Genomic DNA, 56,244 nt, shown 5'->3' with positions numbered 1-56,244 from the left:
ATCTGAAACGATTTGCCTTCTCTGATAAAAAGGAATTCAAATACGGAGCGACAAGTATCAAGGGCGCTAATGCCTGAACCATGTAATATGAACTTTTCCATACCCTGTAAATATTGCCGAAATATTTTTTATAATAGATAGCGTCCTCAGCATTCAAAATGTCCTGAGCAGATTCCGCTGTCAGAGCAGTTTTCCAGCCATCAAAGTAAGCATTTATAAACATCAGGCTAAAAACAACAAGAATAAGAATGATATTTGTTTTTTTCAGCAAAGCTCTTTTTAACTCATTTTTCATAAACTTCGATTCCTTTCCAATTTGAGATTCTTGCGCATTTTTTAAAAGTCGCTTTCATTACAATAGCACGGCTTGCAGTTAATTCACAAGGGACAGAGTTGTTAAAAAATCCCGGACTTTTTTTAACAACTCTGTCCCTTGCTGGCGATTGCTGACATTGGTATAATTGTAGTCAAGTCTCGCTTCTGACGAAGACAACTGAAAGGGGGATGACCAATATGAAAAACAGGTCTAAAAAAGCTATTGCTGCTGCTTTCGCTATCCGGGCCGACGATACCGAATCCGTACCCGCTGGAACCTCCTGAAGTGAAAAATAAGGAGGAGCCTGGGGGCGGGCATGGATGTGAGCCGCTGAGCAATAAACCGGAAGGAGAAAATAAAGAAGATAATTATGGATGAATCAATTCTGTAGCTTGTTGAATATAGAAGGCTTCATAAAATGTTTCTTTACAAAATCTTGCGAGATGGATGCACTTCTGTAGTTCCCGATCAATTAGAGTAATCGGGATTGCAGAAGTCACTTTTTTTGCAGCCTCTATTTGATTCCAAAGCCTGTTATACAGGCAGCCATCAAGCGTGCCCAGCCTTCGTGCCAAGAGGCATTCTTTCATTACCTTTTCGCTGATTTCCGTAGATTTTTCGTATTCGCCAGCATCTCCCAGGCGGCTTGCCACGCCGGTCATAATCAGTTCGTACATGTTGATAAACGTATGGATGCTGTCCTCGGGGATGCACTGTCTGGTGACGCTCTGGAGCAGGTCTAAATTGAACTCTTCTGCTTCATCCCTGGATTTCATTGCGATATTGTATACACATCCCAACTCTGCGCAGGTCAGATAGATGTCAGGGCCGTCCTTCGCCATCTTGATGCTTTCCAGTGGAATAGTGTACTGCAACGCCTTTTTGAGCCTGATGACGCATTCTTCGGCAGTAATCTCTTTCTTCTGTAGCTTGTTCAGACAGTCCTTGCGCTCCAGTTCCTGCCTGTTGATTAGGACGTCCATGGGGAGCAGGTCTTTCAGTTGCTCCAACAGCCTCTGGGTCTCCTCGGTGTCGTGATTGTTCAATGCGTCTCCCGATGCGCGATACAGGAGAAGCACATCTCGCTGCCCTGTGACGACGCTTTCCCGCTGGTACTCCGGCGACAGCCCCAGTCGGCAGAACAATTCGCTCCAGACGGCCCGCTGGCTCCTCGTTTTATTGTTTTCCAGCCTTCTCAGGGTCTTCTCGCTGCAGATGCCCTCGCACAGCTCCCGCACCGACAGGCCCAGCATCTTTCGCCGCTTCCTGATTACATCGCCGATGCGGTAGTTCTGGGTCTGGCTGTACAGGTAGCAGCAGTTCTCCGTGTTCATCGGTATGCCGTACGCCTGATATAGCTCTGCCAGGAGCATGCGCCATTCCCTGATCTGGGCGGTCAGCAGCGCCAGGCTCTCAGGATCCTCCGGCAGCGTCCAGGCTTCGGGACGTTCCGGGCCGCCCGCCGCAGCGCCCGCCGGAGACTGGGGCTTTGCCGCGGTTCCCCCGAGCTGATTCCAGACCTGTTCGAAGGAGACCGGGGCGGGTTCCTTTGGCCCGGGCTGAGTGAAGCCTGCGAAGATGCCCAGGACGCGCTCCATGAGCTCCAGCAGCTCGTAGAGCCAATACATCCGGTGGCAGGAGCGCAGGGTCTCCAGGGCTTGCGCGGATATCCGCAGTATCCTGCGGCAGAGGGCGATGTCCAGGGGAGCCTTCATGAGCTCCAGGCACAGGAAATACGCCGCCTTGGGGTACACCTTGGCATAGCTGTAGCTGTCCATGGAGGAGCCGCGCAGTGCGTCCAGCAGCTTTTCCAGTGCCCGGGCCGTATAAGCGGCGGAAGGATCCGTGCCCGTGACAGGCCCTGCGTCCCCACCCAGGCGGATGTATTCCAGCAGCAGGTTCCACTCCTGGGCGGCCAGGAGGCGCCCGGCCCATGTCCCTGACGCGACGTCCGGCACGGTGAGGGACATGGCCCTCCCGAAGGTTTCCCGCAGCTCTTCCCGGGAGGCTTCTTTGTACTGCATCAGCTGTGCCCGCATGGTCAGGACAAACTGGAGAAAGACAATGCTGTCTTCACTCGTTTCCTGTTCCAGCAGCTCCAACAGCCGCTCCGCCTCCGGTATGTCCCCTGCGTCCACGGCCCGCAGCAGCCTGTCCTGATTCTGCCACTGTTCATATTCGTCCGGCTGCAGGAAGTCCTCGAAGCCGTCGTTCTCGAAGCCCAGCCGCTCTGTCAGGCGGTCGCGGGTCAGCTTGTCCGGCTGCCGCTTGTCCGCCTCTATGAGGCTGAGCATGGCCGGGGTGCACAGGCCCAGGCTTAGCTGTTCCAGGGTGATGTCTTTGCCTGTGCGCATCCCTGTGAGGAAATTGTGGAAGTATATTTTATCCCTGTCGTGCATTTGGTTCCTTTCCGGTGTTCTCTCATTGGCCTGAAGATGCTGGCGGAAGGGCTGCAGTCCGTTTGGAGCTTATTATAACAAATTCCAGTACAGAAATCAACGATAGAGGCGGTATGGCTTTGAACATCATGAAGGGAATGTTATGATCAGAAGTACCAGATACTTGCAGACAGCGCTTAAGAAAGAGGTGAGGATATGGGCAATCCGGAGCTATGTATTTTGCTGGATTCCATTCTGCCCCTGCTGGAGACGGACAACACGGAAAAGGCAAAAGAGGTCATCAAGAACGGTATAAAACGGATTGACAGAGGGATGGCATCCGGCAGCACGGACACAGACCAAAAGCAGACCGGGAGCTGGATAAACAGGAGACATAGAGCAAGGTGTAAAGCCCTGATGGATTGAGGAGGGGCGTTACACCTTGCCTAAAATCCCGGTAAAATTATAACAACAGCCTTACTCGGTTAGCAGTTCAACATCAAATGCCTCATAAGTCATTATGGGCGGCATGCCAGCTGCCGTAGAATTCCTCTCTTCCCTGTGCCGGCAGGGAAAGCAGCAGTTCGCTGATACGCTGGGATGACAGGGAGCCAACCGGATAGGATTCCGTGTCCTTCAGCCAGTCCTCGCAGTACATCAGCGGATCTCCTGCATAGACCATGTAACAGGCCAGGGTAAAATACTCCGTCCAGCAGGCGGGAAGGGCTTCCCTCAGGGCGCGGATCATGCCGTTGCGTTCTGCTATCTTCCTATATAGATAGAAAGAGCCATAAGAACGCACGGAAGACTTACGGATGCTCCAGCATATTCTCAATAAAGATTCCATACCCTTTCCTGGAATCCTGCACCAGCACATGGGTCACGGCCCCGATGAACTTCCCATTCTGTATAATCGGGCTCCCGCTCATCCCCTGCACAATCCCTCCGGTAACTGCCAGCAAATCCGGATCCGTCACTGTAAGCTCTATCCCCCTGTTCACATTGTCATGGTCCAGGCGGAGTGCCGTAATCTCTATATCATAATACCTGGTCACTCCATCCACAGTGCACAGAATCTGGGCCGTCCCGGTCTCAATCTCCTGCTTCAGGCCGATGGGGAGAGGCTCCCTGACCCCCATTTCCAGCGCTTTCTGGTTGCAGATGCCGAAAATCCCCCGGTTGCTGTTGTTCGTGATTTCGCCCAGGATGCGGTCGTCGGAGTAGATGATCATGCCTGTCATCTCGCCGGGATTTCCCGAAGAGCCCTTGTGGATGTCCACGATATCCGTCTGGTAGAGGGTGCCTCCCTCCATGTGCATGAGGGTACTGGTGTCCACGTCCGTGATGCCATGGCCCAAAGCGCCGAAATTGCCCTTGTTGTCGATGTAAGTCATGGTGCCCACGCCCTGGGCGTTGTCCCGCACCCAGACACCGATTTTGTACTCACCGTTTATGTCCCGGGCAGGCGTAATCTCCACGTCCATGAGCTCGCCGTCCCGCTCGATGGTCAGAATCACAGGTTTTCCGCCGCTGTCTTTCATGCGCTGTATGAAATCGTCTTTCTCCGTCACCGTTTCGCCGTTTACCCTGCGCACATAGTCGCCTGATTTTAGGATGTATTTCCCGGGGGAGCAGCTGACGCCGTCCGGCCCCTGGAATTCCCCGGTCCCTACTACAAGCACGCCGTCAGTCTTCACATAGATGCCGATAGGCGCGCCTACGGGGATCAGTTCCTGGTCCTCAATGACCTGGATTTCCACATTTTTTAAGGTGATGAAGCCAAAGAGCTTCACCTGCATCTGGTAATCGGATTCCAGCGCGGTCTTTAAGGTAAAAGTCTTGCTTAAATCTATGTCCACTGCTCCCTGGGGGATATTGCTGGTCCCCTGGTCGCTGACGCTGATAATCTCCCCTCTGGCCGGCACACCCAGATGCAGCGATTCCTCTTCCCCGGCCCGCACATTGATGACGGAGGGGATGCTGCTGTCAATCTGATAGTAAAGCATGGCCACCAGCGCCGTGCAGCTTGCTGCCAATGACAGGCTTAAGATAAAACGGTAGATTCTGTAACGTCTGAGCCTCTCTTTCCAGTTCTGGAGCAGGACTACCATGTCCTGGCCCGCTTTCCTTTTGATGCTCTCCTCCTGCTCTGCTCCTGACTTTCTATGCTGCGCCGCTCTTTTTCTGATATCCTCTATATTCTGTATGTTCCCCATATCCTGCTGCCGTCCCATATCCGCTTGCTCCCATCTTATACTGCATAACGCTGAATACTGCCTCATGTAATCATGCGATTGAACCAGTCAGCATTATGCAGTCTGGTTTCACGGCAAGTGAAATCGTTAAGCAGTATAAATCGCCGTTTCCGCCCACAAAAAAAGACCCTCCAGGAGTCCTTTTTCGTGTATAGTATGTGAGATTTTTATGCTTTTCATTCCGACAGCTTTTGGAATTTTTAATGGGATTCTGTCTTGTGGGCGGCAGCCTGAAGACGCATCTCCTTCGCGTTGGACAGGGCGGCCGGAGTCAGGGTGTCGCTGCCCAGAAGCCTTGCCAGCTCTCCCAGGCTCTCCTCCTCTTTCAGCATCCGGATATCCGTGATGGTATTGTCCTCGGTGCTGCTTTTTTCAATGACGAAATGCCTGTCGGCCATGGCCGCTATCTGGGGCAGATGGGTGATGCAGAGCACCTGATGGGCACGGGCCACTGTGTCCAGCTGTTCGGAGACCCGCCAGGCCGTCCGGCCGCTGATGCCTGTGTCGATTTCGTCGAAAATCAGCGTATCGATATCGTCCCTGCCGGCCAGAACGGTCTTGATTGCCAGCATGATGCGGGACAGTTCGCCGCCGCTGGCTACCTGGCTCAAGGCTTTCAGCCCCTCGCCGGGATTGGTGGAAATCAGGAATTCCACATCGTCCCAGCCCTTTGCAGTAATCGTCCTGGCCCGCTCTACGGCGATTTCAAATTCTACCGCGGCGAAATTCAGATGCACCAGCGCCTCTTTCAGCTGCCTGGTCAGTACGGCGGCATTTTTCCCGCGGATAGAGGAAAGCCTGCCGCAGGCTTCCTCAAGCCGCGCCCTGGCCGCTGCCAGCTGGTCACCCAGCTGCTGCATATATGCGTCATAATCCCCAAGCTTGTCCAGAAGCTTCTGTCTTTCTTCCCCATAGGCAATCACCGCCTCTATGGTGCCTCCGTATTTTTCCTTTAGGTGGTTGAGCTGGTTCAGGCGCTCCTCCACTGCGGCGTAATCCTCATCGTCGAATTCGCAGTCGTCCATATATTCCGCCAGATCCCTGTTATAGTCGGCCAGCAGGTTGTCGATTTCCGACAGCTGTCCCTCCAGCTCCTCCAGGCGGCTGTCCAGACCCGACACATTGCGCAGCGACCGCAGGGCCCGGCTCAGCGCTCCTCCGGCTCCGTTCTCGGAGTCATTACCGGTGTATCGATAGCTTTCAGACAGATTTTCGACTATCTTTTTACTGTTCACCATGAGGCGGTAGCGCTGCTCCAGTTCCTCGTCCTCGCCAGGTATCAGACGGGCCTGCTCGATTTCCTGCAGCTCGAATTCCGCCAGAGCCTGTTCCCTCTCTTTGGCATCCTCGTCCATGGCTTCTTCCTCCAGGGCCCTCTCAAGGTCACGGCACTCCCTGTAAGCGCTTTCCACGGCCTCCGCCTCTTTCTTAAACTTCGCGCCGCAGTAGGCGTCCAGAATCTCCATGTGCTTTTTCCTGTGCAGCAGGGACTGATGCTCGTGCTGGCCGTGGATATCAATCAGAAGTTCCGCCAGTTCCTTTACCTGCTTTGCGGTAACGGTCTCGCCGTTTATCCGATAGACATTTTTTCCGATGCTCATTTTCCTGCTGATGATTACGCTTCCGTCTTCGGATTGCTCCAGTTCCAGCTCGGTAAGCTTTTCTTTCACCCGCTCGTCTCCCGTGAAGACCAGTTCCACCAGAGCGCTCTCCGCCCCTTTCCTGAGCATATCCCTCTCGAATTTCCCTCCAAGAGCCAGGTTCACGCTCCCAATCAGCAGGGACTTGCCCGCGCCGGTCTCTCCGGTCAGGATATTCAGGCCCCGTCCGAACTCTACCTCTGTCTCTTCCATCAGCGCCAGATTCTTCACATGTAAACTTGTCAGCATTTTCTTTCTCCTCTCAGGCATTCGGCGCCTGCTCCGCCCCCGGCCTTCCCAAACCGTAAGCTTCGCCCCGCCGGATTTGCCCTCTCCGACACATCTGCCTGTCAAGTAATTTCAAAACCAAATGCCTTATGCCGTGACGGATTCTATTTTATCCATCAGCGCCCTGGCCTCCTCCAATGTGTGTGTCGCCACGAATATGGTGTCATCCCCGGCGATGCAGCCCACCACCTCCGGGAATTTCAGGGCATCCAATGCTGCCGCCGCCGCCATGGCCATGCCGGACACGGTCCTGACCACCAGAAGATTCTGCGCCGCCTCCATGGAGGAAAAGGCGTCCCGCAGGACTCGGATGAAGCGGTCTCCCTGCTGTCCCTCCTCCTGCTCCAGCACCACATATTTCTGTCCCCCCTCCGCCGTAGGCACCTTGGACAGTTTCAGCTCCCGGATATCCCTGGATACCGTGGCCTGGGTCACGGAAAAGCCCGCTTCCCGCAGCCTCTCCGCCAGCTCCTCCTGGGTCCCAACCTCATATTTCCGAATGATCTCAATCATTCTCTCCTGCCTGCTTACTTTCATTTCCTGTCCCTTCTTACTCTTTGTCTTTCAAATCTCCTGCTCTCCACGGAATCTTTTCACATCACTATTCTTTCATTTTCCTGTGAAGCACATCCAGAAAGCTGACCTGATTCAGCTTCAGGAACTCCGTGGTCTCCTCAGACCTGACAATCCGCAGCTTGTCCCCTGTACGCAGGGGTATCACATGGCTGCCGTCAAAATTGGCCTCCACAGTCTGAATCCCGCCTTCCCTGCGCTTCGGTATCTCAATCTCGATGACATCCTCCGGGGAAAGGATGATGCTCCTCTGATTCAGGGAATGAGGGCAGATAGGGGTCAGCATAATCAGTCTGGCCCTGGGCTCCACCAGGGGCCCGCCCGCGGAAAGATTATATCCCGTAGAGCCGGTGGGCGTGGTCACGATCATACCGTCCGCGCTGTAATCGTTCAGGAACTGTCCGTTCACGAAGATATTGAATTTGATAATCTGCAGGGGGCCGCTGCGGGATATGACGATATCGTTCAGGGCCCAGCTCTCCGTCTGACCTCCGTCCGCGAATATCACCCTGCCGCCCAGCATCATGCGGCTCTCCTGCACGTAGTCCCCCGCTGTCAGCCGCTCCAGCGACTCCTCCAGATTCATGACCTCCACCTCGGTCATGTACCCCAACGTACCCAGATTCACGCCGATGATGGGGATTCGCAGCCTCTTGGTCAGCCTGGCGGCCTGCAGCACCGTACCGTCCCCGCCCAGCACAATCATGCAGTCCGCGTCTGTGGGAACATCCTGAGCGGTCTCCGGCAGGCTCCTGGTATCTTTTGAGGACATCTGTGTTCCCTCCGTCCCCCGCGGCTCTTCGTCCTGTCCGTCCGCCATGATGGTGGTGCGCTTTCCCTTTAACTTCAGGAAATCACAGATACGCTTCGTAGTGACCAAATCTCTGTCTTTATGTCGGTTCGTATAAATCAGAAAATGCTTCATGCGCGCAACCCTTTCATTCGCCGGCCCTCCCGGGGCATACGACGACATACAAGTCCGTAACTTTTACAGGCGCGCATGGGACGCGGCCACCGTCTCCCCTATCAGGCTCTCCCACTGCGGCAGGCGCGATAACCCCACGCCGCTTTCAAGCACCGCTTTCAGCTGTTCCTCCGCCTCGTGCTCGGACAGTTCCCGCACGGCTTCAGAGGGCTCCTCCTTTTTTCTAAGGTGCAGAAGATATTCGATATTCCCCTCCGGCCCTCTGACCGGAGAATAATCCAGATGCAGCACGCAAAATCCAATCAGCCCCGCAAAATCCACGATTTTCCGGATAACCTCCTTATGGACGGACGGCTCCCTGACCACGCCTTTCTTGCCCACCTTTTCCCTGCCGGCCTCAAACTGAGGCTTGACCAGGCAGACCATCTCCCCGCCGGCCATCAGCAGATTTCTGGCGGGAATCAGTATCTTTGTCAGAGAGATAAAGGAGACATCCGCGCTGGCAAAATCCAGCGGCTCTCCGATATCCTCCGGCAACATATATCGGAAATTCGTCTGCTCCATGCAGACAACCCTCTCGTCATTTCGCAGTTTCCAGGCCAGCTGCCCATGCCCTACGTCCACGGCGTATACTTTGGCAGCCCCTTTCTGCAGCATGCAGTCCGTAAATCCGCCGGTGGAGGCTCCGATGTCCATACACACCTTTTCCTCCAGGGAAAAGTCCCATGTGTCCATGGCCTTTTCCAGCTTCAGCCCGCCCCGGCTCACATACCGCAGAGCGCTCTCCCGCACCTCCAGGGAAATGCGCGCCTCATCAAAAAAAGTCCCCGCCTTGTCCTCTTTCTGCCCGTTCACATAGACATTGCCGGACATGATAACGGCTCTGGCTTTCTCTCTGGACGCTGCATATCCCCGCTTTACCAGTATGACATCCAATCGTTCTTTCATCTGTCTTTCAACGCCTCGCCGATTTCCCGGGAAATTTTCGCCACAATGCTCTCCGCGTCTATGCCAATCTGCCGCTTCAGCAGCTCCACATTGCCATGCTCCACGAATTCATCGGGAATCGCAATCCGAAGGAACCGATTCTCCAGACCGTTTTCATTCATGTACGCCAGCACTTTCTCCCCGAAGCCTCCGCAGGCCATGTTCTCCTCCATGGTGACAATCAGGTCATGATTCTTACAGGCTTCACGCACTGCCTCCTCATCAATGGGCTTCACGAATCTGGCATTGATCAGGCTTACCTGATGCCCCTTTTCTTTCAACATGTCCCGCACGGTCTCGGCGGTCTTCACCATGCTGCCCACCGCTAACAGCGCAATCTCCCGCTCTTTATAAATCCACTCTGCCTTTCCTAATCTTACAGGCTCCCTGTATTCTTTCAGTCCCGCGTAAGCCGTCCCTCTGGGGTAGCGGACTGCCACCGGCGCGCCCAGAGCCACCGCGAATTTCAGCATATCGGACAGCTCCCATTTGTTCTTCGGGGCACAGATATGCATATTCGGAATACCGGAAAGATATGTGAAATCGAAGACACCCTGATGGGTCTCCCCATCGCTGCCCACAAGCCCGGCCCTGTCTATGGCAAATACCACCGGCAGATTCTGCAGGCAGACATCATGTAAAATCTGGTCGTAGGCCCTCTGCAGGAAAGAGGAGTACACTGCCACGATGGGCTTCATGCCTCCCGCCGCCAGCCCCGCGGCAAAAGTCACCGCATGCTGTTCCGCGATACCAACGTCAAAAAAACGATCCGGGTACATATTATGGAACCGCTTCAGTCCTGTTCCATCCGGCATGGCGGCCGTGATGGCCACGATTTTCTCATCCCGCTGTCCCAGCTTGCACATCACTGTGGAAAAAATGTCTGTATAGTTGGCCACCGTCCTGGGGTGGGAGGGAATGCCGGTCTCGATGTCGAAAGGCTCCGTGCCGTGAAATCTGGCGGGATGGCGCTCTGCGGGCCTGTATCCTCTGCCTTTCTCCGTCAGCACATGAATCATCACGGGACCTTCCACCCGCTTGGCCGCCTGTATAGTAGCCACCATGGCGTTGATGTCATGACCGTCCACAGGCCCCAGATAAGTAATGCCCATGTCCTCGAACATCATGCCGGGGATTACCAGCTGCTTGAAGCTGCTCTTGGCCCTGCGGATCCGGCTGATGGTGCTGTCTCCCCTCTTGGTGCCCTGGAGGGCATTGTAGATTCCTTTTTTCAGATCCAGATAGCCGGAAGCCGTGCGGATGCTGTTCAGATATTTTGACATGCCCCCCACATTTTCGGAGATGGACATGTTGTTGTCGTTGAGAATGATGATGAAATTCGTCTCCAGCTTGGCGGCATTGTTCAGGGCCTCATAGGCCATGCCCCCGGTCAGGGAACCGTCCCCGATGACCGATACGATGGTCTCGCTGCCGCCTGTAATCTCCCGGGCTTTCACAAATCCCAGTCCCGCGGAGAGGGAGGTGGAGCTGTGCCCTGTGTCAAAGACGTCGCAAGGACTTTCTTTTCTCTTTGGAAAACCGCTTAAGCCATGGAACTGGCGCAGAGTCTTGAATTCGCCTTTCCGTCCGGTGAGGATTTTATGGGTGTAGGACTGATGCCCCACATCCCAGATAATCTTGTCCTCCGGCAGATTCAGGCAAAGATGCAGGGCCATGGTCAGCTCCACGGCTCCCAGATTCGCACCCAGATGCCCTCCCGTGACGCTGATGGTCTGTATCAGGAACTCTCTGATTTCCTGTGCCAGACTGCCCAAATCTTCCTTTTTTATTTTCTTGATGTCATTCGCCTGTCCTATGGTCTCCAGCAACATAACCGCGCCCCCACTATTTTCTTCTGTGTATCAATGTCAGAATCAGCTGCTTCAGGAACTCATGCTCGCCTGTAAAACCGTCCAGAATCCCGGCCGCCTCCCGGGACAGTGCCTCCACGTCCGCTTTTGCCTGCTCCAGGCCTTTCCGGGTCACGTAGGTTTCTTTCCGGTTCGCGGCATCGCTGCCGGTGGCCTTGCCCAGTTCCTCGCTGTCCCCAATCACATCCAGGATGTCGTCCTGTATCTGGAATGCGATGCCTATGTTGTAGGCACATTTCTCGATGGCGGCCACCTGTTCCCTGTCCGCCCCCGCCAGTATCGCGCCCGCCATCATGGCCGCCTGTATCAGGGCCGCGGTCTTGTGGGCATGAATGAAGAGAAGATTGGTCTGGCTCATTTCTTCCTGGGCCATGACATCCACCACCTGTCCGCCGATCATGCCGTAAATCCCGGCTTTCCGTGCAAGCACGGAAAAAGCTGCGGAAGCCCGTTCCAGCCGTACAAGCCTTTCGCTGTCAGGAACACTCTCCTCCGTTCCCTCCGTCCCGGTCTCCTGAAACGCCCGGATTGCCGTCTCAAAGGCGTAGTTCAGCAGACCGTCCCCGGCCAGGATGCCCATGGTCTCCCCATAGACGTACCAGGTGGTCTCTTTCCCCCTGCGGTAACGGTCATTGTCCATGGCCGGCAAATCGTCGTGTACCAGAGAGTAGGTATGAATCATCTCGATGGCCGCCATGAAGCGCTCGATGGCACGGCCATCCTCCCCGCCGCACATGCGGTAAGTCTCCCGCATCAGGATTGGGCGCAGGCGCTTGCCGCCTGCAAGCAGGCTATAGTTCATGGCCTCCATGATTTTCTCCTGAAGCCCCTCTTCCTTTGGCAGATGCTCCCGCAGCACCCGCTCCGCGTATGCCGTCTCTTGCTGCAGTCTCTTTTCAAATACTGATGCGTCCATTGCCGAATTCCTCCAACTGCCCCTCTTCGTTAAGCCTGAGCACCTGCTTCTCCACTTTGTCTATCTGGTCGTTGCACTGCTTCAGAACCGTCATCCCCTCGCTGTAGGCCTTGAACGCCTCCTCCAGCGGAATGTCGTCCCTGTCCAGTTGTCCAATCAGCTCTTCCAGTCTGGCGAAATTCTCCTCCAGACCGGGCTGTCTCTTCTCCTCTGCCATTCTTCCTCTCCTCGTCCTGCCCTTTCACAGGCTGCCTCCTGACAATGGTCTCTCCGCGACTGCTACCGCCGCAATCCCAGAGATGCCATGGCGATATTCCATCCGCTGCCAAGCTTCTTCAACATAACTCTCCCGTCTGTCCGGACAAAGGCAGAATCCTGGTGACTCTCGCCTGAATCCGCCCATCCTTCACCCGGATGGCCACATCCTGGCCCTCCCGCACCTGCCTTACCGAACGAACATTCCGTCCTGTGCCATCCTCCACATAAGAATAGCCGCTCTCCAGTTTCTCCAGCGGGGAAAGCCCTTTCATCCGTTCGATATAGATTGCCAGTTCATGGCGCCGCCTTTCCAGAAGCCGCTTCATCCGTTCCTGCAGCCTCTCCTCAGCCGAGATCACTGTCATCTTCCGCTCCCGGATGCGGCTGGCAGGGCTCGCCACTTTCAGTTTCAGCTCCATCTGCCTAATCTGCATGCGCTTTTCCTGAATCCTCCGCTGCATCAGCCGGTTCAGGGTGTCTCTTCCCGAATCCAGCGCCCCGCAGATCTCCCGGATATCCGTCACCGCCAGTTCCGCCGCCGCTGACGGCGTGGGCGCCCGCAAATCCGCCACGAAGTCGATGATTGTCGTGTCCGTCTCATGGCCTACTGCCGAGATGATCGGCACCGGGCAGTCGAACACCGCCTGGGCCACCTCCCTCTCGTTAAAGGCCCACAAATCCTCTATGGAGCCGCCGCCCCGGCCCACGATCATCACGTCCACCCCAAGGGCTGTCAGCGCCCGGATGCCCTTTACGATGCTGGGCACGGCCGCTTCCCCCTGGACGATGGCGGGATAGAGCACTATCTGCACATAGGGATTCCTCCTGCCCGCTATCTGGATGATGTCCCGGACTGCCGCGCCGGTATCCGCGGTCACTACTCCCAGCGTCTTTATGAATCTGGGGACAGGCTGCTTGTACTCCGGGGCGAACATGCCGGATTCCTCCAGTTCCCGCTTGAGCATCTCATATCTCTCGTAGAGCTGCCCGCTGCCGTCCAGCAGAATCTGCTTTGCATACAGCTGGTACTTCCCGTCCCGCTCATATACGTCCACAGTGCCGCCCACGATCACCTGCTGCCCTTCGGACATACGAAAAGAGAGGCCCGAACGGCTGCCGGCGAACATCACGCAGCTTATGGTCCCCTTGGAATCCTTTAACGTAAAATAAATATGTCCCGAGGAGTGGTACTTACAGTTGCTCACCTCACCCTTTACAAAGAGCCGCTGCAGCAGATAATCCTGCGTGAACATATTTTTGATATAGGAATTCAATTGTCCAACAGTATAGACATTCCGAATCTCAATCACCCGATTTCATGGACTATTCAAAACCTTTTCACACTTATAACTTCACAATCTTCGCGAGAATCGCGTTCACGAAACCGCCGGAATTCTCCTGGCCGTATTCTTTCGCGATTCCGACCGCCTCATCTATGGCCACGCCTGCGGGAATGTCGTCATCATAGCGCAGCTCATATACCGCAAGACGCAATACCGTCAGCTCTACCTTTCCCATACGCCTGGTATCCCATCCCACAGTATTGTCGTCAATCAGCTTGTCTATCATGGGAATCTCCCGATAGACAGCCTGACAGCGTGTCTCTATATAATCGGCATCTTTCTGAGAGCTGATTGCCTCATTGTCCTCCACGAACAGCCTCATCTGTCTCGGCATGTCCTCCGCCGGATGAAACTCCGCCTGGAATAAAAGCCGGAAAACCTGCTCTCTTTGCTCATGTCGTCCCATTTGTGTCCCCCCGTCAGCGCGGCTGCCATATTTTCTTCCATGCAGCCTGCAGCGTCCGTCTCCTTCTAATCGTCCAGACAGTCAATGAACTGCCGCAATCTTTACACCGGCTATGCGGATATTCACATCCGTGCAGTTCAGCCCTGTCATATTCTCAATCGCCGACTTCACTTTCGCCTGCACATGGTGACAGGTAGCCGGAATGCTGTAGCCATACTCCATCATCACAGCCAGATCCACACGCACATTGCGCCCGGTGACCACCACCCTCACGCCCTTGTTCAGCTTCTTCATGCCTACCCTGCCCATGAGCTCATTGGTGATGTTCCCTGCCATGGCACTGATTCCCTCCACCTCGGTGGCCGCCAAAGATGCGATCATCGCCACCACGTCATCGGCGATCTGCACCATGCCCACATTCTCCTCGGCTTTCAATACCACTGTGCTGTTCTCCATTTCTTTTCCCATGAAAATATCCTCCTGAAAAGCATCTCAAATATGAAATATATACTGCTTAACGATTTCACTTGCCATGAAACCAGACTGCATAACGCTGACTGGTTTGATTGTATGATTGCATTAGGCAGCATTCAGCGTTATACAGTATAGTATACCACACTTTCTACTCATTTGTCACCCAAAATGTCAGGGACAGCTGTTTTTCATTCTGCGCATAGGCAATCCTGCCCTCCTCGTCCGACAGATACCGGAAAATCTCCTGTCCGTCTATCAGCCCCGCTACGATTTCACTGTAGCAGGCGGCATCGGCGCATTTGATCGTCACATCCCGCCTGCCGCTGTCTATGGCCGCCTGGAACAGCGCCGCCATCTGCTCCTCGTCGTAAAAAGTAAAATAAGCGCCCTCCCGCACATAATAATTCGCTTCAATGGCAACGCATATCGGCATGGGCACTTCGCTCTCGATGGAATGGGTGCGCAGCAGCTCCTCCGTAGTCACGTTCAGGTAGTCATAGTTGATCTCCGGCATGGAGAATCCCCCGCCTCCTTCTGTGGCATTCTCCTCTATCTGGTAGGAGACATCTCCCCATGTGGTGTCCATGTAATAATAATTCCCGTCCACTTTCACCAGGTTCCAGGCATGCCCCTCCCCGGTCTCCACCGTCCCCAGGACCAGAGCGCACTCCACCCCCAGCCTGTTCAGCAGATACTGGGTGGCCTTGGCATAGCCCTGGCAGACAGAGGTGTGGTTGGCGAACACAGAGTAGATATTCTGGTTGTCCTCGGCGTTCAGGTCATAATCTGTCTGACAGATCAATGTGTCGTACACATATTTTACCTTTTCATAATCCGAGGCCTCTGTCCCGATGCCTGCCAGTATCTGCTCCGCGGCAAGCCCGATGGTCTCCGCCCGCTTCACGGCAGTGTCCAGGTCCACATTGTAAGTGCCGGAAAACTCCACGGCAGTAATCACACCTCCCCTGGAATATTTCGTGTAGGAATAACCGTCCACATAGAACAGCTCCGGATGGTCGCTGAGGACACATTGGAAGATCTTATCGATGCTCTCCTCGTCAAGCCCGGCGTCAAGCCCCTCTTCGCTCAGATTCTCCTGCCCTCCGAAGCTCCCCAGTATGCGCTCCATGTCATGATACCAGATCTGCTCTGTCTCGCTCAGGCTCCCGCAGGCGTAGGGGTAAGCCTCCTCCATCAGGAAATTCACGGCCGGCTCTTCTTCCACGGAAGTCTCTTCTTCCATGGGAGGCTCCTCCGTCCCGGGAACGCTCACGGAGACCTCCTCCGACAAGGCGTAATCCCTGGGGACATCGTGCCTGAAGTCAATCCCCGCGCAGCCTGTGCACGCCAGACACAGAATCGCCGCCAGGAACATAAGCCCTGTTCCATGCGCTTTTTTACTCATCTGTCCGCTCTCCTTTACCACGGACCACCCTGCTTTAATTCTTACTGAATTCCGCCAGGACAAGTCCTTTATTCCGGTCAAGCGTCATGCCGACGCTCCATGCGTTCACGAACAGAAGAAGCGGGTTGCCCTTCATGTCCTTTACCTTTTTCATATCGGAGGTGCCCGTCAGCTTTTCGATGTCCACCTCGTCCTTATTCTCAATCCAGCGGATATGCTCGTAGGGCAGGTTCTCAAGCCGGATTTCCACGTTATATTCGTTCTCAAGCCGGTACTTCAGCACATCGAACTGCAGCACGCCCACCACGCCCACGATGATTTCCTCCAGGCCTGTATTGAATTCCTGGAAAATCTGGATGGCGCCCTCCTGGGCAATCTGCTCCACGCCCTTTACGAACTGCTTGCGCTTCATGGTGTCGATTTGGCGCACTCTGGCGAAATGTTCCGGCGCGAACGTCGGGATGCCCTCATACCGGAATTTCTCCTTGGGGCTGCACAGGGTGTCCCCTATGGAGAAGATACCGGGGTCAAACACGCCGATGATATCCCCCGCATAGGCCTCACTCAAAATCTTCCTGTCGTCCGCCATGATCTGCTGAGGCTGGGAAAGCCGCATGACTTTGCCTCCCTGCACATGCCGCACTTCCATCTGGGCGTCGAATTTGCCGGAACAGATGCGCATGAACGCGATGCGGTCCCTGTGAGCCTTGTTCATATTGGCCTGAATCTTGAACACGAAAGCGCTGAACGCATTCTCCGCGGGCTCTATGATACCGATATCAGCCTTTCTGGCCAGGGGCGTGGTGGTCATCTGCAAGAAGTGCTTCAAAAAGATTTCCACGCCGAAATTCGTCAGCGCGGAACCGAAGCACACCGGGGTCAGATTGCCTGCCCGCACCGCTTCCAGGTCAAATTCCGCGCCTGCCCCGTCCAAAAGGTCTATCTCCTCCAGCAGCTTGTCCGCCGCATTGTCGCCGATCAGCTCCCGCAGCTTCGCCTCCTCCGCCACGGGCACTTCCGTAGCCGTCCCCTCCTTCGTCCCTTTCTCCGTGTCAGAATAGGAAATCACACATCTCTTTTCCCTGTCGTAGACGCCCTTGAATTCCTTTCCCGAACCGATAGGCCAGTTCACAGGGCAGGTAGCGATTCCTAACTCTTTCTCGATGTCGTCCAGCAGATCGAATGTATCGTTGGCATCCCGGTCCAGCTTGTTGATAAATGTGAATATCGGGATCTTGCGCATGACGCAGACCTTGAACAGCTTCCTGGTCTGGGCCTCCACGCCCTTGGAAGCATCAATCACCATCACGGCAGAGTCCGCCGCCATCAAAGTGCGGTAGGTATCCTCCGAGAAATCCTGATGCCCGGGCGTGTCCAATATATTGATGCAGTAACCGTCGTACTCGAACTGCAGTACCGAGGAGGTCACAGAGATACCTCTCTCCTTCTCTATCTCCATCCAGTCGGAGACCGCGTGTCTGGCCGTAGCCTTTCCCTTGACGCTGCCCGCCAGGTTGATGGCGCCGCCGTAGAGCAGGAATTTCTCCGTCAGAGTGGTCTTGCCGGCATCCGGGTGGGAGATGATGGCAAAAGTGCGGCGGCGGTTTATTTCTTCCGTATAATCGTTCATTTATTTACTGTCCTCCGTTTTCATGTCATAGCAGCGATTTGTTCCATACTGCTTTTCATCTTTCTCTTGGCTTCGTCGGTTCCGTCAGGCCGGGAAAGCCTCCTCCGCAGGCAGCCCGTCCTCTGCTGCCGTACAGATTCCCTTTCTCCCGGCAGATTCGCTTAAGGCGGAGTGACGCAGCCGTCCTCCCGGGCGGAAGCACGGACGCTCCCGCAAAGGCAGGCTCTATGCCAAAGCAGTGCGGCACAGTGGCCCCGATGTCCGTGAATGTCTCCCTGGCGCCCAGGTTTTCGGACGCGATTCCAGGGCCGTACATGAGAATTCAGGGAGCCTGCCGTCATGGAAAAGAACGGGCTGGAGGACACGGTCCCCAGCGTGTTGACATTCACGTCACCACAGGAAGCCGCATCCTCCGTCTCACCGATTCCAAAGCTGTCCAGTACAATCAAAAATACCCTTTTCATAGTCTCTTCTGTCCTCTCCGATGGCTTTTCCAGTACCAGTATACCACATGTGTTATGTAAAACAAACAATTTTTTTACGCCGTGCGCTGTGCCGCGCCTTTTACTGTGCCACGGTGCTGATGATGATGTTTTCCGCCGGAATCTCAGTCTTGCGCTTTACGATATCTTCAATCTGGGCCCGCATCGCATCGTCCAGAGCCGCCGCGTTGACCACTACGTCCACCGCATCTCCGTTGATGCTGACTACCACATCCTGGAATCCTTTCGCCTCCAGAAGAATCTCCGCCGCGGACTCTTTCTCCGCGATGGCGGTCATCTCTACCATGCTGTCCACTGCCGCCTGTTTCTGTTCATCGGAAATGCCTGCGCTGTTTATGATCTCCAGCAGCGTCTCCTTATTCTTGGCCCTGGTCTGTTCTTTTAAGAGCTTCGCATCGGAAAGCATCGCTGTCCCTGCTGTGGAGGTGAATACGGCCTCCCCCGGGATTTCTCCCTCTTCCGGCGTGTTTCCTGCCACCTCGCCCTCTGCCGCGCCGTCCGCGTCCACCACTTCCGCGCCCTCTACCTCCATTCCGGCATCCAGATAGTCATCCACGATGACGCCTCCGTCCGTGTCCAGACTCTCGATGTCCGTCTGCTCTTTCAGCAGATCCTCCTCCGATAAATCCAGCAGTCCATCCAAAGTGTAATTCTCGGTTATGACTCCCTCCGAGTCCACCGGGCTGGCGTCTCCTGTAACCACATTGCTGTCATCTGTCGTAAGGTACTCTTCTTCCATTCCGCTGCCGGCGAATTGCAGATAGCCCGCAATCGCAATCATAATCGCCAGAGCTGTTATCATAAGCTGATTTTTCTTGATTAGGCTTTTCACTTTCATTCCCCTCTTCGTGTTTTAATACTTCATTGTATGAGCCTTTGAAAAGATATATGCACCTGTCAGGGAAAACTTTTCCACATTTTATACTGTGCATCACTGTAAATCCCGGCGGTTTGCGGTATAAGGCGGACATCAGGGCGCGGCCTCCTCCATGGGCACCACTTTCACCTTGTGGGCCTCCACATCAAAAAGAGCCTGGGCTATTTCCACGATAGTGCGGCTCACTGTGCCGTTCCCAGCGCCCTCGGCGATTACCAGCACCCCCTCTATCTGCGGCGGCAGCGTCTTTACCACATAAGGCTCGCTGAGGCTCCCGTCGGAGCTGTATATCACGTTCTCCTCGGATGTCACCTCGCTGACGATGCGGTTCCCGCCCATGGCGTCGCTTTCGTTGGTGGAGCTGCGGCGCACCGGCTGTTCTTTCTCCACTACCAGCTCGCTGGAAGCTTTTAACGTAATCATGACCTGCACTTCTCCTACGCCTGCCACCCGGGAAAGGGCCTGGGTCAGACGCTCCTCCATCCGGGCCGCGTAGAGCGCATCTGCATCCGCTGTCTGGCCGGACTGTTCCTGACTGTCCCGGTTATTCGTTTTACTGTTTTCTTCTGTCTGTTTTTCCGTTTCCAATACATGAGAGTCTTCCTGCTCTTTTTTCTCCTCCGTGGGAAGCGCAATGATAATCAGCAGGATTCCCGTCAGGACAAGAATCAGAAAATTGTCTCTGCGGAACCATTTCTGCAGCCCTTTATCCATCGCCCACTTCTTCCAGTCCCTGCCCATATCTGCCCCGCCTTTCTCATTGATTTCTGTTCATTATCATTACTTCTCATTGCTTTCTGTCACTCTCCGCCATTCTCAGATACCCCCAGGCTCCGTTCCGCTTTATGGCCGCCCCATATCGGACAGCCTCTTTTTGGATTGTATCAGTCTTCTCCCCCTTGCCCGGACTGTACCGGCTCTATGGGGTCTATGACTACAGGCTCTATGTCTCCCACGCTGATTTCTGATATTCCCGAGTTTTGCCCCTCTCTTGCCGGCTCTCCCTCTTTCTGATTCTCCCTCTCCTGCTCCTCCCCGCCCCGGATTTCCTCATCCCTCTCCTCTTCCTGCTCCTCCAGGCGCTTTCGGATTTCCTCCAGCGTCATCTTCTCCAGCAGTTCGTCCGCGGCGGCAGCGTCCTCATTGGCCTCCTGCATGCTCTTCTCCAGTTCCTGTCCCAGCTTCCCCAGAGCCTTCAGGGCGTCCTGCCTGCCATCGCCCAGAAGAAAATTCCCAACAGGCAGAAACACCTGTATCAGAACCATGACGCTGACCATCAGCTTTAAATATTTCTCATACACCTCCTTTGGCCTGAAATGTATCACCGCCTGGGCGCATATCATGAAAATCCCCATGCGGCAGATTGCCTGAAACAACGAATTCTGCATTCTTCACCTCCGCTCCGCATCTACACCGCCGCTACCGCTATAGCTATGATGAACAGAAGCACGGCTGTCCCCACAGTGCGCAAAAGCAGCAGCACGGCGTCCCCCATCCGATTCACGCAGGCTGTAATCCGCCTGTCGCTGACAATGCCCATGAAAGCCGCCGCGCATTTCAGCAGCCCGGCAATCATCGCGATTTTGAACACCGGCACAGCACACAGCAGCAGGAGCAATATGAGCAGCACCACACCCACGCTGTTACGGATGACCATGGCGGATCCCACCACCAGCTCCATCACACCGCCCGCCATGGTCCCCACCCCCGGAATGGCGGATATCAGCTTCTGCAGCGCCGAATTTCTGGCGGAATCCATCACCGGGGTAATCAGCCTCTGGAATACGCCGATTCCCGTTATCGCTCCCAGAGCCCCTTTCAGCACCCACCCTACTGCCTTTCCCAGCAGATCGATCAGAAAGGACAGCTTCTCCTCTGCCCAGATGCCGTTCACCACGGACAGCATGCTGTAGCTGTATATCAGAGGCAGGAGCCCCCTCTCCAGAATGTACTCCACTCCATACACCGCAAAGAGCATCATCTGGTAGGCTGCCCCCGCAGTGGCCGATCCGGTGGAAATGCCCACGGTCAACAGATAGGCAGGCACTAAAAGCTTTATGAACAGAATGATATTCTCCACGGTCTGCCTGACGATATCAGCAGCCTGCGAAAAGCATTTCAGCAGCACCGCGGTAAAAAGGAGATACATAAAGTAAAAGCCCATGTCCGCCACCTGGCGCCTGTCGAATATCTCCACGAAATGCGTCATCAGTGAGGACACGATTCCCAGTACCAGGAGCCACACGAACACATCCCGCATCCCTGCCAGCTGCATGACAAAATCCGTGATGCTGTCTTTGAACAGCGAAGCCAGCGCGCCGAACACATCCCCCGACATCACCCGGGCCAGAAGCTGGTTCAGATCAAGGCTCCTCTCCGGGAACAGCCGCAGTATCCCCTCCTGAAGCTGGTCCAGGCCATAATCCTGCCAGACCAGGTTCAAATCCATCTCCATATGCCCCTCCCCTCATTCCGCGCTCCTGTCCGTTCGGCCATCCCTGTCGGATGCCCTCCCCACAGATCACAGGAAGCTCTGAATCTGTTCAATCACCGCAAACAGAATAGGGAGCCCCGCGAACATCACGGTCAGTTTCCCCAGCACCTCAATCTGTCCCGCCACTGCCTGATAGCCCGCGTCCCTGCAGATATCGGCGCTGAATTCACAGATATATGTAATTCCGATAACTTTGAACAGGATGGACAGATACCTTTCCGACCCGTTCAGGTAAGTCCTGATTTTCAGGAACTGCCCCGTTATGGTCTCCATCTGACGCATGGAAAAGCAGAAAATGATGATGCTGACAGCCAGTCCGATGTAAGTGGCATATTCCCCTTTGGTCCCCCGGAACTGTATCGCCAGCAGCACTCCTGCTATCCCCAGAAATCCAATCTTCACAATCTCAGTCAATTTTATACCCCCGGAAGAATGCCCTCTCTTCGGGCACACTTACAAAGCGAACAATGTCTGGATGGTCTGGAACAGCTCATATATATAGGGCACTATCCAGGTAAGGACCAGTATCAGTCCGGCCAGGCTGATCAGAAAGGCATGCTCCTCCCTGCCGCTATGCTTCAAAATCTGGCTCAATATGGTCACCAATATCCCCACTGCCGCTATCTTAAATATCAGACTTACTCCCATAGCTCCTCACACTCACCAAAGCACCAATATCAACAACAGTCCCCCCATGGCGCCCAGACCCACCGCCATCCTGCACTTCTCCGCGTTCTCCCGCTCCAGCCGCTCTCTGGTGTCCCGCAGAAGTTCCCCGCTCTGTTCTATCTCCCGCAGCTGCATCTGGCTGTCCGCATACCCTGTCCGGGCGGCGAACCGCAGGAAATTCTCCCTGTCAGCCTCCTGCAGAGGCAGCCTGCCCAGGGCCTTTTCCATCTCCTCCTGAAAGACTTCCCCGAAAGAAAGCCCCATGTTCTCCTCCATTCTGCGCCCCACCTCCAGGAAAGCCTCCTCGAAGCCTGAATCCAGCCCTCCCGCGATATGGCTGCAGCACTCCGGCAGCGTAGCCCTCCCATAGCGCACCTCGCTGGCCAGAAGCTCCAGCATGCGCTCCAGATTGTGCAGAGCCTTTATCCTTGCTCCAAACTGGTACCGATACCACAGCCCCAGTCCCAGGCATCCCGCAAAAACCATACAACCGCCCAGCATCCTAACCATACGCCCCGCCCCTTTCGCTTACCTGCCGTATCACGCATCTCCCATCCTCTTTCCCCAGCACCAGGAACACTTCGAACAGCCTCTCCCAGTAAGCCGCCTCCAACCCGAACCGGCGCTCCACGTCCCGCCTGTCCTCTCCATGGACTGTGGCCAGAATCCGGCAGCCACAGGCCGCTGCCTGTCCCAGCGCTTTAAGCTCCCCGTCCCCGCCCAGTTCATCTATGGCGATGACCTGGGGCGACATGGACCGCAGAAGAAGCAGCATTCCGATGTCCTTAGGGCAGCCGTCCAGCACATCCGTGCGCATCCCCATATCATTCTGGGGCTTTCCCAGAAAGGAACCCGCCAGTTCCGAGCGCTCATCCACCACCCCCACGGTCATCCCCTGTCCCCAGGCATTACCGTCCGAAATCTGCCGTATCAGATCCCGCAGCAGCGTGGTCTTGCCGCAGCCCGGCGGCGAGATGATCAGGGCGCTGCGCAGCCCTCCCTCCCGGTACATGACCGGGAGAATCTTATCCGCCGCTCCTTTCATCTGATGAGACACCCTGATATTGAGATAGGAAATATTCTTGAAAGTCCTGACCCTGCCGTCCGTCTCCAGCACGGCTTGTCCCGCCACCCCCACCCGATGCCCTCCCGCCACGGTGATGAAGCCCTGGCGCAGCTCCTCCTCAAAGGCATAGGGGGAATAATGGCAGATATGCTCCAGCGTCTCCGAGAGCTCCCGTCCGGTGGCCAGATGCCCCTCCGCCGGATTCCGGGACAGTCTCCCCCAATCTGTCAGGAAAAGTTCCTTTCCTTTTCTATGTATGATTATGGGCTGTCCCGCCCGCAGGCGGATTTCCTGAATGGACGCCTGCTCTTCGGCCACGCTCTGCCACAGAGCCCGGCTGCCGGAGGGGAACAGCTGCAGAATAGAGTTTTCCATCGACATGTCCTCCTTTCTCCAATATATGAAAAAAGAGACAGGATATTCCTGTCTCTTTTTTTATTTCGTTCCGTTCCCCTTAGTAGGTGTATACATTATGGTAAATCCGATAATAACCTCCGCCCAGATCCTGTATCTGAAGCTGGATGGCGAAGTTGTCCGCGCCCATATCTTTCAGCGCCTGCTCCACATACCCTTTCCAGTAATCGCCGCTATTGTACGCCCTCTCCACAGAGTTCCACATAGACTGCGGAATAACGTTCACAAACTGTCTGTCTCCCGTCCCCACGCTTTTCAGCAGTTCCCTGCAGTCCTCATAATACTCCTGCATAGTGTCGCGCACCTGCTCTTCGGTGACTCCGGCTTTTTCCAGGTTCTGCTTCCTTATCTCATCCGCCGTGGGCTGTGAATCGACAGGCCCCGCCGGAACCTTGCTCTGCCACCCCAGCGGCTGGATGGGATTGGGATTGATCAGACTCGATATGTCATCCGCCTCACCTGTATCCTCCGCTTCCGTGCCGCTGATGTCTCCCGGCTCCCCCGAATCGCCTCCATTTTCTGCCTCATTGCCGCCATTCGGGACTGCCTCCGCTCCCTCGCAGGCCGGCAGGTACACGGAAAGACCGGTGCGCCTGTGGGTAGACGCATATTCCTTGTCCGTTTTGTTGAAATAATCGTAGGTGGGCTCCTCCGTGTCGTCCCAGGTCACATCCACGTTGTGGTAAGTCCCATCTAACTTTACGATATTCCACGCATGATCCTCTCCCGCGTATCCCGTGCAATAATAGCATGGAATATCCAGCTGCTGCATGATATACTGGAATGCCCTGGCATATCCGGCACAGACGCTTCTGCCGCCCACCAGCGCACTGTAGGCGCTCTGGTTCATCGGGGCCGCCACGTCATATTCCACCATCTGCATCAGCGCATCGTGGACATACCTTTCTTCCTCATACTGACTGCCCAGCCCCCGGGCCTGGGCAGCGATATTTCCTGCCGCCCCCTCGAAAGTCTGCCTGGCCTCCTCCAGATTATTCACGGTCTCATTGAATTTCAGAGTGATTTCCGCGCATCTGCCGCTCCTGATATACTTACAGGAATAGCCCGTGTCCAGCCAGAACAGCTCCGGGTGGTCATTGTAGACCGCCTCGAACACAGTCTTAAGCTGATTCACGGACACCGTGGTCACCGGGGTAAAAGAAGCCGTCAGACTTACGGCGTTGGCGTAAATCTGGCTGTATATCTGCCGCATGTCCGGTTCCAGCATGGCATAGTAGGGATAGATTTCCTGGTCAAAGGTCAGATTGCTGCCCGTGTCACCGGGATTGTCGCTTCCCGACAGGCCATCCGCCTCATCCTCGCCTATCTCCTGGGCTTCCTCCTGCACAGGCTCGTAACCGGTCCGGCCGCTGACAGAGTCCGGAGCCTCTAACGAAGAGCTCTCCGGCGGCTCATAGCCGGGCTGATTCTCCAGCCAGTCGGCATTGATGCCCGGCTGGCTCTCTATGGACACGGACGTACCCGGCCGGCTGTCCCCGTCCTGAAACAGACCTCCCAGTCCCCCGGATTGTCCGTCCTGTGCGGATTGCGCGGGATTTACGCTCTCCACCCTCTCCGCCAGCATGGCCGTCAGCGAGGGATTCAGCGCGCAAACCATGACTCCCACGCAGCACGCCATGATAAGTCCCATGATACAAAAGAAAATAGCTTTCAATACTTTCACATTTTCACGCATTCTGCCGTCCTGCGGCTTACTATACTCACAAGCGGTGAAATCTGCCATGATGTTCACAGACTCTCTCACTCATGAGTCTGGCTGCAATGAAAGAGAACATTCACGGCAAGTTTCTGTGACCGTCGGTAAAATCGTCGATGATTGTATTATATTTTACCATGAAACCCTTTGTACTGCAAGCCATCATCTGCTGTCCAGATTCACATACTCCCGCTCCTGCATGACGCTCTTGTATGCGGGACGGATGATTTTGTCCATATTGATCAGCTCTTCAAGCCTGTGGGCGCTCCAGCCTACGATTCTGGCGATGGCGAAGATAGGCGTGAACATCTCCAGCGGAATTTCCAGCATGCTGTAGACAAAGCCGCTGTAGAAGTCCACATTGGCGCTTACGCCCTTATAAATCCGGGATTTCTCCGCAATCACCTGCGGTGCCAGGCGCTCTATCATGGAATACAGCGCGAAATCCTTCTCCCTTCCCTTGGCTGAGGCCAGCCTTTCCACAAAGCCCTTGAACACCTGTGCCCTGGGGTCGGACAGGGAATAGACCGCATGGCCCATGCCGTAAATCAGCCCCTTGCCGTCAAAGGCCTCCTTGTTCAGAATTTTCTTCAGATAAGCCCTCACCGCGTCCGCGTCCTCCCAGTCGGACACATTGGCCTCTATCTCCCGCATCATCTCCACTACCTTGATATTGGCGCCGCCGTGCTTAGGCCCTTTCAGGGAGGACAGCGCCGCAGCGATGACGGAATAGGTATCCGAGCCGGAGGAGGTCACTACACGAGTGGTAAAGGTGGAATTGTTACCGCCGCCGTGCTCCATGTGCAGCACCAGCGCGATATCCAGCACCGCGGCCTCCAGCTCCGTATATTTCTTGTCCGGGCGCAGCATCATCAGCAGATTCTCCGCTGTGGACAGCTTTTTGGAGGGACGGTGTATGTACATGCTCTCATCGTTCTGATAATGGTTATAGGCATGATACCCGTATACGGCCAGCATAGGGAACACGCTGATCAGCCGGAAGCACTGGCCCAGCACATTCTCGATGGTGGTATCGTTGCAGTTCCTGTCATAGGAAGCCAGGGTCAGGACGCTCCTGGTCAAAGAATTCATGATGTCGCTGCTGGGCGCCTTCATGATGACGTCCCTGGTGAAATTGGTGGGCAGCGTTCTGTAGGCCACCAGGATGTCCCGGTACTCTTTCAGCTGCTTCTCACTTGGCAGCTGGCCGAACAGAAGGAGATAGCTGACTTCCTCGAAGCCGAAGCGCCTCCCCCTGAACCCCTTCACCAGTTCGATGCAGTCATATCCGCGGTACCACAGCTTGCCCTCGCAGGGCGTCTTTACCCCATTTATCATCTGAAAGGACTCTATGCGTGATATGTTGGTAAGTCCTGTCACAACACCGTTTCCGTTCTTATCGCGCAAGCCCCGTTGTACTTCATACTTATCGAACATCTCCGGCTCCAAGTGGTCGGCTTCTCTGCATAACCGTGCATAATCATTCATTGCGATCTCGTTTTTCTTCAATAGACATTTCCTCCTTATACTCGTTATTCTTATATCTTATCGTTTGAAAGCGCTTTCTGTCAATTAAAAAAACATTAACAAAATATGCTATAAGTAAAAAAGGGCAGCCCTCCGACGCTTTCCGCGCCTGAGGGTTGCCCGAAATCCGTTCCTTATCACTTGCACAGCCCGGCCACCGTCTCATTGATAACCTTGCCGTCCGCCTTGCCTTTCAGCACGCCCATCACGGCTTTCATAATCTGTCCCTTATTCTTAGTCGCAAGCAAATCCGCGAAATTCTCCTCGATATACTGCTTCACCTCTTCCGGAGACATCATCTTAGGCGCATACTCTGCAATTACGTCATAACGTTTCCGATATTCCGTTTTCAAATTCTCTCTGTCCGCGGGACAGGTGTCCAGCTGCTCTTTTGCCGTCTTCAGCTCCTTGATGATGACCCTGTCCACCAGTTCCGCAGGTACATCCTCGCGGCATCCCTCGTCGATCGCCACTTTCTTCACTGCGGATACCAGAGAGGAAATCGCGTCTTTCCTGTCCTTGTCCCTGGCCTTCATGGCGGCCACCATATCGCTTCTCAGTTGCTCTAATTCCATATCTTCTCTCCGCCTTTCTGTCATGCTTTCTACACTATAGCAGATTTTATGGGAATCGGCAAGCCTATTTCGCCGGGCAAACCGCTATTCAGTTTTCAGAGAAGATGCACCGGCAGCTGCTGACCTATTCCATAGGCTTCATGGCCGCTTTTTGCCTCTCTCTTCTTTGCTTCTTTTTCTCTTTTTGTTTCTTTTGTATTCTCCGGCTTTTCCGCTTCTGTTTTTTTCTCTGCTGTCAGGGTTTCTGCCGGTTTGGCTTTTGGCTTTGATTTCGTTTTTGCTTCCGGCTTATCCACCGGATTCGCGGCCGGTTTTTCCTGAGCCGTCTTGGCGGCCCTCTTAATGCTGCTTGCTCCCACTGACATATTCCTCTACCTCCTTTGCCAGCTCCAGATACTCTCCCGCACTTCTGGCGGATTTTTTATGTGCCATAACGGGCTTGGAGTTATCCTGTGCCCACTCTATCTCGCTGTCCACACGGATGACAGTCCGGAACACATTCACTTCCTCAAATTCATGCAGGGCTTCCAGGGTCTGTCTGCCATAATTCTTCCTGGCGTCCATCTTGGTGATGACCACGCCCAGCAGGTTCAGTCCCGGCGCCAGTTTCTTCACATGCTCCAGGAACTCGAACATGTTGGCCACGCCGAACAGTCCCCAGGGGCTGGCTTCCACCGGCAGCATCACGTAATCGGACGCGGAGAGGATGTTCATGACCCAGCCTCCCAGCGTGGGCGGGGCGTCGATCAGGATATAGTCGTATCCGCCCTCCCGTTTCAGCCGCTCCAGGCTCCTGGAGAGAATCAGTTCCCTCTGCCATTTGGTGAAAAGGTCATACTCGATGCCGCTCATCAGCGTGGAGGAGGGAATCAAGTCCAGGTTATCATAGGGCGTGTGCACCACATAGTCCCACAAGTCCTCTTCTTTCTTCATGGCCAGGTACAGATTCCTGTCCCCTGAGGCGAATCCCAGGACTTCCTCCTCGGAAAAGAAAGAGAGGGAAAGGTTCATCTGCATGTCGCCGTCAATCAGGAGCACCCTCTTCCCCAACGCCGACAGGGAATAGCCCACGTTGGCACAGGTGGTGGTCTTGCCGCTTCCGCCCTTGTTATTGGCGAAAGCTAAGGTTATTGTCGCCTTATCTGTTTTCTTCGCCGCTCTCTTCTCTGCCATAGAGACATTCGATTCCTTTCTCCGCAAAATAATCCATCCACTTCTGTTCCGGCCGGATATCCGTCACAACCATGTCGATATCGGACAGCTCGCAGATTCGCGAAAACGCTACATTGCCAAATTTTGTATGGTCCAGCGCAAGGATGCGCTGCCTGGCGGATTTCAGCATGGTATGCTTTATCTGGGAAAGTGCCTCATGGGCGTCGGTGACACCCCGCTCTAAGTCCAGTCCCTTGCAGGAGAGAATCACCTTGTCCGCCTGAAAGGAACTGATGACATCCGCCGCCCTGGAGCCTACCAGTGTCAGATAATTCTCCCGCAAGGTTCCGCCGGTACAGATGACCTCCCATCCGCTCACGTCCGAAAGCTCTATCAGCACTTCGATGGAACTGGTGATCAAAGTCAGCTTCTTCCGGGTCTTCAGCGCCTTCACCACTGCCACAGCCGTGGTGCTGGGATCTACGATGATATGCTCTCCCTCCTGCACAAGGCCGGCCACCAGCGCGGCGATTTCCTGCTTTGCTTTCATGTTGCGTTTCTTGCGCACATTGAAAGGCATATCCATGCCCGTATTCTCATTCAGGACAGCGCCGCCGTAGCTTTTGATGGCCAGGCCCTCCCTGTCCAGCTTATCCAAATCCCGTCTGATTGTCTCTTCAGAAACGTCAAACAGGGTGCTCAGCTCGCTGACCACCACTTTCCGCTCGTTCTGAAGTTTATCCAAAATCAGGTTCCTGCGCTCTACCGCCAGCATCCGCGCCCCACTCTCCGTCCTTTTTTCTTTTCAGCAGTCTGTTCCAAATACCAGATCTGTGTCCGTCGGTTTCCCTGTGCACTTCCTGCTCCGCGCCGGAGAAACCGCTCATATGGCTGTTTGCGTACTCGTGTCTCTTGATTGTTATCCTTTTCTACAGAATTGACTTGCAAATCTGCGGATCCGGATGGGCGATGACGGTGGAATCCAGATACATGCCTCCCTCGGCTACGCTGGCCCTGGCTTTTGAGATGGCCGCCTCCACGGCCGATACCTCCCCGCACAGGAACACATAGGACTTGCCGCACATGCCCTTGGCGATACGAAGTTCGATCAGCTCCACCTCCGAGGTCTTCGCCGCCACATCCGCCGCAACGATGATGGCTGCGGCGTCGAAAGTCTCCAGGATTCCCAGGGAACTGATATGCTCCACATGGGTGGTCCCATAGATTGCAGGGAAGATTCCCTCATGGGGATTGCCCAGCACGAAGCTGTCAATCAGCTGTTCCCCATACTGCACCTTGGCAGTTTCCACTGCTGCATCCACTGCGCTCAAATCCCCTGTAATCAGGGCAATATATTTGCCGGGGCATACGGTCTGCGCCTCCACCAGCTCCACAGCCGCCGTCTTCACCATGGCGTCCGCTGCCGTCACGCCTGTGGAGACCGTCTTGAATTCTATCATTCCCAAAGCCCTGCCCATCGCTCTTACCTCCTAATTCAATTGCCGCCTGCAATAAGCCATATGCCGTTTCATCCCTGTCTTCCGGCATTGCGCCTATTTCGTGCCCATAATGCGCTTCCTCTTATCGGCGCAGAATCAAAATATATTTATCCGTGACCTCCTGTACGACACCATCCACGGAGGAATGAATGCCCACGCTTAAACCGCCGGCAGGCTTTGCGATGCACTGCCCGCAGGCCACCTGCTCTCCCTTTTCCACCGCCGCTATTGCAGGCGCTCCGATATGCTGGCCAAGCAGGATCTTCACCTTATGAATCTGCTGCTCCCCCTTCCAGTATTCGTCCGGCTGCAGGGGCGCGTCCACATTATATTTCGCCAGGCCCAGCCTTGCCTCCAGCCTCTCCTCCGGCGCCTTGCGGTACTCTCTGCCTGCCCTTATGGGTGCAGGCCTCACATCCGCAGGCGGCTTCACGCCGGCTTTCCGCAGGCCCAGCTTGTAGTCCGCAATCAGGCTTCTTGGCGAAAGTCCCTGGGGACAGGAGAAATTCTCGCACAGTCCGCAGGAGCTGCAGAAAAATGTATTCAGGAACACATTGGTATCCTGAAAGTCCCTGTTGGCGGCGCTGCGCATGAATTTATGGGGCTCTATGGGGTGCCCCAGCGCATGGCGCGGGCAGAGGCTGGTACAGGTCTCGCACTGACAGCAGGAGGCTGCCGCCCGGTTCAGATCTATGGCAGCGTTCCTGTTCTTGCGCTGTATCAGGTTGTGCCCTTTGTCCAGCACGATAATCGCATTGGTGGTCTTCGTCACCACATCGCTGTCCGTGGCCAGATTTCCCATCATGGGCCCGCCCACCAGATAGGCGGGATCCTTTACCTTGATTTCCCCTGCGCAGCTCACCACGTCCCCGATGGACGCGCCGATGGGCACGCGCACGGTAATCGGGCTCTCTACCTCGCCCACCACGCTCACCAGCTTGTCGATGACCGGAGTATTATGCCTGACAGCCCGGTATACATTATAGACTGTCTCCACATTGAAGACAGCCACGCCCTCCTCAATGGGAAGTCCCCCCGGCCGGATGACCCGCCCTGTGGCCTCGTAGATGAGCACTACCTCGTCCCCCATGGGATATGCGCTGTCCAAAAGCTGTATACGCATGTTCGGATATGCGTCTATGTATCTTTCAGCCGCCCTGACGGCGGCTTCATATTCTCTTTTAATGCCGATGACAGCCTCCTTTGCCCCCACAGTCCGGGCAATGCCGTCAAAGGTCTCCAGAATCTCTTCCGCGCGCTGCTCTAAAAGCTGTCTGTGGAGCTTTAAAAGCGGCTCGCATTCGGCGCAGTTCATCAGAATGACCTCCGCCCTTTCATCTAATTTCGCATAAGTAGGAAAGCCGGCGCCTCCGGCACCGACAATGCCGCTCTCCTGCAAAATCTGCTTCAAATCCTGCATCTCCATGAAATGCCTCTTTTCTATAGAAATACCACTTCTCTGTTCATCTCATGGAAGATTCTCTCTTCCACGGATGGCCTGTTTCATACCTGCCCCAAACGCTGCGCCGTTAATTTTCGTCCACGATTCCGACAACGGCCGCATCCACAGGCGCATTCTCCATTCCTACACGCGCCGCGCTTCCTGTGGCCACCAGGACTGTCTCCCCGATGCCCGCGCCTATATTGTCGATTGCCACAAAGCGCCCGGCTCCGGCGGCCATCTCCGCAAGCGGCTCTATGATCATGAACTTGTTCCCTACCAGATTCTCGCTCTTTCGGGTAGAGACGATGCTCCCTATTACCTTGCCTACAACCATTTCCAATCCCCCATCGGACGTAAAAGCTGCCGGCAGAGCGGATTTCCCGCCCCGCCGGCCGGATTTATGCCGCAATGGCTGCTTTCGCAGCCCATCTTATCCATGACAATAGATTCCCGCCAGGCGTACATTCTATTGTCTGATGATTGTCACCATATCGCCGGTCTTGATCTTGCTGGCATTGGCTTCGTCCGTGTCGATATGCATCTCCAGCGTGAAGCTGTCGTTCACACGGATTTTCACCTGATTGAATACGGTACCTCTCTCGTTGTCCGCTTTCACGGAAACGATATCGCCGTCCGCGACTCCTGCAGCCATTGCGTCAGCCGGTGACATATGGATATGCCGCATGGCTATGATGCAGCCCTCTTTCAGGTAGACGACGCCTTTCGGGCCTACCACGGCTATGGGAGCGCTGCCCGCCACGTTGCCGGACTCCCGGATAGGAGCCGCCACGCCCAGCTTCATGGCATCCGTAGCGGATATCTCCAGCTGGGAGGCCTTTCTGACGGGCCCTAAGACCCGCACGTTCTCAATGGCCCGCAGCTTTATCCCCACCACGGTCACAGTCTCGTTGCAGGCGTACTGGCCGCCCATCAGGTCCTTTTTCTTCGTCAGATGATAACCCTCGCCGAACAGGGCCTCCACATGCTCCTGCGTCAGGTGGATATGCCTTGCGGACACGCCCACCGGCACCTGATAGCCGCCTGTCTTTTCTTCCATTCTGCCTATGGTCTGAAGCACCATCTGCGTGATCATCTCAACAGTCTGTTGTTCCATATTCTCCTCCAAATCTGCCGGAGGAAGTCTTCCTCCAGACAACTTTCCTTATTTCGCCTTGGGAAGAATCATCTCAACATCGGTATGAGGCCTGGGAATTACATGGGTAGCTACCAACTCGCCGAGCTTGGACGCGCTGGAGGCGCCAGCTTCTACGGAAGACTTCACGGCTCCTACATCGCCGCGCACCATTACGGTCACCAGTCCGGAACCGATTTTCTCGGTGCCCACAAGGCTCACGTTTGCCGCCTTGCACATTGCGTCAGCTGCCTCAATCGCAGCTACAAGACCTCTTGTTTCCACCATTCCTAATGCTTCCTGTGCCATTTCTTTTCCTCCTGATTCCAATTCTGTCTCTCCGCTGCGGCGCCTTTCTGACACCTCCGCTTCGAAACCGTTTTTAGTTTCATTATCCTGTCTGAATCAAACTTCCTGAATGGTCCTCGCGTCAAGCGCACCTGCCTGCCCATCCGCTTTCATGAACCGGCTTGCGCTCAGGTTCACGAGTCTGACGATTTCTTCATGGGGATTGGCGATGACCCCGCTGGCCACGGGCTTCTTGATTGCCTTGGCCGCTGCTGTCTCCACCGCCTCCGTCACGGACGCCACGTCGCCCCTCACTACGATGGTGACCAGCCTTCCGCCCAGTTTCCTCTCCCATGTGGCCAGTTCCACGCCGGATGTCTTGCACATGATGTCCAGGGCATCTATGGCGGCAACCACGCCTGAAATCTCGATAAAGCCCAATGATGTACTGCTCATTTGCCGGCTCCTTTACTTATACTGAAGATCACTGAAATTTTCCAAGCAACCCGACTCACGAGAGAAAGATATCAGGGACATCGTGGCAATTTAATCGCCCGTGAGTACAATTATGTTTCCCGCTCAAATCTTCGGCAGAATCTTCTCTACGTCGCTGTGCGGTCTGGGGATGACATGTGCTGCCACCAGTTCGCCAAGGCGGCTTGCTGCTGCGGAACCGCTCTCCACGGAAGCCTTGACAGCGCCTACATCGCCGCGTACCATAACCGTTACCAGTCCGGAACCAATCTTCTCCGTGCCCACCAGAGATACCTCTGCGGACTTGGTCATCGCATCGGCTGCCTCAATCGCCGCCGTCAGACCTCTTGTTTCTACCATTCCCAATGCTTCCTGTGCCATAATAATCTCCTTTCATTCTGCCTGTCATGAATCGTCATTTCATTTTAATTCTTGTCAAAAGCGCTTATCTTCAACATTTTCTCTGTGTCCCCGGTAGGCCTCGGGATGATGTGACGCTGCACCACGCCGGTGAGGGATTTTGCTTTTTGCTCGCCTGCCTCCATGGCAGCCTCCACCGCCGCTACGCTTCCCCGGAACTTCACTGTCACCAGCAAAGGCACCGGCAGCGCATCCGCATTCGCGGGTTTGTTTTTGTCAAAGGTCTCCAGCCTCACGTCAGCCGCCTTACAGCCCGCGTCGGCCGCAAGGAACGCGCAGGTCAGTCCGTATACCTCCAACAGCCCTACCGCTTCTTCCTCGGACTTCTTTTCTTCTATGGAATTCATTTCTCCTATGGAATCCACTTCTTCTATGGAATTCTTTCCTTCCATTCATCTCCTCGCTTCCCCGATTGCACATGGTGATGTTCATTATATCGTCCAGATACAGTCGGATTAGTGTCAATCCGTCACTTTTCGTCTCAGATGCTACTTATTTATGATAGCAATCTTTAAGCCCGTCATAGCCAGATTGGTCTTCAGCGCCTCGTTGATTTCCTCCAGCGGATAGGTGTGGGTAATCAGCTTATCCATGGGAAGTCCCATCTTCTTCGCGCTCTTGAGGAAATCAAATGTGGTGGCATAATCCCTCAGGGTGTACACCCAGCTTCCCACGGTGGTAATTTCCTTGGAACAGATATCAAAATGCGGATTGATGGTGGCATCACCGCCGTTGATGAAGAATCCCAGCTCGCAAAGCCCGCCGCCGTTGCGGATGAACTTATAGATATTGGAATGTCCCGCCGGGGATCCGGTACACTGGAAAGCGAAATCCGCCAGATGGCCGCCGCACTTCTCGGCAACCGCCGCGGACAATGCCTCGATGCCCTTGTGATCCTTAAAGTTCACGGAATCCGAGGCTCCCAATTCCTTTGCGAAGTCAAGGCGCTTCTGCTCTCCGTCCACCGCTACGATCTTGTTGATGCCCATGGTGCGCAGAATCGCGATACAAATCAGGCCGATGGGGCCGCAGCCCTGTACCACCACTCTGCTGTTGAAACGCAGGATTCCCGTGCTCTTGGCCCGCTCTACCGCATGAATCAGCACCGCGCAGGGCTCAATCAGCACTCTGGAATACAGATCCAGGTCGCTTACATTAAATACGGTAGAACCTCCTCTGATCAGGATGTAGTCAGAAAACCATCCGTTCAGATGGATATCGTCATCGGGAAGAAGTCCGTATACGTCCGCGCCGCCCACGTTCTGCTTGTTCAAGTCGAACATGGTGATGTCCGGGTTGTCCTTGAAGATCATGCAGGTAACTACCTTGTCACCAAGCTTCAGATCCTTGCCCGCGCTGTCCTTCTTCACGTTCTTGCCCATCTTCACGATCTCGCCGGTGCCCTCATGGCCCAGAGCAACCGGTATCAGGCTGAAAGGATCTCTCTTGAACTCATGGGCGTCCGTGCCGCAGATGCCGCATCCCTCCACCTTTACCAGAATATCGTCATCGCCCACTTCCGGCATGGGAAACTCTTTTACATCAAAATGCTCCAGACTTGTCAGCATTGCCACATGGGCCGTCTTCGGAATGGCGCCATTCCCTGCGCTTTTAGCCGCAGGCGCCGCACTGACTGTGCCGGACATACTGGCAAGCACCTGTTTTACAATCTCCTCTATCTGTGCTGTATCAGCCATTTTTTACTCCTTTCATCTTATACATAAACTGTCGGACATGACGCAGCGCCTGCTCTTGGTGAAGCTCTTGGTGCTGGTCAGGCCCTCGCCGGTGCGGCTGGCGATGGTGAAAGTACAGTACCCCTCCCCGCCGAAGCCCAGCGCCGCGTAGGAGGGTGCGTTCTTTACCAGGATGGCCGTGTCGATTTCTCTTGCGTACTTCGTGATGTTGTCAATGTTCTTGGAGTGGATGTGGGCGGAGTGGCGGTTGCCGTGCTCCAGCCATACAGCCTTCTCGATGGCATCGTCGATGTCCTTCGCCCTGACCATGCCAAGGATAGGCATCATCAGCTCCTCCGCGATCAGAGGATGCTCCTTGGGTCCCTCAAAGACGATGCAGCGGATATTGTCGGGAACGGTCACGCCGATCATGCTGAGCAAAGTCTTTGCATCCCGGCCCACACACTTGCGGTTCAGACCCTTGGGCGTCAGGACCGTGGCTGTCAGCCTGTCCTGCTCCTCCTTGGAAATCAGATAGCAGCCCTGCTCGGAAATCATATAGTGCATCAGCTCGTCCGCGATGGACTCCACTGCCACGATTTCCTTCTCGGCGATACAGGGAAGGTTGTTGTCAAAGGTGCAGCCGTTGACGATGTCCTCCGCTGCTTTTCTGATGTCCGCTGTCTCATCCACCACCGCGGGAGGATTGCCGGCGCCTGCGCCGATCCCCCTCTTGCCGGAGGAGAGCACTGCGGTCACCACGCCCGGGCCGCCGGTCGCGACGATAAGAGGAATATCCTTGTGCTTCATCATCACATTGCTGGTCTCCAGCGTGGGCTGTTCCACGGTGCAGGCCACATTGTCAGGGCCTCCGGCCTCCATAGAGGCCTCATTGATCATATTGATGGCAAAGATAGTGGTCTTCACCGCCTGGGGATGGGGATTGAACACCACCGTGTTCCCCGCCGCTATCATGCCGATGGAATTACAGATGACCGTCTCGCTGGGATTGGTGCAGGGCGTGATGGCGCCGATGACCCCGAAAGGTCCCATCTCAATCAGAGTCAGTCCCCTGTCTCCGGACCAGGCCGTTGTCTTCAAATCTTCCGTGCCGGGAGTCTTGTCGGCCACCAGCTTATGCTTTAATATCTTATGCCCTACATTGCCCATTCCTGTCTCGTTTACGCCCATTCTGGCAATGACTTCCGCATTTTCATGGGTTTTTCTGCGGATATTGCTGATAATCTGTTCTCTCTGATCCAGGGACATCTTACGTACTGTCTTCTGTGAAGCTTTTGCGGCTGCGATGGCTTCGTTCATATCGGTGAAGATGCCGTGCTTTCCGCTTGCGGATTCCGCAATCTGCATTTTCGCCACCACTTCCTGTACGATATCCTGTACCAGATTCTCGTTTACAAGCACTTTGTTACCTCCATTCCAGTTCCGCATCTGCCGTCCAGTAGCGGGTCATCACAGAGAATTTCCGGCTGGCAGATGCTGATTTCTATTCCAGTTCCGTGAAAACACTTTTTCCATAGGCTGCCAGCGCGGTGTCCTGCTCGGCGCTTCCGCCGCTGACGCCCAGAGCCCCGACGATGACGCCGTCCTTTTTCAGCACCTCGCCGCCGCCGAATATGACGATTTTTCCGTCATTGGTAAACTGTATGCCGTACAGGCTCCCATCGGGGCCGCTCAGCCGTCCAAGTTCCGCGGTGGACATCTGAAACGCTATGGATGTGTAGGTCTTGTTCAATGCTACGTCAAAGCTTCCTATGTAGGCGCCATCCATGCAGTGGATGGCCACGGGCCGCCCGGAGGCATCGGAGACTGCGGTGACCACCCGCATGTCCCACCGGGCCGCTTTCTCCTCAATCTTTTCGATGAGCTTCACGGCCAGCGCTAACGGCATGGTGACATATGTCTGTCCTCCGTTCGCCGCTGCCTGTTTCACCGTCTTAGGCTTCACCGGCCCGCCGCTTTCTGTCCGTCCGTTTTCCGCCCTTTCCAGGACCTCCCGGACGATTGCCTCTATTTCTTTATTTTCCATACAAATCTCTCTTATTTCCCTAACTGCTCCAGCACTTTCCTGGTAATCTCCGCCACCACGTCCGCTGAGACATTCGCGTTCTCTTTCTTGTCGTGGCATCCGCCTCCGCAGGTATGGCAGCTGGGCTTTCCCTCTTTTGCGTTGGGGCAGAGGTTAGCGGGATGGCGGCCTTTCATGCCGAACTGTCTCCTGATTTCGTAGAGGTCTTCCACCTGCTGAGGGGTGAACTCCTTGGGGCCGCCCAGCATCCTTGACTGATACAGGAGCTGTGCGTAGAACTCTACGGATTCCATCTTCAGATAAGCCGCAAGCAGGGAGTCGGAATAGGTCAGCGCGCCGTGGTTCTCCAGGAGGACTGCGTCAAAGTGCTGCACATACTCGGAAACGGCATCGGGAATCTCCATGGTGGAAGGTCTGCCGTACTTGGCGATGGGCACACAGCCGAGAGCGATGACTGCCTCGGGCATGATGGGCTGGGTCAGAGGAATACCGGCGATTGCGAAGCTGGTGGCGTATACGGGATGGGCATGCACCACGCTCCTTACATCGGGCCTCTCCTGATATACTCTCATGTGCATCTTGATTTCGGATGAAGGCTTGAAATTGCCGTTGGACTGGATGACATTGCCCTGTGCGTCCACTTTGCAGATATACTCGGGAGTCATGAATCCCTTGGACACGCCCGTGGGGGTGCAAAGGAACTCATTGTCGTTCAACTTCACCGAGATGTTGCCGTCGTTGGCGGCTACCATGTTCCTGTTGTAGATTCTCTTGCCGATGTCGCATATCTCTTTTTTGACTTCGTACTCGTTCTGCATTTTGATTCCTCCTGATTCGTTTTGATTCCTGTGTTTGCAGTTGCTGGAGTGCTTTTCCTCCATTATAAGCCTATATACCACACAAGTCAACATGCAAATGTTGGATTGTGCCGTTTTTGTTTTATTTTTGTGGTTTCTTTATTTGGGGACGGTTCAAATACGCCAGGATTTCTTCCACGCCCTCCCCTGTCACCGAATCCACAAAGAAAATCTCCCTGCAGCCGGAATTGCGCAGCCACAGTTCCGCCAGCTTTCTGTCGGCTTTGGGTTCATTGATTTTCGTCACGATGCCGATCACGTCCCGGTTCACCATGCAGGTGATGTTAGGCGGGAACAGCGTGTAAGGCTCCGTTGCCGCCACCAGCAGCCCCACCACGTCCGCCTCATAGGCGTAGAGAGCCAGCGCATATCCCAGACGGTGGGTCTGGGCGTATTCCCCCGGGGTGTCTATGAGCACATCTTCATAATGGATGTACTGAGTCTTGCGGTATTGTATCTTTTCTCTGGAAAGGGCCTGCTTCAGAGTAGTCTTCCCGCTTTCGCTGCGGCCCATCAGTATCAGTTTCTTCATAAATATAATGTAGCCTGAAGAGCGCTACTCCCGGAATGCCCGGAGCATGTCCTCTATCCTCTCCAGATCCCGGGCCTCCTCCGCGGCGTCGTAGGTATAGTTTTCCGGCACGGATTCAAACAGCTCGACACGGCTCATTTCGCTCTCGGGCAGCTCCCCCAGGGCATGGACTTCCGCGAAGTAGACTCTGCCGTTATTGCGGCCCACGCCGTCCCCCCATTTCTGTTCATAGTCCCACAACGGTATCAGCTTGCAGTCCGTGATGCCGGATTCCTCGTACAGTTCCCTCTTTGCCGCCTGCACGGGGGTCTCATTTTGCTCCACATGACCGCCCGGATGCTCGAAGCTTCCGCGGCGCTTATGCCAGCAGTAGACCCATTTTCCCTGGTATTTCGCAAAGATGACTACGAAGCTGATGTCGGACAGCCAGCCCGGTGGGTAATTCGTCTTTGTCATAGTGCGCCTCCTTTCCGTTACCCGTCGGATGTCTTTTCCGGAAAAATTCTCAGATACACGGTATTTCCATCCGGGTCATAAAAGCTCATGCTGACCGCTCCCTATGGAGGCTGTGGGCGGTTCTATGACTTTTGCTTATATTCTGATTCTTGTAATTTTTCTCTGAACCATCATTGCAGATAGCCAGCATGGTTTCTTCGCCGATAAGCGTGCAAGTCAAGTCCGAGTGATTCCGCAGACTGTATATTGCAGCACATTCCTCACATAATCCAGAATTGCCTGTTCGGAAGCCTCTACCTCTGATACGGTGCCGGATATGATCAGGGAGCCGCTGAACCTGTCCACGAATCCCAAATCGATGGCGGCCGCTTTCATCGCCACATCCGCCATGATGATAGCCGTCTCCGCCGGGGACACCGTCATAATGCCGATGGCGGCGCGGACGTAATCGATGCCGGGATTCAGGCCCAGCTTTTCATATAGAACAGGGTCAGGGCTGGCAATGATGTGGGCCAGCGTAATCTGCTTGCCCGGTACCAGTTCCTGCACGATTCTCTGTTTGGTCTTGTCATCAAGCCAGTCCATTTCTTTTCCTTCCTTTCGGTCTTGGCAGTTCTTCTTTGTATCACTTCAGCAGTCTTCCCGCTTCCGCCAAAGCCTCTTTGCTGACATCAGCTATCTACAGATGACCTGTCAAATCCTTTCAGTTCCGGCCCGAACTGCGTCCCCAGCCTCGTCAGTTCCCCCAGCACCTTTTCCTGCCCCCAGGCCGTCCGGTACCAGTTTTCCCTGGTCACGTTGACGTACACCGGCGCCATCATGAACTCCGTCTCCGGGAAGCTGAACTGGTAGTACATCAGGCATCTTCTGGAATGGAATCCTTTGCAGCAGATGATGGCTTTCCCGGGGCATAGGCCTTTCGCGTCGAGAAGCTTTCTGGTAAATCTGGCGTTCTCGGCTGTAAACTGCGCTTCGGCCTCCTGAAGGATGCAGTCGGGGGCGACTCCATTGATCTGCAGCACATCGGTATAGAATTCACATTCGGTGGCGTACTTTTTTCCGTACTTTTCCGCTTTGGATTTCACGCCCGCGAATTCCCCTCTGGTGATGGAAAATCTGCCGGAGGGCACCACATACGGGGCATATCCCTCTTTCCACAATTCCGCCGCCCGTTCCGGCAGTTCCGGATAAGAACCGCCGGGGACGAAAATCGCGTCCGCCTTTTCCAGCCTGTCCTCCAGAAAAATGAAATCCGTTATATCGTTGACGATTCTCCTATTCATCCTACACGTCCTCCGCAGGTTCCCGCGCATATTAGCCTGGTGCATCTTTCAGCGTTTCTCACACGTATATTTGGTGTCAGCCACTCGTTTTTCATACACCGACCTCATTTCCCAAGTTTCATAATACAGTTTCCTTCCAGCCATTCCAGCCTGTCGCCGAACATCTCCGCCATAAGGGAACTGTCCATCTTCCATGTGGCAATCAGAAGGATATGCCCCTCCGGCTTCAACACCTGTCGGCATTCCGCCAGGATCGTATCATATTGGTCTTCAATATGGCAAAGGGCATTGTACAGAACCACCGTGTCAAACGCATCGCATGCAAAGTCCATTTCGACGGCGTCCATCTTCTGAAAACGGATATTTTCCCGCTCTTCCACCAGGCTGCTCAGGCGCCCGCTGTCAATATCGATACAGGTGACCTGCTTCGCGCACTGTGCGGCGGATAGGGAAAATTCTGCCGTGCCGCAGGCTACCTCCAGTATGTCCTTATTTTCAATCTCCTGCCTGATAAGCCGGACGATTGCATCTGTCTTTTTCATATCTTATTCTTTTAACCGCCTATGTGGCATCTTAATTTCGTACAAGCTTCCGCTTCTCGCTTCAGCCGCTGCATATGCTCCGGTTCCGGCGGCAGGATGTCCGGCAGTTCATAGGTTCTGCCCAGCCCCTCATATTTGTCCTGTCCCAGCCTGTGGTAGGGGAGCAGATAGATTTCCTCCACACCGGGCAGGGCGTCCGCATACCGGGCAATGGCCCTGATTTCCCCCGCGGTATCGTTAAAGGTGGGAATCACCGGTACCCGGATGCTGAGGCGGGTCTGGCGGGAAGAGGCGATTTTCTTCGCGTTCTCCAGCATCAGTTCATTGCCTTTTCCGGTGAAGCGTTTGTGCTTTCCGCTGTCCATATGCTTGATGTCACAGAGATAGTGGTCAAGGTACGGCAGAATCTGTTCTATCACTTCCCATTTGGCGCAGGCCATGCTCTCCATGGCGGTATTGATGCCCACCGCTTTCGCCGCCCGGAGCAGATCTCTGGCGAATTCCGGCTGGCAGAGGCTCTCACCGCCGGAAAGGGTCAGGCCGCCGCCGGAGCGGTCATAGTAGGGCCTGTCCTTCTCCACGGTCTCCATGACCTCCGCCACCGTCACGTCGCGGCCGATAATCTTCGTCTTGCCCTGAACGGTCATCTCCTGGATTCCGTACTCCTGGGACTCCGGATTGCAGCACCATTTGCACCGCAGTACACAGCCTTTCAGGAAGCAGATTGTCCGGATTCCCGTTCCGTCATGGATGGAATACCGTTGTATATCAAATATCCGGCCTTTTGTCTGTAAATATTCTGTCATCATTTTTCATCTCATTCCGCCGCGCGAGCAGCATTTCATACTTACGGTTACTGAAGTCTGGCTCCATTCAGCGCCTTATCATAATACCCTTCATATACTGTGTATCATTATGGGCTCGATATACTGACAGCTTTTCTTCTTCCGTACATCCAATCAAAATCTTGATTTCCGAATCCCGTTTCAGGCAGTCAACAGTACACATGACCGCGTCCACCCGCTTTTCCCCTGAGCCCACCCACACATCAATGCCGGCACCATCCATGGATGAAGTATCCTTTAAATATCCATAGTCAACCTCATAGACAAAATCCGGATATTTCGGATGGACTGTCCCTTTTGGCCTGTCTATCACGATTTCCGAATCCCTCACCAGGGAGTCCAACATTTTCCAAAAAGCATCATCAAAACCATTCATCCGCATTTCCCCTACAGCATGCACAGTGCCTCCAAGGCGAGAGCGAACAGCCTCTCCCTAGCCGAAACATTATTGTTCCAGTCCCTGTCGTCATAGTCCTCCGCATCGCCGATGAGGATGTCGCCGCTGTAGAGCAGCTGGCCAAAGACCTTGCCCCGGAACTGGGCGATGGCGGCCATGGTGGCGCACTCCATCTCCACGGCCCTGCAGCCCTCTTCCCTCCGGTAGGCCACCATCTCTCTGGTCTCCCTATAGAATCCGTCCGTAGACCAGGTGGCGCATTCTATGTAGGGGACGCCGTGGCCGGACAGGACTTTCCGGAAGCGCTCGATGGGCCCGGACTGCAGCTCAATGAAACGGGCGGGCGGCAGATATTTGTAGGATGCCCCCTCGTCCCGCAGGGCCCGCACCGGCAGGATGACGGCTCCTTCCGGAATGTCGTCCAGCACCCCGCAGCCGCCGCAGCAGACAATCACCTCCACGCCGCTGCCGTAGAGCATCTCGGTCATCATGGCGATGGAGCCTGAGGCCACCACTGCCTGTACGGCGCAGACCTCCGTGCCATCCACCGTGAACCGGTACACATGGAAGTCCTTCATTTCGGAGACATATGTCCCTATCTTCTCTCCCCCGTACCTCTCTACCGCGCTGTCAAGCACCTCCTCGAAGAACGTGACCAGGCAGAGCCTGGGGAAACGCCCAAACCCGCCCCCGCCCTGACCGTCCCTGTCGGCTTTGGACGCATTTCTGTCGGGATTGATGACGGCGGTTTTGTCCGTACTGTATTCCAAAATCGGATATTCGTTTTTTATGACCATCTTACTGCCTTTCTTCTAAAGCAAAGCCGTGCTGCCTTGAACCTTACTGAATTGTCTGAAAACTTTCAGAATCCCTGCTCCGTCCTGCGGATGATATCATCCTGCAAGGACTTGGACAGGGTGGTGAACAGCGCGCTGTACCCTGCCACCCGCACCACCAGGTGGGCGTACTTCTCGGGATGGGCCTGGGCGTCCAGCAGGGTCTCCCTGTCCACCACATTGAACTGCATATGGCTCCCCTTCTGGTCGAAATAGGAGCGGATCAGCGCCACGAAGTTCTCCAGCCCCTTCTCCCCGCTGAGTGCCGTGGGATGGAACTTCTGGTTGAACAGGGTGCCGTTGGAGGCGATGCCGTGATCCAGCTTGGACACGGAGTTTGCCGCCGCGGTGGGGCCGTACACATCCTTGCCCGCCGAGGGGGACACGCCGTCCGCCACAGGGGTGTGGGCCAGCCTGCCGTCCGGGGTAGCTCCGGTCTGGGCCCCCAGTGGCACATTGGCGGACACGGGATACAGCCCCGCCTGGAACTGGCCGCCTCTGGGATTGCGGTAGTTCAATAGCGGCTTGGTGTAAGTATACGCCACGTCCCGGGCGAACATGTCCACTTCCTCGTTGTCGTTGCCGAACTTGGGCACTTCGTCTATCATGGCCCGCAGGGCTTCGTATCTCTTCTTCTCCTCCGCCGGAAGCTCCGTGTTCATCACTGTCTGAATCATACCCGCAATCTGGGCTTCGTCCACGGCCATGCCGTTTCCGTCCATCTCAGGGAGATTCACCTTGCGAATCTCCCTCAGGATCTCCGTCACGATTTCTCCCGCGCTGACGGCATCGAAGCCCTGGCCGTAGTTCATGGCCAGCGCCCGCTTGTACTCCGCCAGGGTCACCTTCTTCTCGTCAAATACCAGCTTCTTAATCGCGTACAGCGAGTCCGCCATGTTGGCGATGCCGAAGCCCTGAGGCCCGGTAAAGTTGTAGACGGCGCCGCCCTCCTGGACGCTCTTGCCCCGCCTGATGCAGTCGTCCACCATGCAGGAGAGGTACGGCAGCGGGCAGCGGGTGGCATGGGCCACGTCGATGGCATTGTCCGCGTTCACCAGCAGGGAGATGTTGTAATCCATCTGTTTCTTATAGGCGTCATAGAACTCCTCAAAGGTAGCCATGTCCTCCACGGCCCCGGTCTCTATGCTGATCTTCTCACCCTTGTCCCAGCCGTTGGAGAACACCAGCTCCAGAGGGCGGCACATGTTGTAGAAAGCCGCGTCATGCCAGCCTTCCGTCTTCCCGGCCTTCTGGGGCTCCACGCAGCCGATGATATTGTAATCCCTGGCGTCCTCCAGGGTAAGGCCTCTGCTCAGCAGCGAAGGGATAATGACTTCATCATTGTAGTACGCCGGCAGGCCGATGCCCGTCCGCGTCAAATCTGCCGCCTTCAGCAGCAGCTCGTGGGGCGACTTGTTCCACACCCGGATGGAAAGGGATGGCTGGGGCAGGAACACATGCTTGGAGGCCGTGATGCACATAAAGCTCAGGTCATTCGTCACATCTAACCCCTCTTTGTCCTGTCCGCCCACAATCAGGTTCTGGAACAGGCTGTAGCCCGCGAACCCTTCCGCGCTGGCGGCGTCACGGCATTTGTTCAAATCGTTCAATTTCACCCAGATACAGTCGATCAGCTCCTGGGCGGATTCCCTGGTCAGCCTCCCGGCCTCCAGGTCTTTCTTATAGTAAGGATACATATACTGGTCGAAGCGACCCGGGGAGATGGAATGCCCGCTGGACTCCAGCTGCAGCAGCTGCTGCACGAACCAGAAGCTCTGGCAGGCCTCATGGAAGGTGGCGGCTCCGTGTTCCGGCACCCTGGCGCAGTTGGCCGCTATCTGCAGAAGCTCCTGCTTTCTCGCGGAGTCAGTGCAGGAAGCTGCCTCTTCCTCCGCCAGCCGGGCATATCTGCGGGCATAGCGAATCACGGCCTCGCAGCTTAGGACGGCCGCTTTCAGGAACTGGCTCTTGGTGCAATAATCTTCGTCGCCAGGGCTGCACTTGTCCAGCTCCGCCTGTATCTCTTCGATAAGCCCCCTGTAGCCTATGGCCAGAATCTTGTCATACTGGACGGTCACATGGCCCACACCGTTGTAGAAATAGTTGCCGGGGGTAAAGATATTGTGCTCAATGGCTTTCTTCGTCTCCTCGGTCATGAGGGAAGTGGCCAGTTCGCTGGTGGTCTTCCCCTCCCAGTAGGCGTCCGCCTCCAGCAGCTCCCGCTTGGTCTGTTCGGCTATGTAGAAGGGGTCTGCCTTGCGGGCGGCCACGGTGTCGAATTCGCTCTCCAGCCATTTGTAGGAAAATTCCGGGTAGGTCTGGCAGCCTCTGGGGGCGATGGTGGTGCTGCCTACCACCAGCTCGTCCTCCCGGATGATGATGGGGATATTGTCCAAAATATGGGCAAATGCCAGGGCGCGCCGCATGATTATCGGTTTGTCTTCTGTCGCCTTATAGGATTCTGTGATCAGCCTGGCCCTGGCGGATTCGATTTCCGGCATCTTGGCGTAGAGATGCGCTACCAGCCTGGGGATTCTGTCCGTTTTGGGGATTTCCTGTGTGTAATATTTGGCCATTGGTGCTCCTTTCTGTGTTGACCGCTTCGCGTTCTTTTGTGTTCTATTTTCTCTCAGTTCGATTTTGTGTTCTTTGAGGCTGTCATTTACACTGCTTAACAGTTAAAATTTCCGGGTAGCCTGACTACATAACGCCAGCCATATACGTTTCACAAATGCAGTATGGTAAATTCTGGCGTTATGCAGTATATCTTCTTGTGAGTCGTGATTCCCGGAACAAGCATCTTTCCTATTCAGTATATGCCTATGTTATCCAAATGTCAATAAATCTGGCACTATTTCCCTTAATATTTTTGTGGGTTTATTTTGTTTTTTGTTGTTTTCGAGAAGCCTTGCGTTTTTCCGAGAATCCGGAATCCTGCTTGCCACATGGCTGATAAAGTGTCCAACGCTCAGATTCCTTCCTCTTTCAGCATTCCCAGGAATCTCTCCAGCGGCATCCTCCCCAGGTCGCCCTCCTCCCGTTTCCGGACAGAGACGTCTCCGGTTCCGGTTTCCTTCTCGCCTACGATGAGCATATAGGGCACCCTTTCCATCTGCGCCGTCCTGATTTTGCAGCCTATCTTCTCCCCTCTGGCATCCGTCTCGCAGCGCAGGCCCTCCTTCTTCATGGCGCTTTCCATCTCCCGCGCATAATCCATATATTTATCCGAAACAGGCAGCACCTTCACCTGTACCGGGGACAGCCACAGCGGGAACTTTCCCTCGTAATGCTCTATCAGGATACCCATGAACCGCTCGATGGAGCCGAACACCACCCGGTGTATCATGATGGGGCGGTGCTTCTTCCCGTCCTCCCCGATGTATTCCGCCCCGAAACGCTGGGGCAGCTGGAAATCCAGCTGGATGGTTCCGCACTGCCATGTCCTCCCGATGGAATCCTCCAGGTGGAAATCAATCTTCGGGCCGTAGAACGCCCCGTCCCCGGGGTTCACCTCATAGGGCAGCCCTAAATCCTCCAAAGCATTCCGCAGGCCGTCGGTAGCCATCGCCCAGTCCTCATCGCTCCCCACGGAATCCTCCGGCCTGGTTGACAGTTCTACGTGATATTGGAAACCAAATTTCGAATATACCTCATCTATCAGCCGGGCCACCCCTTTAATCTCCTCCTGGATCTGCTCCGGCATCATGAAGATGTGGGCGTCGTCCTGTGTGCAGCAGCGCACCCGCATGAGTCCGTGGAGGGTTCCCGACTTCTCGTTTCTGTGGATCAGCCCCAGCTCGCTGACCCGCATGGGGAGATTGCGATAGGAACGGGGCTCCATCTGGTATACCAGCATGCCGCCGGGACAGCTCATGGGCTTTATGGCGTAGTCCTCCCCGTCGATCACCGTGGCGTACATCTTATCCCTGTAATGCTCCCAATGCCCGGAAGTCTCCCAAAGCCCGCGGTTCAAGATCACCGGCGTGGATATCTCCCGGTACCCCTCCCTGGCATGCAGTCTCCTCCAATAGTCGATGAGCAGATTCTTCAAAACCAGGCCCCTGGGAAGAAAGAAAGGGAAACCAGGCCCCTCCTTTAGCAGCGCGAACAGCCCCAGTTCTCTGCCCAGCTTTCTGTGGTCTCTGCGCTTCGCCTCCTCCAGGCGGTTCAGATATTCCTCCAGCATCCTGGAATCCGGAAAGGACGTGCCGTAGATCCGGGTAAGCATCCTGTTCCTCTCGTCGCCGCGCCAGTAGGCCCCCGCCACGGACAGCAGCTTGAACGCCCTGACCGCGCTGGTATAGGCCACATGGGGGCCGGCGCACATCTCCAGATGCTCTCCCTGCCTGTAAAAGCTAATCTGCTCCTCTGACCGCAGCCCGCACAGAATCTCCGCCTTATAATCCTCGCCCCGCCTTTCCATCTCCTCCAGGGCCCACTTCCGGTCTGCCGTGAATTGACGCAGTTGGAGATTTTCTTTCACAATCTTCCGCGTTTCCGCTTCCACTTCCGGGAAATTCTCCTCCGAGAACCGGAACGGGAATTCGAAGTCATAGTAGAACCCCTCCGGAATCGCCGGGCCGATGGCGCATTTCGCGTCCGGATAGAGCCGCTTTACCGCCTGGGCCAGGATATGGGCCGTGGTATGCCGGAACGCGTCCCTCCCCAGCTCCTCCTCAAAGGCCGCCTCTCTCATGGAACCGTCTCTCATCTTGATCTTCATTTTTTCTCTTCCTTTCTTTAAGATTATTAATCCACATAAGAAAAGCACCCCCAAAGATATGTGTCGCATACCTTTAAGGGTGCCCATTGCACGGTTCCACCTTAATTTTTCACTTCAGATTCCATCAAATCCTAACCTTTAACGCAGGTGTACGGCAACGCTTACGTCTACTTTCAGCATTGCAGCTAAGGAATGGTTTTCACATAGAATCCACATAAGCGTCTTCCACCCTGTGACGCTCTCTCTGTCTGCGATTTTTATGCTACTTGTTTCCGTCATCGCTTTTTCTTATGTTGATTTGTCTCTTATCCTATCATGGCGCAGGCCGCTTGTCAAGAGCCGGATTGCAGGCGTGTGGGGAATTTTGCACTGCATTTTTTCGCGCAACCGGGAGTTGCTGAATTTTCCATGTCTGATTGGCAGACCTGTCCCGGGGAATCTGTTACACTGAATATGCTCTCGGATTTCAGGGAAGCACAATCCGGCAGAAAAAATGTGTTTTGCTGTTTCCAGGCAAAAGAAAGAGCGTACAGACTGGTCTTCTATACGCTCTGGCGCTGTGCTGCTGATTCAGTTGTGGTCGGCTCATGGTCTCACGGTTCCGTACTCCTCCGCCAGGGATTCGATCCAGCGGCGGCTTACCACCAGATTGACCGGCTCTTCCGCCTTGCCCTCCTGGCCGGACACCGGCTTTTTCGTGTATACCAGGTAGCCCTCCGCGTCAAAGGGCTTCTCCTTATAATAGACTCTGTTGCCCTTTTCATAGCCGATTTTGCCTGCCATGATACGGCGGGCGCATTCTGTCAGCTCCTCTTTCGTTCCGTACCGCTTTTCCACCGCGTCCTGCAGCGCCTTTTTCTCCACAAAGGCGTACATCGCGTATCGGATACTGTCCACAGTCAGCGAATCGCCCTCCGCATGAGGCCAGATGAACATATAGTACTGTGTCTTCAGGCCATCCTTGACGAACCACCCTTCCGCCCCCTTCACTCCCATGATTTCCAGCGCGAAAGTGGGCAGGGGCGCATCGTTAAAGATGTAGTCCATCTGCGCTTTTTCATCAACCAGACATGTCCTCCCGTTCCGGGTGTATTCCACGTCTACCCCGGCCCGCTGTTCCTGTTGGTCGACGATTCTCCGATATGCAATCTCCGTCCTGTCGTCATTCCGCAGCCGCGCGTAGTAGTTCCGCCTCATGAATTCGGCCATGATGTCTTCCTTGCGCATGTCCAGCCGGAACGTGGAGCCTCTGAAGACAGGCTTTTTGTCGTATGCTTTGTCGAAATCAGGCTTGAATCCTATATATTCCTTTCCATTATAGGAGCAATACTGTATATGACCGCGAATATCTCTTCCCTTGTATCCAAAACATATCTCTTCCCCGTTCAGGAGCGCCCGTATCTCCTCTTCCGTAAAGATGTGCTCCCCCCATTTCCCCTTAAAGTTCACAGGATTCCCATTGCCTGTGCTGTCTTTCCACATACCATTCACATAATCCCCCATTGCTCTCTCCTCCTCTTCATACTGCACGTCATTGGAATTCACGTAAAACTGCAGCAAAGCCACTATCACTACAACAGCTTTCAGACCGCCAGCCGTATATGCTCCTCTTGGGCGAATCGGAAAACCGGGGCTGTCTTGAGCATAGCAGTCTTCCGCTTAAATACGGTTACTTAGGATATCGGCCTTTGTCCCCCAATCCATAAGCCGCCTCATCCTGAGAGAATCCCAAAACTACACACCAATCCCCAAAAAATATGCTATACTATATAAATGGCATTTAATTCCCGCCTCACCTCCCTGAGCGGCGAAGAAGAACAGATTCGGGGGCCGGACCGGCGTGCATGTCCCAAAGGACAGCCTCCCCAGGCTGTTCGGCGCCTTCTGCCGGGCGGAGCAGTCCAGAAGCCCCAAGACCAGAGGAAGCGGGACTCTGTAACTTTCGTTCCTGCATCTCACCCGGAATTCTCTCCCGAAAATCCTCTCATTTTTCTCAATTTTAAAAATTCCCTCTTCCCATTTTCTTTCATTTGTGTTATTATAGGTGCATGGAAGCATAGCTCAGCTGGGATGAGCGCTCGCCTGACTAGCGGGAGGCCAAGGGTTCGAGCCCCTTTGCTTCCATTTTTTACGTCCACACCTGCCATGCGCCATCCAAAATCATCGGGGCGATACCTCCATGACCCTGACAGAGGAAGTCCATTTTTCCGCCCGTCTCATAAACCGGCAAAAACGGCCGGGGCTGCAATGACTCCGCCGCCCCGGCCATAATCCTGAAAAAATGAACTTCCCACACTTATCTCTTCAGCTGAACCTCATCCTCGTACTTCTTCACTTCGCCATAGAAATCCTTGTCGGACACTACGCCGCAGCGCTCACAGTACTCGTTCCATACGTCGCCGAAAGGCAGGGTCTTCACAGCCTCCTGCTGCACCATCAGCTCAGTCATGCGGTTCTCGTCCTGCAGCTTCCTCAGTTCTGCATTGGGAGTGCACATAGCCATAAGCAGCGCTTTCTGCCAGCTGCGGAAGCCCATGGCCCATGCGGATACGCGGTTGATGCTGGCATCAAAGTAATCCAGCGCCATGTAGACTCTGTCCAGACCGTCGCATCTGATGATTTCCTTTGCCATCTCTTTTGTCTCGTCATCGAACAGCACCACATGATCGCTGTCCCAGCGGATAGGCCTTGTGATATGCAGAGCGATTTCCGGATAGAAGCACAGCAGCGCGGGAATCTTGTCGGATACCACCTCCGTGGGATGATAATGTCCGTTGTCCATCAGAGGCAGGCAGCCGTCATGGGTAGCGGCAAAGCTCAGCGTGAACTCAGCGCTTCCGGCTGTAAATGCCTCCACGCCGATACCGAACACCTTGGACTCCACGCAGGGTTTCACTTTGTTTTTGTCAAAGGGCTCGGACAGAATCTGCTCGATGGAATCCTTATATCTCATTCTGGGGCCCATGCGGTCAGCGGGAATATCCTTGTAGCCGTCGCCGGTCCAGATATTCATGACGCAGGGAACACCGGTCTCCTCCGCAAAATACTGGGAAATGCGGACACATGCCCTGCCGTGGTCGATCCAGAACTTCCTGGTCTCCTCGTCCGGGCTGGACAGGGTCAGGCCGTCCTTTACCTTGTCATGGGAGAAGAATGTGGGATTGAAATCGATACCCATATTTCTCTCCTTGGCGAACTCCACCCATTTCGCAAAGTGCCTGGGCTCAATCTTGTCCCGGTCCACGAACTCGCCGGGCTCAAAGATGGCATAGCTTGCGTGGAGATTGAGCTTCTTCTTGCCGGGCATCAGGCTTAAAGCCTTGTCCATATCCTGCATCAGCTCTTCGGGAGTCTTGGCCTTTCCCGGATAGTCTCCGGTGGTCTGGATACCGCCGGTCAGGGGGCCGTCATGATCGAAGCCGGTCACATCGTCGCCTTGCCAGCAGTGAAGCGCTACAGGAGCCTCCATACACTTTTTAATCGCATCTTCCACATCCACGCCGTAGGATGCGTAAATCTCTTTTGCGGATTCAAATCTTTCCTTTGCTGTCATTTCTTTTCATCCTTTCTTTATATTGAAATCCTTTTTCATATTAAGGTTTCCGTTTTATTGGATATCGGCTTTCCGGCATTCTTTTTGCGGCAGCATTCCGAATCCGCCGCAGGCTAAGAAACCGCTCCCTGCCTGTTCCCGATTTGCCTACGGCTGGTACTGGCTGACAGGGAAAGACTCGAACACACACGCCCTGGCGGCTTTCAAGCCTGCCAGTTCTCCTGCCGACATCATCTGCGCCGCGATATTGCCGATGGCAGTGGCCTCTGTAGGACCCGCGTACACAGGAACGCCCGTAGCCTTAGCTGTCAGACGATTCAGATAGTCTGCATTGGAACCGCCGCCCACGATATGGATACAGTCATATTTCTTCCCGGTGATGCCCTCCAGCTGCCGTATGGTCTTCGCATAGCACTGGGCCAGACTGTTGTAAATGACGGACGCCACTTCGGCCAGTCCCTCCGGCACCTGCTGCCCGGACTCCCTGCAGGCCTCCCGCACTTCCTCGGTCATATTGGCCGGAGCCAGGAAACGGTCGTCATTGCAGTCCACGATGGAGGAGATGGTGCATTCGGACGCCATGTCGCAGATTTCACCGAAGCCAAGCTCTCCGCCGATTTCCTTTTTCACGGACTGGATCATCCACAGCCCCATGATATTCTTCAGGAAACGGAAACGATAGTCGTACCCGCCCTCATTGGTCAGATTGCTGGCCTTGCTCTCAGGGGAGCAGTTGGCCTCCATCAACTCCGTCCCCATCAGGGACCATGTGCCGGAACTGATGTACAGTGCGTCATCGCTGGCCGTGGGAACCGCGATGACAGCGGAACCGGTGTCATGGGTGGCAGGCTCCACTACCTTGCAATTGTATCCCACCTCTTCCTGCACCTCGGGAGTCAGCTCTCCAAGCACGGTGCCGGGCGTGACCATTTTCTGGAAAATCTTCTCAGGATAGCCGAGTTTCCTGATGAGCTCCATATCCCAGTCCCTGGTCTCGGGGCTCACCAGCTGTCCTGTGGTAGCCTCCGTATATTCCGCAGCCGCCACACCGGAAAGCATGTAATGGAAATAATCCGGCATCAGCAGCATGGTCTCCGCCTCCGCCAGCTGCTCCGGCTTCTTCACTTTCAGGGCCATCAGCTGATAAATCGTGTTGAAGATTGCTTTCTGGATTCCGGTGCGTGCATATAGCGCATCCTCGGAAATAATCTTATATACTTCCTCATCCATCCCTTTGGTGCGCCCGTCGCGGTAGGCCACCGCATTGCCGATGCGCCTGCCCGCCTTATCCAGCAGCACGAAGTCCACGCCCCAGGTATCCACGCCCACGCTGACGGGAATCTTGCCTGATTCCCCGCACTTCTTCATACCCAGCTTAATCTGGGCAAACAGCTCGTCCACATCCCAGACGTTCTCGCCGTCTTTCTCCACCATGCCGTTGGGGAAACGGTGCACTTCTTCCAGTGCCATCCGGCCATCCTCAAGATGCGCCAGGATATGGCGCCCGCTGGACGCGCCGATATCAATCGCAAGATAATATTTGAACGAATCCATTGCCATCCCTCTCCTTTCATTCCTCTTGTAATAAAGCGATTGTATCATATTTCCCGGAACAAAAAAAGGATTTTTTTCATTTTCTCCAAAAAGAAAGCCTGCCCGGACTTTTTTCATGTGAAATATGCATAAAAAAATGTGAATCCCACATCTTTTTTTGCCCGATGTATCGGTTTGCAGTCTGGAAATATACTGTCTTTTGCAAACTATATGGTATTGTTTTCCGGAGAATTTTTTTAAAAAATAACCTCGCCACATTTACGCCGGGCACAGATTCATGATAACATGATATCAATTCCAGAAAAAAGCAAAGGAGATTGATGATATGAAAAATCGTGAACGCGTCCAGGCCGTGCTCCGCTTTGAAAAACCTGACGACCGGCTGCCGATGATAGAATGGGCCTCCTGGTGGGACAAGACCATCGATGCATGGCACAGTCAGGGGCTTTCCACGGAAATTCCCTGGAATGAGCTGGCCCCATCTCTCGGATTGGACCAGCATGTACAGTTCTGGCTCCCCCACAAGGCCGGGGACTGCCCGCAGCCCGCATTCAACGGCGGGCCTATCATGGAGGATGAACAGGATTACGAAAATCTACTGCCCTACCTTTATCCCGAACACGCGATTGCCGGCCCGCTGCAGGCTATGAGCAGGTTAAAAGCAGGCCACGATGCCGGAGAATTCCCCATCTGGCTCTCCCTGGACGGCGGTTTTTGGTTCCCGCGCACGCTTTTCGGAATCGAGAATCATTTGTATTCTTTCTATGATTATCCTGAGCTGTACCACCGTATCCTGGATGACCTGGCGGATTATCAGATAAAGATGCTTGACCGGGTTTACGAACTGCTCACCCCGGATTTCATGACTTTTGCCGAAGATATGAGCTATAACAACGGCCCGATGATCTCGGAGGAATGCTTTGACGAATTCCTTGCCCCCTACTACCGCAAGGTCATCCCCGTCATACAGGCACACGGCACCAAGGTCATCGTGGACACGGACGGCGATGTCAGCAAGATGATTCCCTGGATGAAACGGGTAGGAATCGAGGGCGTGCTTCCCCTGGAGCGCCAGGCCGGCGTGGACGTGGCCGCATTGAGAGAGGCTTATCCCGATTTCATCTTCATAGGGGCTTTCGACAAGATGACCATGCGGCAGAGCACTGAAGCCATGCGCGGGGAATTTGAGCGTCTGCTGCCGGTGATGAAGAGCGGCGGCTTCATCCCCAGCGTAGACCATCAGACACCTCCCGACTGCCCGCTGGATCGTTATCGCAGATATGTGGAACTGCTGGAAGAATACGGGACAAGGGCTGTGAAAGAATAGACCGTGAAAAATAGAGCATCCGCAGATATGGGGATGCTCCTTTTTGCAGTTTCTATTGGCGGCTGACTTCTCCGCTTTTCCCCAGCTCATAGGGAGTCACCTGGTACACATAATAGTTGAGCCAGTTGCTGTAGAGGTTGTTGCTGTGGGAGCGCCACTGGAGGAGCGGCCTCTCTTTCGGGTCATCTCCGGGGTAATAATTGTAAGGCACCTGAATGGGCAGTCCCTTGTTCAGATCCCGGTGGTATTCATTATTCAGGGAATACCTGTCATACTCAGGATGCCCGGTGACGAATATCTTCTTCCCCTCCTCGGCCATGGCCAGATACACCCCGGCCACAGGCGACTCCGCCAGCACCATCAGTTCTTTGCAGGCATGAATCAATTCGGCGGGCGTCTCCGTATGGCGGCTCTGGGGCGCCAGGAAAATATCGTCAAAGCCCCTCACCAGGGGAATCTTCCGGTTCTCCACCTTATGCTCGTATATGCCGAACAGCTTCCTGGAAAGGAGCTTCTTGTTGATGCCGTAATAATGGTAGAGTCCGGCCTGGGCCGCCCAGCAGATGTGCAGCGTGGAGGTGACATGGGTCTGTGCCCAGTCCAGGATTTCACAGATTTCGTCCCAGTAGTCCACCTCCTCGAAAGGAATGTCCTCCACAGGAGCCCCTGTCACGATCATGCCGTCAAACTGCCTGTCCCGCACCTCGTCCAGCGTCGTGTAGAACTTGTTCAGATGGCTGGCCGGCGTATTCAGGGACACATGGCTCTTTACGTTTATGAAAGTCACGTCCACCTGCAGGGGCGTGTTGGACAGCGCCCGCAGCAGCTGCAGTTCCGTGTCCTGCTTGATGGGCATGTTGTTCAGAATCAGTACTTCCAGAGGACGGATGTCCTGATGGATGGCGCGCAGGTCATCCATGACGAATATATTCTCGTTAATCAGTATTTCTTTTGCCGGCAAATCGTTTTGCACCTTGATTGGCATCTTACTTTCCTCCCTTTCAGTTCCGCAGAATTTCTATCATCAAATTTCTATCCCATATTGTCTCATGAAATCTTCCTCTGACAGGACGGGGATTCCAAGTTCCCTGGCTTTCTTGTTCTTCGATGAGGAAGAGGTCACATCATTATTGATCAGGCAGGCGGTCTTGCCGGTGACGCTCCCAGTCACCTTGCCGCCTTTCTGCTCAATAGCCTCTTTCATATCGGCCCGGCTGGCAAATTTCTCCAGGGAACCGGTGATGACGAAGCTTAAGCCCGAAAGTGTCTGGCTCCCCTCCTCCACCTTTGGAGTCTCAATCTCCAGCTCTTTGGTCAGATTCGCTATTTTCCGAAGATTGTCGGCATCCTGCATATATTTCACAAAGGCTGTCGCTATGACTTCGCCCACGCCGTCTATGGCGCTCAAAGTCTCCACATCCGCCTCCTGCATCCGTTTTAAATCATGGTCAAAAAAGCGGCAGAGCATCTTGGCATTGGCCGCGCCGATGTTGGCAATGCCGAGGCCGTACACGACTCTGGGCAAAGTGGTATGCCTCGCCCGGTCTATGCTTTCCATAAGATTCCGATAGGATTTCTCGCCGAAGCCCTCCATCTCCACAATCTGCTCCTGGTACCTGTCCATATGGAAGAGATCCGCGAACTCATGGATGAATCCCATATCGATGAATTTCTCCAGCGTGGCCTCCGACAGGCCGTCG

Annotated in this window: 59 protein-coding genes, 1 tRNA gene, 1 pseudogene and 1 other annotated feature (2 of these 62 running past the window's edge); of the genes and pseudogenes, 3 read left to right on the top strand and 58 right to left on the bottom strand. The window is 54.8% G+C overall.

The window, feature by feature from the left end; genetic code table 11:
• Positions 1–295, bottom strand: partial view of a hypothetical protein gene (locus NFS35_RS12120; RefSeq protein WP_251207386.1) — the beginning only. It extends 500 nt beyond the left edge of the window; only the first 295 of its 795 coding nucleotides appear in the window; the start codon lies at positions 293–295; its stop codon lies beyond the left edge, outside the window.
• A 389-nt stretch (positions 296–684) separates the two neighbouring features.
• Complete coding sequence (locus tag NFS35_RS12115; RefSeq protein ID WP_251207385.1) at positions 685–2,715, bottom strand: helix-turn-helix domain-containing protein; 2,031 nt, start codon at positions 2,713–2,715, stop codon at positions 685–687.
• Between the two features lie 195 nt (positions 2,716–2,910).
• Here NFS35_RS12115 and NFS35_RS12110 point away from each other — a divergent pair, with 195 nt between their 5' ends.
• The gene (locus tag NFS35_RS12110; protein ID WP_251207384.1) at positions 2,911–3,120 is read left to right on the top strand and encodes a hypothetical protein; all 210 of its coding nucleotides are present in this window, start codon (positions 2,911–2,913) and stop codon (positions 3,118–3,120) included.
• A gap of 82 nt (positions 3,121–3,202) precedes the next feature.
• Here the strand turns inward: NFS35_RS12110 and NFS35_RS12105 are convergent, their stop codons facing one another.
• The 52 genes and pseudogenes from NFS35_RS12105 to NFS35_RS11850 form a co-directional block, all read right to left on the bottom strand.
• Positions 3,203–3,541: a hypothetical protein gene (locus NFS35_RS12105; protein ID WP_251207383.1), complete on the bottom strand. Its 339-nt coding sequence runs from the start codon at positions 3,539–3,541 to the stop codon at positions 3,203–3,205.
• Positions 3,504–4,928 (bottom strand): SpoIVB peptidase, encoded by a 1,425-nt coding sequence (gene spoIVB, locus NFS35_RS12100; protein ID WP_251207382.1) that lies wholly within the window; start codon positions 4,926–4,928, stop codon positions 3,504–3,506. Before spoIVB ends, NFS35_RS12105 begins: the two co-directional genes overlap by 38 nt.
• A 221-nt stretch (positions 4,929–5,149) precedes the next feature.
• A complete protein-coding gene (gene recN / locus NFS35_RS12095) occupies positions 5,150–6,838 on the bottom strand; it encodes a DNA repair protein RecN (protein WP_251207381.1) in 1,689 nt (562 codons plus the stop codon).
• Positions 6,839–6,964: 126 nt separating this feature from the next.
• Positions 6,965–7,414, bottom strand: coding sequence for an arginine repressor (gene argR, locus NFS35_RS12090; RefSeq protein ID WP_251207380.1), 450 nt, complete (start codon positions 7,412–7,414; stop codon positions 6,965–6,967).
• A 64-nt stretch (positions 7,415–7,478) separates the two neighbouring features.
• Entirely contained in the window at positions 7,479–8,375 is an 897-nt protein-coding gene (locus tag NFS35_RS12085; RefSeq protein WP_251207379.1) for an NAD(+)/NADH kinase, read from the bottom strand.
• A gap of 63 nt (positions 8,376–8,438) precedes the next feature.
• A complete protein-coding gene (locus tag NFS35_RS12080; RefSeq protein WP_251207378.1) occupies positions 8,439–9,323 on the bottom strand; it encodes a TlyA family RNA methyltransferase in 885 nt (294 codons plus the stop codon).
• A complete protein-coding gene (gene dxs, locus NFS35_RS12075) occupies positions 9,320–11,194 on the bottom strand; it encodes a 1-deoxy-D-xylulose-5-phosphate synthase (protein ID WP_251207377.1) in 1,875 nt (624 codons plus the stop codon). Before dxs ends, NFS35_RS12080 begins: the two co-directional genes overlap by 4 nt.
• A 13-nt stretch (positions 11,195–11,207) precedes the next feature.
• Positions 11,208–12,149, bottom strand: coding sequence for a polyprenyl synthetase family protein (locus NFS35_RS12070; RefSeq protein ID WP_251207376.1), 942 nt, complete (start codon positions 12,147–12,149; stop codon positions 11,208–11,210).
• Entirely contained in the window at positions 12,130–12,366 is a 237-nt protein-coding gene (gene xseB, locus NFS35_RS12065) for an exodeoxyribonuclease VII small subunit (protein WP_251207375.1), read from the bottom strand. The genes NFS35_RS12070 and xseB overlap by 20 nt, the downstream gene beginning before the upstream one ends.
• Positions 12,367–12,484: 118 nt before the next feature.
• Entirely contained in the window at positions 12,485–13,708 is a 1,224-nt protein-coding gene (xseA, locus tag NFS35_RS12060) for an exodeoxyribonuclease VII large subunit (RefSeq protein WP_251207440.1), read from the bottom strand.
• 43 nt (positions 13,709–13,751) lie between these two features.
• On the bottom strand, positions 13,752–14,156 hold the full coding sequence (gene nusB, locus NFS35_RS12055) for a transcription antitermination factor NusB (RefSeq protein WP_251207374.1): 405 nt from the start codon (positions 14,154–14,156) through the stop codon (positions 13,752–13,754).
• Between the two features lie 81 nt (positions 14,157–14,237).
• Positions 14,238–14,624, bottom strand: a complete 387-nt coding sequence (locus NFS35_RS12050; RefSeq protein WP_251207373.1) for an Asp23/Gls24 family envelope stress response protein — start codon at positions 14,622–14,624, stop codon at positions 14,238–14,240.
• A gap of 154 nt (positions 14,625–14,778) precedes the next feature.
• Positions 14,779–16,035, bottom strand: coding sequence for a transglutaminase domain-containing protein (locus NFS35_RS12045; RefSeq protein ID WP_251207372.1), 1,257 nt, complete (start codon positions 16,033–16,035; stop codon positions 14,779–14,781).
• Between the two features lie 34 nt (positions 16,036–16,069).
• Complete coding sequence (locus NFS35_RS12040) at positions 16,070–17,665, bottom strand: peptide chain release factor 3 (RefSeq protein ID WP_251207371.1); 1,596 nt, start codon at positions 17,663–17,665, stop codon at positions 16,070–16,072.
• Positions 17,666–18,003: 338 nt separating this feature from the next.
• Positions 18,004–18,129 (bottom strand): annotated as a pseudogene (locus tag NFS35_RS29680) (phosphopentomutase); the annotation flags it as partial.
• Between the two features lie 100 nt (positions 18,130–18,229).
• On the bottom strand, positions 18,230–19,000 hold the full coding sequence (locus NFS35_RS12030; protein ID WP_251207370.1) for a SpoIIIAH-like family protein: 771 nt from the start codon (positions 18,998–19,000) through the stop codon (positions 18,230–18,232).
• A 138-nt stretch (positions 19,001–19,138) separates the two neighbouring features.
• Positions 19,139–19,786, bottom strand: a complete 648-nt coding sequence (gene spoIIIAG / locus NFS35_RS12025; RefSeq protein WP_251207369.1) for a stage III sporulation protein AG — start codon at positions 19,784–19,786, stop codon at positions 19,139–19,141.
• Between the two features lie 143 nt (positions 19,787–19,929).
• Positions 19,930–20,433 (bottom strand): stage III sporulation protein AF, encoded by a 504-nt coding sequence (locus NFS35_RS12020; protein WP_251207368.1) that lies wholly within the window; start codon positions 20,431–20,433, stop codon positions 19,930–19,932.
• A 20-nt stretch (positions 20,434–20,453) separates the two neighbouring features.
• A complete protein-coding gene (locus NFS35_RS12015) occupies positions 20,454–21,500 on the bottom strand; it encodes a stage III sporulation protein AE (protein WP_251207367.1) in 1,047 nt (348 codons plus the stop codon).
• Positions 21,501–21,566: 66 nt separating this feature from the next.
• Positions 21,567–21,953 (bottom strand): SpoIIIAC/SpoIIIAD family protein, encoded by a 387-nt coding sequence (locus NFS35_RS12010; protein ID WP_251207366.1) that lies wholly within the window; start codon positions 21,951–21,953, stop codon positions 21,567–21,569.
• 39 nt (positions 21,954–21,992) lie between these two features.
• Positions 21,993–22,187 carry a stage III sporulation protein AC gene (gene spoIIIAC, locus NFS35_RS12005; RefSeq protein ID WP_103238941.1) on the bottom strand — a complete coding sequence of 65 codons (195 nt, stop codon included), beginning with the start codon at positions 22,185–22,187 and terminating at the stop codon, positions 21,993–21,995.
• Between the two features lie 12 nt (positions 22,188–22,199).
• Complete coding sequence (locus tag NFS35_RS12000; RefSeq protein ID WP_251207365.1) at positions 22,200–22,718, bottom strand: stage III sporulation protein AB; 519 nt, start codon at positions 22,716–22,718, stop codon at positions 22,200–22,202.
• Complete coding sequence (gene spoIIIAA, locus NFS35_RS11995; protein WP_251207364.1) at positions 22,711–23,649, bottom strand: stage III sporulation protein AA; 939 nt, start codon at positions 23,647–23,649, stop codon at positions 22,711–22,713. Before spoIIIAA ends, NFS35_RS12000 begins: the two co-directional genes overlap by 8 nt.
• Positions 23,650–23,728: 79 nt before the next feature.
• Positions 23,729–25,432: a transglutaminase domain-containing protein gene (locus NFS35_RS11990; RefSeq protein WP_251207439.1), complete on the bottom strand. Its 1,704-nt coding sequence runs from the start codon at positions 25,430–25,432 to the stop codon at positions 23,729–23,731.
• 135 nt (positions 25,433–25,567) lie between these two features.
• On the bottom strand, positions 25,568–26,893 hold the full coding sequence (locus NFS35_RS11985; RefSeq protein WP_251207438.1) for a citrate/2-methylcitrate synthase: 1,326 nt from the start codon (positions 26,891–26,893) through the stop codon (positions 25,568–25,570).
• Between the two features lie 176 nt (positions 26,894–27,069).
• Positions 27,070–27,507 carry a GatB/YqeY domain-containing protein gene (locus NFS35_RS11980; RefSeq protein WP_251207363.1) on the bottom strand — a complete coding sequence of 146 codons (438 nt, stop codon included), beginning with the start codon at positions 27,505–27,507 and terminating at the stop codon, positions 27,070–27,072.
• Between the two features lie 95 nt (positions 27,508–27,602).
• Positions 27,603–27,803 (bottom strand): hypothetical protein, encoded by a 201-nt coding sequence (locus tag NFS35_RS11975; RefSeq protein ID WP_251207362.1) that lies wholly within the window; start codon positions 27,801–27,803, stop codon positions 27,603–27,605.
• A 43-nt stretch (positions 27,804–27,846) separates the two neighbouring features.
• A complete protein-coding gene (locus tag NFS35_RS11970) occupies positions 27,847–28,680 on the bottom strand; it encodes a ParA family protein (protein WP_251207361.1) in 834 nt (277 codons plus the stop codon).
• Entirely contained in the window at positions 28,646–29,434 is a 789-nt protein-coding gene (locus NFS35_RS11965) for a DeoR/GlpR family DNA-binding transcription regulator (protein WP_251207360.1), read from the bottom strand. Before NFS35_RS11965 ends, NFS35_RS11970 begins: the two co-directional genes overlap by 35 nt.
• A 154-nt stretch (positions 29,435–29,588) precedes the next feature.
• The gene (locus NFS35_RS11960) at positions 29,589–30,137 is read right to left on the bottom strand and encodes a BMC domain-containing protein (RefSeq protein WP_251207359.1); all 549 of its coding nucleotides are present in this window, start codon (positions 30,135–30,137) and stop codon (positions 29,589–29,591) included.
• Between the two features lie 103 nt (positions 30,138–30,240).
• A complete protein-coding gene (locus NFS35_RS11955) occupies positions 30,241–31,584 on the bottom strand; it encodes a 4Fe-4S dicluster domain-containing protein (protein ID WP_251207358.1) in 1,344 nt (447 codons plus the stop codon).
• 103 nt (positions 31,585–31,687) lie between these two features.
• Positions 31,688–31,936: a EutN/CcmL family microcompartment protein gene (locus NFS35_RS11950; protein WP_251207357.1), complete on the bottom strand. Its 249-nt coding sequence runs from the start codon at positions 31,934–31,936 to the stop codon at positions 31,688–31,690.
• Between the two features lie 132 nt (positions 31,937–32,068).
• Positions 32,069–32,716, bottom strand: coding sequence for a phosphate propanoyltransferase (gene pduL, locus NFS35_RS11945; RefSeq protein ID WP_251207356.1), 648 nt, complete (start codon positions 32,714–32,716; stop codon positions 32,069–32,071).
• Between the two features lie 48 nt (positions 32,717–32,764).
• The gene (locus tag NFS35_RS11940; protein WP_251207437.1) at positions 32,765–33,043 is read right to left on the bottom strand and encodes a BMC domain-containing protein; all 279 of its coding nucleotides are present in this window, start codon (positions 33,041–33,043) and stop codon (positions 32,765–32,767) included.
• A gap of 96 nt (positions 33,044–33,139) precedes the next feature.
• On the bottom strand, positions 33,140–33,478 hold the full coding sequence (locus NFS35_RS11935) for a BMC domain-containing protein (protein ID WP_251207355.1): 339 nt from the start codon (positions 33,476–33,478) through the stop codon (positions 33,140–33,142).
• Positions 33,479–33,601: 123 nt separating this feature from the next.
• A complete protein-coding gene (locus tag NFS35_RS11930) occupies positions 33,602–33,877 on the bottom strand; it encodes a BMC domain-containing protein (protein ID WP_251207354.1) in 276 nt (91 codons plus the stop codon).
• A 44-nt stretch (positions 33,878–33,921) separates the two neighbouring features.
• Positions 33,922–34,263 carry a BMC domain-containing protein gene (locus tag NFS35_RS11925; RefSeq protein ID WP_251207436.1) on the bottom strand — a complete coding sequence of 114 codons (342 nt, stop codon included), beginning with the start codon at positions 34,261–34,263 and terminating at the stop codon, positions 33,922–33,924.
• A 141-nt stretch (positions 34,264–34,404) separates the two neighbouring features.
• Positions 34,405–35,613 (bottom strand): zinc-dependent alcohol dehydrogenase, encoded by a 1,209-nt coding sequence (locus NFS35_RS11920; protein WP_251207353.1) that lies wholly within the window; start codon positions 35,611–35,613, stop codon positions 34,405–34,407.
• A 12-nt stretch (positions 35,614–35,625) separates the two neighbouring features.
• Entirely contained in the window at positions 35,626–37,014 is a 1,389-nt protein-coding gene (locus NFS35_RS11915) for an aldehyde dehydrogenase family protein (protein ID WP_251207352.1), read from the bottom strand.
• 82 nt (positions 37,015–37,096) lie between these two features.
• Positions 37,097–37,639 carry a GlcG/HbpS family heme-binding protein gene (locus tag NFS35_RS11910; protein WP_251207351.1) on the bottom strand — a complete coding sequence of 181 codons (543 nt, stop codon included), beginning with the start codon at positions 37,637–37,639 and terminating at the stop codon, positions 37,097–37,099.
• Between the two features lie 11 nt (positions 37,640–37,650).
• The gene (locus tag NFS35_RS11905; protein ID WP_251207350.1) at positions 37,651–38,457 is read right to left on the bottom strand and encodes a class II aldolase/adducin family protein; all 807 of its coding nucleotides are present in this window, start codon (positions 38,455–38,457) and stop codon (positions 37,651–37,653) included.
• A 121-nt stretch (positions 38,458–38,578) separates the two neighbouring features.
• Entirely contained in the window at positions 38,579–39,028 is a 450-nt protein-coding gene (locus NFS35_RS11900) for a EutP/PduV family microcompartment system protein (RefSeq protein WP_251207349.1), read from the bottom strand.
• A 24-nt stretch (positions 39,029–39,052) separates the two neighbouring features.
• Positions 39,053–39,484: an NUDIX domain-containing protein gene (locus NFS35_RS11895; RefSeq protein ID WP_251207348.1), complete on the bottom strand. Its 432-nt coding sequence runs from the start codon at positions 39,482–39,484 to the stop codon at positions 39,053–39,055.
• 216 nt (positions 39,485–39,700) lie between these two features.
• On the bottom strand, positions 39,701–40,069 hold the full coding sequence (locus NFS35_RS11890) for a BMC domain-containing protein (protein WP_251207347.1): 369 nt from the start codon (positions 40,067–40,069) through the stop codon (positions 39,701–39,703).
• A gap of 86 nt (positions 40,070–40,155) precedes the next feature.
• Positions 40,156–40,767 (bottom strand): YdcF family protein, encoded by a 612-nt coding sequence (locus NFS35_RS11885; RefSeq protein ID WP_251207346.1) that lies wholly within the window; start codon positions 40,765–40,767, stop codon positions 40,156–40,158.
• Positions 40,768–40,871: 104 nt separating this feature from the next.
• Entirely contained in the window at positions 40,872–41,309 is a 438-nt protein-coding gene (locus NFS35_RS11880) for a class I SAM-dependent methyltransferase (protein ID WP_251207345.1), read from the bottom strand.
• A gap of 11 nt (positions 41,310–41,320) precedes the next feature.
• A complete protein-coding gene (locus NFS35_RS11875; protein WP_251207435.1) occupies positions 41,321–42,115 on the bottom strand; it encodes a glycyl-radical enzyme activating protein in 795 nt (264 codons plus the stop codon).
• A 67-nt stretch (positions 42,116–42,182) separates the two neighbouring features.
• Positions 42,183–42,530, bottom strand: coding sequence for a hypothetical protein (locus NFS35_RS11870; protein ID WP_330640183.1), 348 nt, complete (start codon positions 42,528–42,530; stop codon positions 42,183–42,185).
• Positions 42,531–42,541: 11 nt separating this feature from the next.
• On the bottom strand, positions 42,542–43,348 hold the full coding sequence (locus tag NFS35_RS11865; protein ID WP_251207344.1) for a nucleoside phosphorylase: 807 nt from the start codon (positions 43,346–43,348) through the stop codon (positions 42,542–42,544).
• A 65-nt stretch (positions 43,349–43,413) separates the two neighbouring features.
• Positions 43,414–45,963 carry a glycyl radical protein gene (locus NFS35_RS11860; RefSeq protein ID WP_251207343.1) on the bottom strand — a complete coding sequence of 850 codons (2,550 nt, stop codon included), beginning with the start codon at positions 45,961–45,963 and terminating at the stop codon, positions 43,414–43,416.
• Between the two features lie 392 nt (positions 45,964–46,355).
• Complete coding sequence (gene thrS, locus NFS35_RS11855; RefSeq protein WP_251207342.1) at positions 46,356–48,110, bottom strand: threonine--tRNA ligase; 1,755 nt, start codon at positions 48,108–48,110, stop codon at positions 46,356–46,358.
• Between the two features lie 72 nt (positions 48,111–48,182).
• Positions 48,183–48,398, bottom strand: a binding site (T-box leader).
• A 297-nt stretch (positions 48,399–48,695) separates the two neighbouring features.
• Complete coding sequence (locus NFS35_RS11850; RefSeq protein ID WP_251207341.1) at positions 48,696–49,682, bottom strand: hypothetical protein; 987 nt, start codon at positions 49,680–49,682, stop codon at positions 48,696–48,698.
• Between the two features lie 478 nt (positions 49,683–50,160).
• On the opposite strand from NFS35_RS11850, the gene NFS35_RS11845 reads away from it, so the two are divergent.
• A tRNA-Val gene (locus NFS35_RS11845) sits at positions 50,161–50,234 on the top strand.
• Between the two features lie 172 nt (positions 50,235–50,406).
• Here NFS35_RS11845 and NFS35_RS11840 read toward each other — a convergent pair.
• Together NFS35_RS11840 and rhaB are read right to left on the bottom strand one after the other, a co-directional pair.
• Complete coding sequence (locus NFS35_RS11840) at positions 50,407–51,663, bottom strand: L-rhamnose isomerase (RefSeq protein WP_251207340.1); 1,257 nt, start codon at positions 51,661–51,663, stop codon at positions 50,407–50,409.
• 147 nt (positions 51,664–51,810) lie between these two features.
• Positions 51,811–53,217: a rhamnulokinase gene (gene rhaB, locus NFS35_RS11835; protein WP_251207339.1), complete on the bottom strand. Its 1,407-nt coding sequence runs from the start codon at positions 53,215–53,217 to the stop codon at positions 51,811–51,813.
• Positions 53,218–53,542: 325 nt separating this feature from the next.
• On the opposite strand from rhaB, the gene NFS35_RS11830 reads away from it, so the two are divergent.
• Positions 53,543–54,544 carry a uroporphyrinogen decarboxylase family protein gene (locus NFS35_RS11830; protein WP_251207338.1) on the top strand — a complete coding sequence of 334 codons (1,002 nt, stop codon included), beginning with the start codon at positions 53,543–53,545 and terminating at the stop codon, positions 54,542–54,544.
• A 52-nt stretch (positions 54,545–54,596) separates the two neighbouring features.
• On the opposite strand, the gene metA is transcribed toward NFS35_RS11830, so the two are convergent.
• The gene (gene metA, locus NFS35_RS11825; protein ID WP_251207337.1) at positions 54,597–55,529 is read right to left on the bottom strand and encodes a homoserine O-acetyltransferase MetA; all 933 of its coding nucleotides are present in this window, start codon (positions 55,527–55,529) and stop codon (positions 54,597–54,599) included.
• 39 nt (positions 55,530–55,568) lie between these two features.
• A protein-coding gene (locus NFS35_RS11820) for an NAD-dependent DNA ligase LigA (RefSeq protein ID WP_251207336.1) crosses the window boundary here: on the bottom strand, positions 55,569–56,244 show its final stretch. Its footprint extends 1,487 nt past the window's final position; 676 of the gene's 2,163 nt are visible here — the last part of the coding sequence; the start codon falls outside the window, past its right edge; it ends in the stop codon at positions 55,569–55,571.

It is taken from the genome of Acetatifactor aquisgranensis, from assembly GCF_943193215.1.
GTDB classification, from domain to species: domain Bacteria; phylum Bacillota; class Clostridia; order Lachnospirales; family Lachnospiraceae; genus Acetatifactor; species Acetatifactor aquisgranensis.
This window is presented reverse-complemented; position numbering and strand designations above follow the sequence as displayed.

Bases quoted from the DNA above. Each gene is read 5' to 3' on its own strand.
- NFS35_RS12115 (WP_251207385.1), bottom strand. From the start codon at position 2,715: ATGCACGACAGGGATAAAATATACTTCCACAATTTCCTCACAGGGATG.
- NFS35_RS12110 (WP_251207384.1), top strand. From the start codon at position 2,911: ATGGGCAATCCGGAGCTATGTATTTTGCTGGATTCCATTCTGCCCCTG.
- NFS35_RS12105 (WP_251207383.1), bottom strand. From the start codon at position 3,541: ATGGAATCTTTATTGAGAATATGCTGGAGCATCCGTAAGTCTTCCGTG.
- spoIVB (WP_251207382.1), bottom strand. From the start codon at position 4,928: ATGGGACGGCAGCAGGATATGGGGAACATACAGAATATAGAGGATATC.
- recN (WP_251207381.1), bottom strand. From the start codon at position 6,838: ATGCTGACAAGTTTACATGTGAAGAATCTGGCGCTGATGGAAGAGACA.
- argR (WP_251207380.1), bottom strand. From the start codon at position 7,414: ATGAAAGTAAGCAGGCAGGAGAGAATGATTGAGATCATTCGGAAATAT.
- NFS35_RS12085 (WP_251207379.1), bottom strand. From the start codon at position 8,375: ATGAAGCATTTTCTGATTTATACGAACCGACATAAAGACAGAGATTTG.
- NFS35_RS12080 (WP_251207378.1), bottom strand. From the start codon at position 9,323: ATGAAAGAACGATTGGATGTCATACTGGTAAAGCGGGGATATGCAGCG.
- dxs (WP_251207377.1), bottom strand. From the start codon at position 11,194: ATGTTGCTGGAGACCATAGGACAGGCGAATGACATCAAGAAAATAAAA.
- NFS35_RS12070 (WP_251207376.1), bottom strand. From the start codon at position 12,149: ATGGACGCATCAGTATTTGAAAAGAGACTGCAGCAAGAGACGGCATAC.
- xseB (WP_251207375.1), bottom strand. From the start codon at position 12,366: ATGGCAGAGGAGAAGAGACAGCCCGGTCTGGAGGAGAATTTCGCCAGA.
- nusB (WP_251207374.1), bottom strand. From the start codon at position 14,156: ATGGGACGACATGAGCAAAGAGAGCAGGTTTTCCGGCTTTTATTCCAG.
- NFS35_RS12050 (WP_251207373.1), bottom strand. From the start codon at position 14,624: ATGGGAAAAGAAATGGAGAACAGCACAGTGGTATTGAAAGCCGAGGAG.
- NFS35_RS12045 (WP_251207372.1), bottom strand. From the start codon at position 16,035: ATGAGTAAAAAAGCGCATGGAACAGGGCTTATGTTCCTGGCGGCGATT.
- NFS35_RS12040 (WP_251207371.1), bottom strand. From the start codon at position 17,665: ATGAACGATTATACGGAAGAAATAAACCGCCGCCGCACTTTTGCCATC.
- spoIIIAG (WP_251207369.1), bottom strand. From the start codon at position 19,786: ATGGGCAGGGACTGGAAGAAGTGGGCGATGGATAAAGGGCTGCAGAAA.
- NFS35_RS12020 (WP_251207368.1), bottom strand. From the start codon at position 20,433: ATGCAGAATTCGTTGTTTCAGGCAATCTGCCGCATGGGGATTTTCATG.
- NFS35_RS12015 (WP_251207367.1), bottom strand. From the start codon at position 21,500: ATGGAGATGGATTTGAACCTGGTCTGGCAGGATTATGGCCTGGACCAG.
- spoIIIAC (WP_103238941.1), bottom strand. From the start codon at position 22,187: ATGGGAGTAAGTCTGATATTTAAGATAGCGGCAGTGGGGATATTGGTG.
- NFS35_RS12000 (WP_251207365.1), bottom strand. From the start codon at position 22,718: ATGGTTAGGATGCTGGGCGGTTGTATGGTTTTTGCGGGATGCCTGGGA.
- spoIIIAA (WP_251207364.1), bottom strand. From the start codon at position 23,649: ATGGAAAACTCTATTCTGCAGCTGTTCCCCTCCGGCAGCCGGGCTCTG.
- NFS35_RS11990 (WP_251207439.1), bottom strand. From the start codon at position 25,432: ATGGCAGATTTCACCGCTTGTGAGTATAGTAAGCCGCAGGACGGCAGA.
- NFS35_RS11985 (WP_251207438.1), bottom strand. From the start codon at position 26,893: ATGAATGATTATGCACGGTTATGCAGAGAAGCCGACCACTTGGAGCCG.
- NFS35_RS11980 (WP_251207363.1), bottom strand. From the start codon at position 27,507: ATGGAATTAGAGCAACTGAGAAGCGATATGGTGGCCGCCATGAAGGCC.
- NFS35_RS11970 (WP_251207361.1), bottom strand. From the start codon at position 28,680: ATGGCAGAGAAGAGAGCGGCGAAGAAAACAGATAAGGCGACAATAACC.
- NFS35_RS11965 (WP_251207360.1), bottom strand. From the start codon at position 29,434: ATGCTGGCGGTAGAGCGCAGGAACCTGATTTTGGATAAACTTCAGAAC.
- NFS35_RS11960 (WP_251207359.1), bottom strand. From the start codon at position 30,137: ATGGGCAGGGCTTTGGGAATGATAGAATTCAAGACGGTCTCCACAGGC.
- NFS35_RS11955 (WP_251207358.1), bottom strand. From the start codon at position 31,584: ATGGAGATGCAGGATTTGAAGCAGATTTTGCAGGAGAGCGGCATTGTC.
- NFS35_RS11950 (WP_251207357.1), bottom strand. From the start codon at position 31,936: ATGGTTGTAGGCAAGGTAATAGGGAGCATCGTCTCTACCCGAAAGAGC.
- pduL (WP_251207356.1), bottom strand. From the start codon at position 32,716: ATGGAACAACAGACTGTTGAGATGATCACGCAGATGGTGCTTCAGACC.
- NFS35_RS11940 (WP_251207437.1), bottom strand. From the start codon at position 33,043: ATGGCACAGGAAGCATTAGGAATGGTGGAAACAAGAGGTCTTGTAGCT.
- NFS35_RS11935 (WP_251207355.1), bottom strand. From the start codon at position 33,478: ATGAGCAGTACATCATTGGGCTTTATCGAGATTTCAGGCGTGGTTGCC.
- NFS35_RS11930 (WP_251207354.1), bottom strand. From the start codon at position 33,877: ATGGCACAGGAAGCATTGGGAATGGTAGAAACAAGAGGTCTGACGGCG.
- NFS35_RS11925 (WP_251207436.1), bottom strand. From the start codon at position 34,263: ATGAATTCCATAGAAGAAAAGAAGTCCGAGGAAGAAGCGGTAGGGCTG.
- NFS35_RS11920 (WP_251207353.1), bottom strand. From the start codon at position 35,613: ATGGCTGATACAGCACAGATAGAGGAGATTGTAAAACAGGTGCTTGCC.
- NFS35_RS11910 (WP_251207351.1), bottom strand. From the start codon at position 37,639: ATGGAAAATAAAGAAATAGAGGCAATCGTCCGGGAGGTCCTGGAAAGG.
- NFS35_RS11905 (WP_251207350.1), bottom strand. From the start codon at position 38,457: ATGCAGAACGAGTACGAAGTCAAAAAAGAGATATGCGACATCGGCAAG.
- NFS35_RS11900 (WP_251207349.1), bottom strand. From the start codon at position 39,028: ATGAAGAAACTGATACTGATGGGCCGCAGCGAAAGCGGGAAGACTACT.
- NFS35_RS11895 (WP_251207348.1), bottom strand. From the start codon at position 39,484: ATGACAAAGACGAATTACCCACCGGGCTGGCTGTCCGACATCAGCTTC.
- NFS35_RS11890 (WP_251207347.1), bottom strand. From the start codon at position 40,069: ATGGACTGGCTTGATGACAAGACCAAACAGAGAATCGTGCAGGAACTG.
- NFS35_RS11885 (WP_251207346.1), bottom strand. From the start codon at position 40,767: ATGAATAGGAGAATCGTCAACGATATAACGGATTTCATTTTTCTGGAG.
- NFS35_RS11880 (WP_251207345.1), bottom strand. From the start codon at position 41,309: ATGAAAAAGACAGATGCAATCGTCCGGCTTATCAGGCAGGAGATTGAA.
- NFS35_RS11875 (WP_251207435.1), bottom strand. From the start codon at position 42,115: ATGACAGAATATTTACAGACAAAAGGCCGGATATTTGATATACAACGG.
- NFS35_RS11870 (WP_330640183.1), bottom strand. From the start codon at position 42,530: ATGAATGGTTTTGATGATGCTTTTTGGAAAATGTTGGACTCCCTGGTG.
- NFS35_RS11865 (WP_251207344.1), bottom strand. From the start codon at position 43,348: ATGGTCATAAAAAACGAATATCCGATTTTGGAATACAGTACGGACAAA.
- NFS35_RS11860 (WP_251207343.1), bottom strand. From the start codon at position 45,963: ATGGCCAAATATTACACACAGGAAATCCCCAAAACGGACAGAATCCCC.
- thrS (WP_251207342.1), bottom strand. From the start codon at position 48,110: ATGAAGATCAAGATGAGAGACGGTTCCATGAGAGAGGCGGCCTTTGAG.
- NFS35_RS11840 (WP_251207340.1), bottom strand. From the start codon at position 51,663: ATGACAGCAAAGGAAAGATTTGAATCCGCAAAAGAGATTTACGCATCC.
- rhaB (WP_251207339.1), bottom strand. From the start codon at position 53,217: ATGGATTCGTTCAAATATTATCTTGCGATTGATATCGGCGCGTCCAGC.
- NFS35_RS11830 (WP_251207338.1), top strand. From the start codon at position 53,543: ATGAAAAATCGTGAACGCGTCCAGGCCGTGCTCCGCTTTGAAAAACCT.
- metA (WP_251207337.1), bottom strand. From the start codon at position 55,529: ATGCCAATCAAGGTGCAAAACGATTTGCCGGCAAAAGAAATACTGATT.